The 47,945-nt window shown below is 76.2% G+C and carries 4 protein-coding genes (1 of these 4 cut by a window edge); all 4 read right to left on the minus strand.

Going from position 1 to position 47,945, the window contains the following annotated elements:
* A protein-coding gene (locus AC068A_RS15595; RefSeq protein ID WP_478585120.1) for an SDR family NAD(P)-dependent oxidoreductase crosses the window boundary here: on the minus strand, positions 1 to 13,014 show its 5' portion. Its footprint begins 9,516 nt before the window's first position; 13,014 of the gene's 22,530 nt are visible here — the first part of the coding sequence; it begins with the start codon at positions 13,012 to 13,014; its stop codon lies beyond the left edge, outside the window.
* Positions 13,015 to 13,080: 66 nt separating this feature from the next.
* Complete coding sequence (locus tag AC068A_RS15600; protein WP_478585122.1) at positions 13,081 to 22,743, minus strand: type I polyketide synthase; 9,663 nt, start codon at positions 22,741 to 22,743, stop codon at positions 13,081 to 13,083.
* Between the two features lie 118 nt (positions 22,744 to 22,861).
* Positions 22,862 to 39,130, minus strand: a complete 16,269-nt coding sequence (locus tag AC068A_RS15605) for an SDR family NAD(P)-dependent oxidoreductase (protein ID WP_478585138.1) — start codon at positions 39,128 to 39,130, stop codon at positions 22,862 to 22,864.
* 82 nt (positions 39,131 to 39,212) lie between these two features.
* On the minus strand, positions 39,213 to 47,945 hold an 8,733-nt coding region (locus tag AC068A_RS15610), incomplete at its 5' end, for an SDR family NAD(P)-dependent oxidoreductase (protein WP_478585124.1).

The following is a 47,945-nucleotide window of genomic DNA, read 5'->3' on the forward strand; positions in this document are numbered from 1 at the left end:
CCCGGTGAGCAGGCAGACCGCGCCCGCGGACCAGTCGACGTGCGGGGACGGCTCGTCGACGTGCAGGGTCTGCGGCAGCAGGCCGTGGCGCATCGCCTGGACCATCTTGATGACGCCGGCGACACCGGCGGCGGCCTGCGTGTGGCCGAAGTTGGACTTGATGGAGCCCAGCCACAGCGGGCTGTCCGCGGGCCGGTCCTGGCCGTACGTGGCCAGGAGCGCCTGCGCCTCGATCGGGTCGCCGAGGCGGGTGCCCGTGCCGTGTGCCTCGACCGCGTCGACCTCGGCGGCGGTCAGGCCCGCGTGGGCGAGGGCCTGGCGGATGACGCGCTGCTGGGAGGGGCCGTTGGGTGCGGTCAGGCCGTTGCTGGCGCCGTCCTGGTTGACGGCCGTGCCGCGGACGACCGCGAGGACCTGGTGTCCGTTGCGGCGGGCGTCGGAGAGCCGCTCGACGAGGAGCATGCCGGCGCCCTCGCCCCACGCGGTGCCGTCGGCGGCGGCTGCGAAGGGCTTGCAGCGGCCGTCGGCGGCGAGGCCGCGCTGGCGGCTGAACTCGGTGAAGACGTCGGGGGTGGTGATGATGGTGACGCCGCCCGCCAGGGCGAGCGAGCACTCGCCGGAGCGCAGGGCCTGCGCCGCGAGGTGCAGGGCGACCAGCGAGGAGGAGCAGGCGGTGTCGACGGTGACGGCCGGGCCCTCGAAGCCGAAGGTGTAGGAGACGCGGCCGGAGGCGATGCTGCTGGAGCCGCCGGTGCCGAGGTAGCCCTCGACCCCTTCGGGGACGGTGTTCAGGCGGGACACGTAGTCGTTGTGCATCTGGCCGACGAACACGCCGACCTGGTGTCCGCGCAGGCCCGTCGGGTCGATCCCGGCCCGCTCGAACGCCTCCCAGGAGGTCTCCAGCAGCAGGCGCTGCTGCGGGTCCATGGCGAGGGCCTCGCGCGGGTTGATCCCGAAGAACGCGGGGTCGAAGTGGTGGGCGTCGTAGACGAAGCCGCCTTCCCGGGCGTACGAGGTGCCGGGGTTGTCGGGGTCGGGGTCGTACAGCGCGTCGGTGTCCCAGCCGCGGTCCTCGGGGAGGTGGGCGATGCCGTCGCGGCCTTCGGCGAGCAGCTCCCACAGGTCCTCGGGGCTGCGGACGCCGCCGGGGAAGCGGCAGCTCATGGCGACGATGGCGATGGGGTCGTCGGCGTCGGCGGGGCCGGCGCCGGCTGGGTGCCGCGGGAGGGCGGCCGCGGCAGCGGCGGCCTCGGAGCCGAGGAGCTCGTCCTTGAGGAAGCCGGCGAGGGCGGTGGGGGTGGGGTAGTCGAAGACGAGCGTGGCGGGCAGGCGGACGCCGGCGGCGGCGCCGAGCCGGTTGCGGAACTCGACGGCGGTCAGCGAGTCGAAGCCGAGGTCCTTGAAGGCGCGGCCGGGTTCGACGGCGTCCGGGGTGGCGTGGCCGAGGACGGCGGCCACCTGGTCGCGTACGAGGTCCAGGAGCAGCGCGTCGCGCTCGTTCCCGGGGAGCCGGACGAGCTGCTCCACCAGCGGGGTTCCGGTGCCGGCGGCGGTGGCGTCGACGGCCCGGCGGGCGGTGGTGCGGGCCAGGCCGCGCAGCAGGGCGGGGACCATGCCGGCGTCGGCCTGGCGCAGCGGGGCGAGGTCGAGCTGCATGGGGACGAGGTGGGCGTCGCCGGTGCGGTGCGCGGTGTCGAGCAGGGCGAGGCCCTCCTCGGAGGAGAGGCCGAGGACGCCGGAGCGCGTCATGCGGTCCTTGTCGGCGGTGTCGAGCTCGCCGGTCATGCCGCTTGCCTCGGCCCACAGGCCCCAGCCGAGGGAGGTGCCGGCCAGGCCGCGGGCCTGGCGGTGGCGGGCGAGGGCGTCGAGGAAGACGTTCGCGGCGGCGTAGTTGGCCTGGCCGGCGCCGCCGAAGGTGCCGGCGGCGGAGGAGAACAGGACGAAGTCGGCCAGGTCGAGCCGGCGGGTCAGCTCGTGCAGGTGGAGCGCGGCGTCGGCCTTGGGCCTGAGGACGCGGTCGACCCGCTCGGGGGTGAGGGCCGTGGTGATGCCGTCGTCGAGGACGCCGGCGGTGTGGATGACGGCGGTCAGCGGGTGCGCGGCCGGGATGCCGGCCAGGAGGGCGGCGAGCGCGTCGCGGTCGGCGGCGTCGCAGGCGGCGACGGTGACCTCGGCGCCCAGGGCGCGCAGTTCGGCGGCGAGTCCGGCGGCGCCGGCGGCGGCTTCGCCGCGGCGGCTGGTCAGGATCAGGCGGCGGGCGCCGCGGACGGTGACGGCGTGCCGGGCGACGAGGGCGCCCAGGGTGCCGGTGCCGCCGGTGATGAGGACGGTGCCCTCGGGGTTCCATTCGGCGGGCACCGTGAGGACGATCTTGCCGGTGTGGCGGGCCTGGCTGAGGTGGCGGAAGGCCTCGGGGGCCTGGCGCAGGTCCCAGGCGGAGACCGGGATCGGGCGCAGGGCGCCGGCCCGGAACAGGCCGAGGAGCTCGGTGAGCATCTCCTGGATGCGTTCCAGGCCGGCCTCGGTCAGGTCGAACGCCTGGTAGCGGACGCCGGGATGGGCGGCGGCGACGTCCTGCGGGTCGCGGACGTCCGTCTTGCCCATTTCGACGAAACGGCCGCCGCCCGGCAGCAGCCGCAGCGAGGCGTCGACGAACTCGCGGGCCAGGGAGTCCAGGACGACGTCGACACCGCGTCCGCCGGTGGCGGTGCGGAAGGTGTCCTCGAAGTCGAGGGTGCGGGAGGAGGCGATCCGGTCGTCGGTCAGGCCGAGTCCGCGCAGGGTGTCCCACTTGGCGGGGCTGGCGGTGGCGTAGACCTCGGCGCCCCAGTGGCGGGCCAGCTGGACGGCGGCCATGCCGACACCGCCGGCGGCGGCGTGCACGAGGAGGGCCTCGCCCTGCCGGAGGCCGGCGAGGTCGTGGAGGGCGTAGTACGCCGTCATGAAGACGATCGGTACGGCGGCGGCCTCGGCGAAGGTCCAGCCCTCGGGCATCGGGGCGATCATGCGGCGGTCGACGACGGCGAGCGGGCCGAAGGCGCCGGGCAGCATGCCCATGACGCGGTCGCCGGGGGCGAGGTCGGTGACGCCCGGGCCGGTCTCCAGGACGATGCCGGCGCCTTCGGAGCCCATCAGGCCGGGGTCGCCGGGGTACATGCCGAGGGCGTTGAGGACGTCGCGGAAGTTGAGGCCGGCGGCGCGGACGGCGACGCGGACCTGGCCGGGCTCCAGCGGGGCCTCGGACTCCGGGCTGGGGAGGAGGGTGAGGTGGTCGAGGGTGCCCTTGTCCTCGATGTCCATGCGCCAGGCGGAGGCGTCCGCGGGCGGGGTCAGCGGGGTGACGGCCGGCACCCGGGCGAGGCGGGGGGCGTGGACGGTACCGCGGCGGACCGCGAACTGCGGCTCGCCGGTGGCGAGGGCGGCGGCGAGCAGGCCCGGGAGGGTGTCGCCGGCGGCGGTGCCGTCGAGGTCGGCGAGGACGAAGCGGTCGGGGTTCTCCGCCTGCGCGGTCCGGACCAGGCCCCAGACGGGGGCGTGGACGGGGTCGGCGAGGTCCTGGTCGCCCTGGGTGGCGACGGCGCCGCGGGTGACGAACACCAGGCGGGACTCGGCGAACCGGTCGTCGGCGAACCGGTCGTCGGCGAGCCAGTCCTGGACCAGGGCGAGGGCCCGGTGGGTGGCGGCGCGGACGGCGTCGGGGGTGAGCGCCCCTTCGTCGCCGGCGGCGGGACAGGGGGCCAGGACGTACGCGGGGGCGGGGGCTCCCGCGTCGACGGCGGCGGCGAGGGCCGCCAGGTCGGCGTGGGTGCGGCCGGGCAGGCCGGTGCCGGTGCCGAGGACGGCCCAGGTGTCGCCCCGCTCGTCGTCCGGGGTGCCGGACGGCAGCGGCACGGTGGCCCAGTCGATGCGGAACAGCGACTCGTGGTGCACGGCGCGGGCGGCGCCGGCCAGCCGGTCGGCGGAGACGGGCCGCACCATCAGGCGCTCGACGGCGGCGACGGGCGCGCCGGTGGTGTCCGCGACCTGGAGGGAGAGGGTGTCCTCGCCGCCGGCGGTGAGGCGGACGCGCAGGGCGGCCGCGCCGACGGCGTGCAGGGACACCCCGCGCCAGGAGAACGGCAGCCCGCCCTGCCGGTCGCCGTCGGGGGACGACCGGACGAAGGTGGCGTGCAGGGCGGCATCGAGGAGGGCCGGGTGCAGGCCGAACCGGGCGGCGTCGGCCTGCCGGTCGTCGGGCAGGGCCACCTCGGCGTACACGTCGTCGCCGAGGGTCCAGGCGGCCCGCAGGCCCTGGAAGACGGGCCCGTAGGCGAAGCCGCCCCGGCCGAGGTGCTCGTACAGGCCGTCGACGGTGGCGGCCTCGGCGCCGGCCGGCGGCCAGGCGGTGAGGTCGAAGGCCGGGCGGGGGGCGCCGGCGGCGAGGACGCCGGTGGCGTGGCGGGTCCACGGCTCGTCGTCGGCGGCGTCCGGGTCGCCGGAGTACAGGTCCAGGGTGCGGCGGCCGTCCCGGTCGGGGGCGCCCACCACGATCTGCAGGCGGACCGCGGAATGCGGGGCCAGGATCAGCGGGGCTTCGAGGGTGAGCTCCTCCAGCAGGCCGCAGCCGGCCTGGTCGCCGGCCCGGATGGCGAGCTCGACGAAGGCGGTGCCCGGGAGCAGGACGGTGCCCATGACGGCGTGGTCGGCCAGCCAGGGGTGGGTGTCGAGGGAGAGCCGCCCGGTGAACAGGAAGCCCTCGCCGTCGGCCAGCGGCACGGCGGCGCCGAGCAGCGGGTGGTGGGCGGCGCCCAGACCGGCCGACTCGACGTCCCCGACGTGGCCGGCGGGGGCTTCGAGCCAGAACCGGCGGCGCTGGAAGGCGTACGTGGGCAGGTCGGTGCGGCGGGCGCCGGTCGTGGCGAAGTACGCGGTCCACTCGACGGGGACGGTGCGGGTATGGAGGGCTGCGATCGCGGCGGCCAGTGCCTCGGCCTCGCCGCGGTCGCGGCGCAGGGCCGGGACGAACACGGCATCGGTGGTCCTGTCGGTGTCGGTCAGGCAGTCGCGGCCCAGGCCCGACAGCACGCCCTGCGGGCCGAGTTCGAGGTAGGTGGTGACGTGCTCGGCGTCCAGGGTGCGGATGCCGTCGAGGAAGCGGACCGCTTCGCGGACGTGGGCGACCCAGTGCTCGGGGGTGCGCAGTCCCTCGCCCGCGATCTCGCCGGTGAGGTTCGTGACGACGGGGATGGCGGGCGCGTGGTAGGTGAGGGAGGCGGCGACCTCGCGGAAGGCGTCGAGCATGCCGTCCATCAGCGGGGAGTGGAAGGCGTGGCTGACGGTGAGCCGCCTGGTCTGCCGGCCGCGCGACTCGAACTCGGCGGCGATCGCCAGCGCGAGGTCCTCCTCGCCGGAGACGACGACGGCGGAGGCGGAGTTGACGGCGGCGATGCCGATCCGGTCCTCGTGGCCTGCCAGCAGCGGCCGGACCTCGTCCTCGGTGGCGCCGAGCGCGATCATCGCGCCGCCCTCGGGCAGCTGCTCCATGAGCCGGCCGCGGGCGGCGACCAGGGCGGCCGCGTCGGGCAGGGTGAGGACGCCGGCGACGTGCGCGGCGGTGATCTCGCCGATGGAGTGGCCGGCGACGAAGTCGGGGCGTATCCCCCAGGATTCGACGAGCCGGTAGAGCGCGGTCTCCAGGGCGAACAGGGCGGGCTGGGTGTACCCGGTCCGGTTGAGGAGGTCGCCGTCCTCGGCGAACAGGACGTCCCTGAGCGGCTGTTCGAGGTGCGGGTCCAGGGCGGCGCAGACCTCGTCGAGGGCGGCGGCGAACACCGGGTGGGCGGCGTACAGTTCGCGGCCCGTGCCGGGGCGCTGGCTGCCCTGCCCGGTGAACAGCACCGCGAGCCGGCCGTCGCCGGCGTCGTGCCGGACGAGCCGGGCGTGGTCGCGGCCCTCGGCGAGCGCGGCGAGCCCGGTGCGGAGCTCCTCGCGGTCGGCGGCGACGACGCCGGCCCGGCGGTCCAGGGCGGTACGGGTGGTGGCCAGCGAGTACGCCGCGTCGGCGAGACCCGCGTCGGGCTGCTCGGCGAGGTGGGCGCCGAGCCGGGCGGCCTGGGCGCGCAGCGCGTCGGGGGTGCGGCCGGAGAGGACGAACGGCAGCGGGGTGCCGGCCGGGAGGGCGGCCGCGGGGGTGCGGGCGCCGTCGTCCGTACCCGCCTCGGCGTGCCCGTCGGCGGGCGGCTGCTCGATGATGACGTGTGCGTTGGTGCCGCTGACGCCGAAGGAGGAGACGCCCGCGCGGCGCGGGCGGCCCGTCTCGGGCCACTGCGTCCGCTCGGTGAGGAGGGAGACGGCGCCGGCGGTCCAGTCGATGTGCGGGGACGGCTCGCCGATGTGCAGCGATGCCGGCAGGACGCCGTGGCGCAGGGCGAGGACCATCTTGATGATGCCGGCGGCGCCGGCGGCGGCCTGGGTGTGGCCGATGTTGGACTTGATGGAGCCCAGGTGCAGGGGCTGGTCCGCGGGCCGGTCCTGGCCGTAGGTGGCGATCAGGGCCTGGGCCTCGATGGGGTCGCCGAGGGTGGTGCCGGTGCCGTGGGCCTCGACGGCGTCGACGTCGGCGGCGGTCAGGCCGGCGTGGGCGAGGGCCTCGCGGATGACGCGCTGCTGGGAGGGGCCGTTGGGGGCGGTGAGGCCGTTGGAGGCGCCGTCCTGGTTGACGGCGGTGCCGCGGACCACGGCGAGGACCTGGTGGCCGTTGCGGCGGGCGTCGGAGAGCCGCTCGACGAGGATCATGCCGGCGCCCTCGGCCCAGCCGGTGCCGTCGGCGTCGGCGGAGAAGGACTTGCAGCGGCCGTCGGTGGCGAGGCCCCGCTGGCGGCTGAAGTCGATGAAGGTGTCCGGGGTGGACATGACGGTGACACCGCCGGCGAGCGCCATGTCGCACTCGCCGCTGCGCAGGGCCTGCGCGGCCAGGTGCAGGGCGACCAGGGAGGAGGAGCAGGCCGTGTCGATGGTGACGGCGGGGCCTTCGAGGCCGAAGGTGTAGGAGATGCGGCCGGAGGCGACGCTGCCGGCGGTGCCGGTGCCGAGGTAGCCCTCCAGGCCCTCGGGGACGGCCGGGAGCCGGGTCAGGTAGTCGTGGTACATGACGCCGGCGAAGACGCCGGTGCGGCTGCCGCGCATCGAGGCGGGGTCGATGCCGGCGCGTTCGAAGGCCTCCCAGGAGGTCTCCAGCAGGAGCCGCTGGTGCGGGTCCATGGCGAGGGCCTCGCGCGGGTTGATGCCGAACAGGTCCGGGTCGAAGTCGGCGGCATCGTGCAGGAAGCCGCCCTCCCGGGTGTACGAGGTCCCGGCCCGGCCGGGGTCGGAGTCGTACAGCGCGTCGAGGTTCCAGCCGCGGTCGGTGGGGAACGGGGAGATCGCGTCGACGGAGCCGGCGACGAGCTGCCACAGCTCCTCGGGGGTGGTGACGCCGCCGGGGTAGCGGCAGGCCATGGCGACGATGGCGATGGGCTCGTCGGCGACGGCCGGGACGTGGCCGGTGGTGCCGGCGGAGGCGGCCGGGGCCTGGTCGCCGAGGAGTTCGGTGCGCAGGAACGCGGCGAGGGCGTTCGGGGTGGGGTAGTCGAAGACGAGGGTGGCGGGCAGCCGGACGCCGGTGGCCGAGCCGAGGCGGTTGCGCAGTTCGACGGCGGTGAGCGAGTCGAAGCCGAGCTCCTTGAAGGCGCGGCCGGGGTCGACGGCGTCGGGTCCGGGGAAGCCGAGGACGGCGGCGACCTGGACGCGGACGGTGGCCAGCAGCAGCCGGTCGCGGTCGGTGGCGGTCAGCGGCAGCAGCCGCTCGGCGAGACCGCCGGCCGGCGCGTCGCCCCGGTCGGCGGCGGTGCGGCGGGCGGCGGGCCGGACGAGGCCGCGCAGCAGCGGCGGGACCGTGCTCGCGTCGGCTTGGCGCAGCCCGGCCAGGTCGAGGTGCATGGGGACGGCGGTGGGCTCGCCGGTCTCGCGGGCGGTGTCCATGAGGGCGAGGCCCTCGGCGGAGGACAGTGCGGCGACGCCGGCGCGCGAGATCCGCTCCAGGTCGGTGTCGGCGAGGTCGCCGGTCATGCCGCTGCGTTCGGCCCACAGGCCCCAGGCGAGCGCGGTGGCGGGCAGGCCTTCGGCGCGGCGGCGCTGGGCGAGGGCGTCGAGGAAGGTGTTGGCGGCGGCGTAGTTGGCCTGGCCGGCCGCGCCGAGGGTGCCGGCGGCGGCGGAGAACAGCACGAACGCGGCGAGGTCGAGGTCGCGGGTCAGTTCGTGGAGGTGGACGGCGGCGTCGACCTTGGCGGGCAGGACGTGGTCGATCCGCTCGGGGGTGAGGGATTCGAGGATGCCGTCGTCGAGGACGCCGGCGGTGTGCACGACGGCGGTCAGCGGGTGCTCGGCGGGTACGGCGGCCAGCAGCGCGGTGAGCGCGTCGCGGTCGGCGGCGTCGCAGGCGGCGAGGGTGACCTCGGCGCCCATCGCGCGCAGCTCTGCGAGGAGTTCGGGGGCGCCGGCGGCGGCCTCGCCGCGGCGGCTGGTCAGCAGCAGGCGGCGGACGCCGTGCGCGGTGACCAGGTGGCGGGCGACGAGCCCGCCGAGGGTGCCGGTGGCGCCGGTGACCAGGGCGGTGCCGTCGGTGTCGAGCGGGCGGGCCTGCCGGCCCTCGGCCGCGGGCACGGCGGGGACGCGGGCGAGCCGGGGCACGAGGGCCCGGCCCTCGCGGAGGGCGAGCTGCGCCTCGCCGGTGGCCAGGGCGGCGGGCAGGGCGCGCAGGGACTCCTCGCGGTCGTCCAGGTCGAGCAGGACGAACCGGTCGGGGTGCTCGGACTGGGCGGACCGCAGCAGGCCCCACAGCGGGGCCTGGGCCAGCCCGGGGACGTCGGAGCCGGCGGTGGTGGCGACGGCGCCGTGGGTGGTGAACACCAGGCGGGAGCCGGCGAAGCGGTCGTCGGCGAGCCAGGTCTGGGCCAGCTCCAGGGCGTGGTGCAGGGCGTCGGCGACGGCGGCGGGCAGGGCGGCGTCGACCGGGGTCGCCGAGGTGTCGGCGGGGGCGGGGACGGACACGGGGAGGATGACGGCCTGCGGGACCGGGCCGCCGGCCTCGACGGCCGCGGCGAGGGCCACGAGGTCCGCATGCGTGGCTGCCGTGGGCAGGACGGTGGTGAACCGGCCGGCCGCGGCGTCCCCGCCGAGCAGCGCCCACTGGCCGGGGGCGACGGTGGTGGCGGCCGGGAGGGCCAGCGGGGTCCAGTCGACGCGGAACAGCGATTCGTGGAAGGCGGTGCGGGCGGCCCGGACCTGGTCGGGGCTGACGGGGCGGAGCAGCAGGGCCTCGACGGAGGCGACGGGCGCGCCGGTCTCGTCGGCGAGGTCGACGCAGACGGTGTCCTGGCCGGCGGGGGCCAGGCGGACGCGGAGGGCGCGGGCGCCGACGGCGTGCAGGGCGACGCCGCTCCAGGAGAACGGCAGCCGGCCGTGCTCGGTGTCCTCCAGCAGGGAGCCCATGCCGACGGCGTGCAGGGCGGCGTCGAGCAGGGCCGGGTGCAGGCCGAACAGGGCGGCCTCGGCGTGGGCCCGTTCGGGCAGGCGGACCTCGGCGAAGACCTCGCCGCCGCGCTGCCAGGCGCCGGTCAGGCCCTGGAAGACGGGCCCGTAGGCGAAGCCGGTGCCGGTGAGGTATGCGTACAGGCCGTCGACGGGGAGGGCGGTGGCGCCCTGCGGCGGCCAGACGGCCAGGTCGGTGCCGGGCCCCCGGTCGGCCTGTGCGCCGGCGGGGGCGAGGAGGCCGGTGGCGTGCCGGGTCCAGGCGCCTTCGCCCCAGGTGTCGTCGGCGGCGTCCTCGGGCCGGGAGTGCAGGGTCAGCGTGCGCCGTCCGTCGGCGTCGGGCGCGCCGACGGCGAGCTGGATCTGGACGCCGCCGTGCGGGGGCAGGACCAGGGGGGCCTGGAGGGTGAGTTCGTCGAGGAGCTCGCAGCCGCTGTGCTCGCCGGCCCGGAGGGCGAGTTCCACGAAGGCGGTGCCGGGCAGCAGCACGGTGTCCATGACCGTGTGGTCGGCCAGCCAGGGGTGGGTGGCCAGGGAGAGCCGGCCGGTGAACAGGTAGCCGTCGCCGTCGGCGAGCGCGATGGCGGCGCCGAGCAGCGGGTGGTCGGCGGAGCCGATGCCGGCGGCGGTGACGTCGCCGGTCCAGGCGGTGGGCTGCTCGGGCCAGTACAGGCGGCGCTGGAAGGCGTACGTGGGCAGGTCGATGCGGGTGCCGCCGCGTCCGGCGAAGACGGCGGACCAGTCCACGGCGACGCCGTGGGCGTGGGCCCGGGCGACGGCGGCGGCGAACGCGGCCGGCTCGGGGCGGTCGGCGCGCAGGACGGGCACGAACACGGCGTCGTCGTGGCCGGTGAGGCAGTCCTGGGCGAGGGCGGTGAGGACGCCGCCGGGGCCGACCTCGACGAAGGTGGTGACGCCGAGTGCGGCGAGGGCGCGTACGCCGTCGAGGAAGCGGACGGCCTCGCGGACGTGCCGCACCCAGTAGTCGGCGGTGCACATCTCCTCGGCGGTCACGGAGGCGCCGGTGAGGTTGGAGACGATCGGGGTGACGGGCGGCGCGTAGGAGACGTTTTCGGCGGCCTCGCGGAAGGCGTCGAGCATGCCGTCCATGAGCGGGGAGTGGAAGGCGTGGCTGACGGTGAGCCGCTTGGTGCGGCGGCCGCGGGCGCGCAGGGCCTCGGCGACCGCCGTGGCCGCGTCCTCGTCGCCGGAGACGACCACGGAGCGGGGGCCGTTGACGGCGGCGATGGACACCCGGTCGGTGAGGAGCGGGGTGACCTCGTCCTCGCCGGCCTCGACGGCGATCATCGCGCCGCCGGCGGGCAGGGCCTGCATCAGCCGGCCGCGGGCGGCGGCCAGGGCGGCGGCGTCGGGGAGGGTGAGGACGCCGGCGACGTGCGCGGCGGCGAGTTCGCCGACCGAGTGCCCGATGAGGAAGTCGGGGGTGACGCCCCACTGTTCGAGCTGCCGGTAGAGGGCGACCTCGACGGCGAACAGGGCGGCCTGGGTGTAGGCGGTCTCGTCCAGCAGCGCCGCCCCGGGGGTGTTCTCGGCGGCGAACAGGACGTCGTACAGGGGGCGTTCGAGGTGCCGGTCGAGTTCGTCGCGGACGGCGTCGAGGGCGCGGGCGAACGCCGGGTGGGTGGCGTACAACTCGCGGGCCATGCCGGGGCGCTGGCTGCCCTGGCCGGTGAACAGGAAGGCGGTGTTGCCCTCGCCGACGGTGCCCACGACGGCGGTGGCGGGCTGCTCGCCGGCGACGAGCGCGTCGAGGTCGGCGAGCAGCTGCCCGCGGCCGTCGGCGAAGAGGACGGTGCGGCGGTCCAGCGCGGCGCGGCCGGTGGCGAGGGAGAGGCCGAGGTCGGTCAGGCCCGCGGGGTCCGCGGCGAGCTCGGGGTGGGCGCGCAGGTGGGCGGCGAGGCGGCCGGCCTGGGCGCGCAGGCCCTCGTTGCCGTGGCCGGAGAGGGGCAGCGGCACGGGCCCGGTGGCGCCTTGCGCCGGAGCAGCCCCGGTGTCGGCACCCGTGTCCGTGGTGCCGGTCTCCCCCGGCGCCGCCGGGGTGTCGGCGGGCGGGGCCTGCTCGATGACGGTGTGGGCGTTGGTGCCGCTGACACCGAAGGAGGAGATGCCGGCGCGGCGCGGCTGGCCGGTCTCGGGCCACGGCACGGCCCGGGTGAGGAGTTCGACGTCACCCGTGGTCCAGTCGACGGCGGTGGACGGCCGGTCGATGTGGAGGGACTCGGGCAGGACGCCGTGCTGCATCGCCAGGACCATCTTGATGATGCCCGCGACACCGGCGGCGGCCTGGGTGTGCCCGATGTTGGACTTGATCGAGCCGAGCCACAGCGGCCGGCCCTCGGCGCGGTTCTGGCCGTAGGTGGCGAGGATGGCCTGGGCCTCGATGGGGTCGCCCAGCGTCGTACCCGTGCCGTGCGCCTCGACGGCGTCGACCTGCGCCGGGGTGAGTCCGGCGTTGGTGAGCGCCTGCCGGATGACGCGCTGCTGGGAGGGCCCGTTGGGGGCGGTCAGGCCGTTGGAGGCGCCGTCCTGGTTGATGGCGCTGCCGCGGACCACGGCGAGCACCGGGTGCCCGTTGCGGCGGGCGTCGGAGAGCCGCTCCACGAGGAGCATGCCGACGCCCTCGCCCCAGCCGGTGCCGTCGGCGCCCTCGGCGAACGGCTTGCACCGGCCGTCGGGGGCGAGTCCGCGCTGCCGGCTGAACTGCACGAAGGCCCGCGGGCTGGACATGACGGTGACACCGCCGGCGAGGGCCAGGGAGCACTCGCCGCCCCGCAGTGCCTGCACCGCGAGGTGCAGGGCGACGAGCGAGGCCGAGCAGGCGGTGTCGACGGTGACGGCCGGGCCCTCCAGCCCGAAGGTGTAGGAGAGGCGGCCGGAGACGACGCTCGCGGCGTTCCCGGTGAGGAGGTACTGCTCGACGCCCTGGGGGACCCCGTCGCGCAGCAGGTCGGGGTAGTCCTGGCCGTTGGTGCCGATGAACACGCCGGCCTTGCTGCCGCGCAGGGTGCCCGGGTCGATCCCGGCGCGTTCGAAGGCCTCCCAGGAGGTTTCCAGCAGCAGGCGCTGCTGCGGGTCCATGCCGAGGGTCTCGCGCGGGCTGATCCCGAAGAAGCCGGCGTCGAACTCGCCGACCCGGTCGAGGAATCCGCCCTCCCGGGTGTAGGAGGTGCCGCTCCGCTCGGGGTCGGCGTCGTACAGGGACTCGATGTCCCAGCCGCGGTCGGTGGGGAAGCCGGTGACGGCGTCCCGGCCGCCCGCGACCAGGTCCCACAGGTCCTCCGGCGACTCGATGCCGCCGGGGAACCTGCAGGCCATGCCGACGATCGCGATGGGTTCGGGCTCCTGGGCCTCGACCTCGCGAAGGCGCTGGCGCGTCTGGTGCAGATCGGCCGTCACCCGCTTCAAGTAGCCGAGGATCTTGTCCTGATCCGCTACCTGATCCGCCATTGGAACCTCACCCATGCTCGTCACAAACCCTCGTGCCACTACTGCCTGCTGTTGCTGTCCGCTGTGCTAGATGCCGAGCTCGTTCTCGATGAAGTGGAAGAGCTCGTCGGGCGTGGCTTCCTGGAGCTTCTCGGCCACGGCCCCGCCGCTCGAAGGGGCTTGCGGTTCACCCCATTTCGCCAGGAGGGCCTGCAGGCGCGAGGCGATGTCGGCGCGCGTCCCGTCGTCCGGGTCGAGGACGGACAGCGCGGATTCGAGCTTCTCGAGCTCGGCGATGCCGGGCGCGGCCGCGGTGCTGCCGTCCCGGACGATCTCGGCGCGCAGGAACTCGGCCAGGACGGCCGGGGTCGGGTGGTCGAAGACCAGCGTCGCCGGAAGCTTCAGCCCGGTCGCGGCGTTCAGGCGGTTGCGCAGCTCCAGTGCGATCAGGGAGTCGAAGCCGAGCTCCTTGAACGCGCGGCCCGCGCCCACCTCGTCCGTGGTGGGGTGCCCGAGCGCGGTCGCCGCGTGGGAGCGGACCAGCTCCAGTACGGCCAGGGCCTGTTCGGCCTGCGGCATCACCGACAGCCTGCGCCGCAGCGCCTCGCCCGGGGCCCCCTGCCCGTCGGCGCCGCTCGCGGCACCGTCGGCGGGGGCGGCCTGCGCGAGAAGCCGCCGTACCTCGGGCAGGTCGCCGAGGAACGGGCTGGGCCGTACGGCGGTGTAGCCGGGCGTGAAGAGCTCCCACCGGATGTCGGCGACGGCGACGGCCGGCTCGGCGTGGTCGAGGGCCTGCTGGAGGGCGCGGATCGCCGCGGCGGGGGCCATCGCGGGCACACCGCCGCGGTCGAGCCGTTCCCCGATGTGGCCGCCCGCGGCCAGTCCGCTCTCGCCCCAGCGGCCCCAGGCCACCGAGGTCGCGGGCAGGCCGTCGGCGTGCCGCTGCTCGGCGAGGGCGTCGAGGTAGGAGTTGGCGGCGGCGTAGTTGCCCTGGCCGGCGTCGCCGAGGGTGCCGGCGACTCCGGAGAACAGGACGAACGCCGACAGGTCGAGGTCGCGGGTCAGCTCGTGCAGGGTGAGCGCCGCGTCCGCCTTGGGGGCGAGTACGGTCGCGAACCGCTCCGCGGTCAGTCCGTCGATGACCCCGTCGTCGAGGACACCGGCGGTGTGGAACACCGCGGTGAGCGGCCGGTCGGCGGGGACGGCCGCGAGGAGTGCGGCGACGGCGTCCCGGTCGGCCGTGTCGCAGGCGGCGATCGTGACCCGGGCGCCGAGCGCGGCGAGTTCCTCGCGGAGTCCGTCCGCGCCGGGCGCGTCGGGCCCGCGGCGGCTGGCGAGGATCAGGTGCTCGGCGCCGTTGGAGGCGAGCCAGCGGGCCACGTGCGCGCCGAGCGCGCCCGTACCGCCGGTCACCAGCGTCGTCCCGCGCGGCTTCCAGGCGGGGACGGCCGGTGCTTCGGCGAGTGGGGCGTGGGCCAGTCGCCTGCCGTGGACCCCGGAGGCGCGGACGGCGACCTGGTCCTCGGCGCCGTCGTCGGCCAGGACGCCCACGAGCCGTTCGAGCGTCCGGTCGTCGGCCTGCGGGGGCAGGTCGAGCAGACCGCCCCAGCGGTCGGGGTACTCCAGGGCGACGGTCCGGCCGAAGCCCCACAGGAGGGCCTGCGCCGGGTCCTGGATCCGCTCGGAGCGGGCCACGGCGACGGCGCCGCGCGTGACGCACCACAGCGGCGCGGACACGTCGGCGTCGCCGAGGGCCTGGACGAGCGCGGCGGTGGCGAGCAGCCCGGCATGGGCGCGCAGCCCGCCGCCGTCTTCGGGCTCGCCGCCGAGGGCGAGGAGGGAGAGCACCCCGGCCGGGGCGGCCGCCGCACCGGTGGCGGCCTTGAGGGTGGCGGTGAGCGTGTCCCGGTCGGCCGCGTCCGGGGCCACGGTGACGGTACGGACCTCGGCGGCGCGGTCGGCGAGCGTACGCAGGACGGCGGCGACCGTGTCACCGGCCGGACCGGACAGCGCCTCGGGCACGACGACCAGCCAGGTCCCGGACAGCCGGGTGGCGATGTTGCCGGCGAGGGGCTTCCAGGTGACGCGGTAGCGCCAGCCGTCGACCGCGGCCTGCTCGCGGCTCTGGCGCCGCCACGCGGACAGCGCGGGCAGCAGGGCGGTCAGGGGCTGGTCGCCGTCGATGTGCAGCTCGGCCGTGACGGCGGCGAGGTCCTCGCGTTCGACGGCGTCCCAGAACCGGGCGTCGACCGCGCTCTGCTCCTGGGGCGCCTCCGGCTCGGCGGGGGCCGCCTCCGGCCAGTACCGCTGGGACTGGAAGGCGTAGGTCGGCAGCTCCGCGCGCTGAGCGCCCGTGCCCGCGAACACCGCGTCCCAGTCCACGCTCACGCCCCGGACCCAGGCCTCGCCGAGCGAGAGCCAGAACCGCTCCGGGCCGCCTTCGTTGCGGCGCAGGGATCCGAGGACGGCGGCCTCGCGGCCCGCGTCGTCGACGGTCTCCTGCATGCCGACGGTCAGCACCGGGTGCGGGCTGGACTCGACGAAGACGCCGAACCCGTGCTCCAGGAGGGTGCGGGTGGCGTTCTCCAGCTCCACCGTCTGCCGCAGGTTGCGGAACCAGTAACCGGCATCCAGCTCCGTGCCCTTGACCCACTCGCCCGTCACGGTGGACAGGAACGGCACCTCCGCCTCGCGCGGCGTGACCGGCGCCAGCAGTTCGGCGAGTTCCTCGCGGAGCAGGTCGACCTGCGCGGAGTGGGAGGCGTAGTCCACCGCGATCCGCCTGGCCCGCACGCCATCGGCCTCGCACGCGGCCAGGAACTCGTCCAAGGCCTGGACCTCACCCGAAACCACCACCGAGGACGGCCCGTTGGCGGCGGCGACGGAGATCCGCTCCTCGCCCCACGCCGCGATCCGCTCCCGAACCTCCGCGGCCGGCAGGGGCACGGACACCATGCCACCCAGCCCCGCCAGCACCCGCCCGATCGCCTGGCTCCGCAGCGCCACCACCCGGGCCGCGTCCTCCAGGGACAGGATCCCGGCCACGCACGCGGCGGCGATCTCACCCTGCGAGTGGCCGATCACCGCACCCGGGCGGACACCCGCGGCCCGCCAGACCTCCGCCAGCGACACCATCACCGCGAACAGGGCCGGCTGCACCACGTCCACCCGGTCGAACGAGGGCGCGCCGGCGGTGCCCCGCAGCACGTCCACCAACGACCAGTCGGTGAAGGGCTCCAACGCCTTCGCACACTCATCCACCCGGGCAGCAAACACAGGTGAAGCGTCCAACAGCGCCTCGGCCATGCCCACCCATTGCGACCCCTGTCCGGGGAACACGAACGCGGTCTTGCCCCCGATGACCGACCCCTGCACGAGCAGGGGTGCCGTGCCTCCGGCGGCCAGGGTGGCCAGGCCCGCGAGGTGTTCCTCCCGGTCCCGGCCGATCAGGACGGCGCGCCGGCCGTGGGCCGTGCGGGTGGTGGCCAGCGCGTGGCCGATATCGGCAGGCCGCAGGTCAGGGCGGGTGGCGAGGTGGTTCAGCAGGCGCTCGGCCTGGCCGTGCAGCGCCTTTTCGGTCTTGGCGGTCAGCGGCCAGGGCAGCGGAATCCGCGCGTCGGCGCCGGTGCCGTCGAGGGTCGTCGCGGTCAGTAGGGGGTGGGGGTACTGGGGTGCAGGGGTCGCCTGCCCGCCGGACCCCTGTGCGGCGGGCGCCTGCTCGATGACGGCATGGGCGTTGGTCCCGCTGAATCCGAACGAGGACACGCCCGCGCGCCAGGGGCGGCCACCGGTTTCGGGCCAGGCCCGCTGCTCGGTGAGCAGGGCGATCTCTCCGGCGCTCCAGTCCACGTGCGGGGTGGGCTCTGTGATGTGGAGGCTCTGCGGCAGCACGCCGTGCTGCATGGCCAGGACCATCTTCATCACGCCGGCGACACCGGCGGCGGCCTGGGCGTGGCCGATGTTCGACTTGATCGAGCCGAGCAGCAGCGGGCGGTCCGCGGGCCGGTCCTGGCCGTACGTGGCGAGCAGGGCCTGTGCCTCGATCGGGTCGCCGAGGGTGGTGCCCGTGCCGTGGGCCTCGACGACGTCCACGTCGGCGGCCGCCAGGCGGGCGTTGGCGAGGGCCTGGCGGATGACGCGCTGCTGGGAGGGGCCGTTGGGGGCGGTCAGGCCGTTGCTCGCGCCGTCCTGGTTGACGGCCGTACCGCGGATCACGGCGAGCACCGGGTGTCCGTTGCGCTGGGCGTCCGACAGGCGCTCCACCAGGAGCATGCCGACGCCCTCGGCCGGGCTGAAGCCGTCGGCGTCGGCGGAGAACGCCTTGCAGCGGCCGTCGGTGGACAGGCCCCGTTGACGGCTGAACTCGATGAAGGTGCCGGGCGTGGACATGACTGTGATACCGCCGGCGAGGGCCATGGAGCACTCCCCCGTCCGCAGCGCCTGCACGGCGAGGTGGAGGGCGACGAGCGAGGCCGAGCACGCCGTGTCGACGGTGACGGCGGGGCCTTCGAGGCCGAAGGTGTAGGACAGGCGGCCGGAGACGACGCTGCCTGCGCTGCCGGTGGCCAGGTGTCCCTCCAGGCCGTCGGCGGCGCCGCGTACGAGGTGGGAGTAGTCGGAGCCGTTGGTGCCGACGAAGACGCCGGACTGGCTGCCGCGGAGGGTCTCCGGGTCGATGCCGGCCCGTTCGAACGCCTCCCAGGAGGTTTCCAGCAGGAGCCGCTGCTGCGGGTCCATGGCGAGGGCCTCGCGCGGGGAGATCCCGAAGAACGCCGGGTCGAAGGCGGCTGCGTCGGTGAGGAAGCCGCCCTCGCGGGTGTAGGAGGTGCCCTGGGCGTCGGGGTCGGGGTTGTAGAGCGCCTCGACGTCCCAGCCGCGGTCGGCGGGGAACCCGGAGAGGGCGTCACCGCCGGAGGTGAGCAGCTGCCACAGCTCCTCGGGGTTGCGGACACCGCCGGGGAAACGGCAGCTCATCGCGACGACGGCGATCGGTTCGGTGTCCGCCCCGGTGGCGGCGGCCGTCGGCGCGGGCGCGGCGGCCGCCGTGCTCTGGCCGGCGAGTTCGGCGCGCAGGTACCGGGCGAGGACGGTGGGTGTCGGGTAGTCGAAGACGAGGGTGGGCGGCAGTTTGAGGCCGGCGGCCGCGTTCAGGCGGTTGCGCAGCTCGACGGAGGTGAGCGAGTCGAAGCCCAGCTCCTTGAACGCCCGGCCGGCCTCCACGGCGTCGGGCCCGGCGTAGCCGAGGACGCCGGCGACGGCGGTGCGGACCAGGTCCAGCAGCAGCCGCTCCTGCTCGGCCTCCGGCTGCCCGGCGAGCTGCCGGACGAGCAGGGCGGCGCTGCCGCTGTCCTCGGCCGCCGCGGTGCGGGCGCTCTCCATGACCTGGCGGGCCTCGGGCAGGTCGTGCAGCAGCGGCCGGGCACGGCCGGAGGTGAAGGCGAGGACGAAGCGCTTCCACTCCATGTCGGCGACGGTCAGGGTGGTCTCGTCGCGGTCCAGGGCGTGCTGGAGCGCGGTGACGGCCCGTCCGGGGGCCATCTCGAGGACGCCGTGGCGGCGCATCCGGTCGCCGACGGCGCCTTCGGCCATGCCGCCGTCGCCCCACGGGCCCCAGGCGAGGGAGGTGGCGGGCAGGCCGGCGGCCCGCCGGTACTCGGCGAAGGCGTCGAGGAAGGCGTTGCCCGGCGCGTAGTTGCCCTGGCCGGGGGCGCCGAAAGTGGCGGCGAAGGAGGAGAAGAGGACGAACGCGGACAGGTCGAGGCCCCGGGTCAGCTCGTGCAGGTGCCGCGTCGCGTCGACCTTGACCCGCAGGACCCGCTCGACCTGCTCGGGCGTCAGCGCTTCGATGACCCCGTCGTCGAGGACGGCCGCCGTGTGCACGACGGCGGTCAGCGGCCGGTCCGCGGGGACGGACGCGAGGAGCGCGGCGAGGGCGTCGCGGTCGCCGACGTCGCAGGCGGCGAGGGTGACCTGGGCGCCGAGCGCGGTGAGCTCCTCGTGCAGTGCGGCGGCTCCGGGGGCGTCGGGGCCGCGGCGGCTGGTGAGGATCAGGTGCTCGGCGCCGTTGGAGGCGAGCCAGCGGGCGACGTGCGCGCCGAGCGCGCCCGTACCGCCGGTGACGAGGGTCGTGCCGCTCGGCCGCCAAGCGCGTACCGCGGGCGTGTCGGCCAGGCGGGCGCGGACGAGGCGCCGTACGAATATCCCGGAGGGGCGGACCGCGACCTGGTCCTCGGCGGCGTCCCCGCCGAGTACGCCCGCCAGCCGGTCCAGGCTCCGGTCGTCCACGGCGTCCGTGCCGGGCAGGTCGATCAGGCCGCCCCAGCGTTCGCCGTGCTCCAGTGCGGCCACCCGGCCCAGGCCCCAGATCGGCGCCTGCGCGGGGTCGGGGTGCTGCTCGGAGCGGGCCGCGGCGACGGCGCCGCGGGTGACGCACCACAGCGGGGCGGTCACGTCGGTGTCGCCGAGGGCCTGGAGAAGGGTGAGTGTGGCGATCACACCGGCGGCCGCGTCGGTCCCGGCGGGGGTCAGGAGGGAGAGCACGCCTGCTACGGCGGGGCCGTCGGCGAGGGTCTCGCGGATCCGCCCGGCCAGCTCGGCGCGGGCGTCAGGGGTGCCGGGGACGGCTGTGCGCCGTACGTCGGCTCCGTGTTCGGCGAGGGTACGCAGGACGGCTTCGGCGCTGTCGTCGGAGGCGCCGGCCGGGGTCTCGGGGACGACGACCAGCCAGGTGCCGGAGAGGCGGGCCGCGGCGGGTTCGGGGGCGGGCTTCCAGGTGATCCGGTAGCGCCAGCCGTTGACGGTGGACCGCTCCTGGTTCTGCCGCCGCCAGGAGGACAGCGCGGGGAGCAGCGCCGTCAGCGCCTCGTCCGCGTCGATGTCCAGCTCCGCGGTGAGAGCAGCCACGTCGTTGGCCTCGACGGCCTCCCAGAAGCGGGCGTCGGCGGTGTCGGCCGGGTACGCGGTGGCGGCCTCGGCTTCCTGGGCGGCGCCGCTCTCCAGCCAGAAGTGCTCCTGCTGGAAGGCGTAGGTGGGCAGGTCCACGCGGCGGGCACCGGTGCCGGCGAACACGGCCTCCCAGTCCACGCTCACGCCCCGGACCCAGGCCTCGGCCAGGGACAGCCAGAACCGCTCCGGGCCGCCTTCGTTACGGCGCAGGGATCCGAGGACGGCGGCCTCGCGGCCCGCGTCGTCGACGGTCTCCTGCATGCCGACGGTCAGCACGGGGTGCGGGCTGGACTCGACGAAGACGCCGAACCCGTGCTCCAGGAGGGTGCGGGTGGCGTTCTCCAGCTCCACCGTCTGCCGCAGGTTGCGGAACCAGTAACCGGCATCCAGCTCCGTGCCCTTGACCCACTCGCCCGTCACGGTGGACAGGAACGGCACCTCCGCCTCGCGCGGCGTGACCGGCGCCAGCAGTTCGGCGAGTTCCTCGCGGAGCAGGTCGACCTGCGCGGAGTGGGAGGCGTAGTCCACCGCGATCCGCCTGGCCCGCACGCCATCGGCCTCGCACGCGGCCAGGAACTCGTCCAAGGCCTGGACCTCACCCGAAACCACCACCGAGGACGGCCCGTTGGCGGCGGCGACGGAGATCCGCTCCTCGCCCCACGCCGCGATCCGCTCCCGAACCTCCGCGGCCGGCAGGGGCACGGACACCATGCCACCCAGCCCCGCCAGCACCCGCCCGATCGCCTGGCTCCGCAGCGCCACCACCCGGGCCGCGTCCTCCAGGGACAGGATCCCGGCCACGCACGCGGCGGCGATCTCACCCTGCGAGTGGCCGATCACCGCACCCGGGCGGACACCCGCGGCCCGCCAGACCTCCGCCAGCGACACCATCACCGCGAACAGGGCCGGCTGCACCACGTCCACCCGGTCGAACGAGGGCGCGCCGGCGGTGCCCCGCAGCACGTCCACCAACGACCAGTCGGTGAAGGGCTCCAACGCCTTCGCACACTCATCCACCCGGGCAGCGAACACGGGAGAGTTCTCCAGCAGCTCCGCGGCCATGCCGACCCACTGCGAGCCCTGCCCCGGGAATACGAACGCCGTCTTCCCGCCGGCCGCCGAGCCGGTCACCACGCCCGCGGCCAGCGCACCCGACGCCACCGCGCCGACGCCGGCGGCGTGGTCGCCCAGCACCACGGCCCGGTGCTCCAGCGCCGCCCGGGTCGACGCCAGCGACCAGCCCACATCCACCGGGTCCACACCCGGCGCCCCGGCCAGCCGTCCCGCCAGCCGCTCCGCCTGCGCCCGCAGCGCGGCCGCGCTCTTGCCCGACAGCACCCACGGCACCACCGGCATCGCCGAGCGCGCCTCCGCCGCAGGAGCATCCGCCTCCGGGGCCTCCGCCTCCGGGGTTTCCGCCTCCGGCGCCTGCTCCACGATCACGTGCGCGTTCGTGCCGCTGAACCCGAACGACGACACGCCCGCACGACGCGGGGCTCCGGTCTGCGGCCAGGGGACGTTCTCGCCGATCAGGGAGACGGCGCCGGCCTCCCAGTCGACGTGCGGGGTCGGCTCGTCGAGGTGGAGGGTCTTCGGCACGATGCCGTGGTGCATCGCCTCGACCATCTTGATGATGCTCGCAACGCCTGCGGCGGCCTGGGTGTGCCCGATGTTGGACTTGACGGAGCCGAGCAGCAGGGGCCGTTCGGCGGGCCGGTCCTGGCCGTAGGTGGCCAGCAGGGCCTGGGCCTCGATCGGGTCGCCGAGGGTCGTACCGGTGCCGTGGGCCTCGACCACGTCCACGTCGGCGGCCGCCAGGCGGGCGTTGGTGAGGGCATGGTGGATGACGCGCTGCTGCGACGGCCCGTTCGGGGCGGTCAGGCCGTTGGATGCGCCGTCCTGGTTGACGGCCGAGCCGCGGATCACGGCGAGCACGGGGTGCCCGTTGCGCTGCGCGTCCGACAGCCGCTCCACGAGGAGCATGCCGACGCCCTCGCCCCAGCCGGTGCCGTCGGCGGCGGCCGCGAAGGGCTTGCAGCGGCCGTCGGGGGCGAGTCCGCGCTGGCGGCTGAACTCGGTGAAGGTGGCCGGGCTCGCCATGACGGTGACACCGCCGGCGAGGGCCATGGTGCACTCCCCCGCCCGCAGGGCCTGCACGGCCAGGTGCAGGGTGACCAGGGAGGACGAGCAGGCGGTGTCGACGGTGACCGCCGGGCCCTCCAGGCCGAAGGTGTACGCCACCCGGCCGGAGGCGATGCTGCCGGAGCTGCCGGTGCCGAGGAAGCCCTCGACGCCTTCGGGGACGGAGTCCAGGCGGGCGGTGTAGTCGTGGTACATGACGCCGGCGTAGACGGCGGTCCGGCTGCCGCGCAGGGAGGTCGGGTCGATCCCGGCCCGTTCGAAGGCCTCCCAGGACGCCTCGAGCAGCAGCCGCTGCTGCGGGTCCATCGCCAGGGCCTCGCGCGGGGAGATCCCGAAGGGCGCGGGGTCGAAGCGCGCGGCGTCGTAGAGGAAGCCGCCCTCGCTGACGTAGCTGGAGCCGGCGCTGTCGGGGTCGGCGTCGTAGAGCGTCTCCACGTCCCAGCCGCGGTCGACGGGGAAGCCGGAGATCGCGTCGCGGCCGTCGGCGACGAGCCGCCACAGGTCCTCGGGGGTGCGGACGCCGCCCGGGTAGCGGCAGCTCATCGCGACGATCGCGATGGGTTCCTGGTTCTGCTCCTCGACCTCGCGCAACCGCCTGCGGGCCTGGCGCAGATCGGCGGTCGCCCGCTTGAGGTAGTCGCGAAGCTTGTCCTCGTTCACCATGTGCGTGGGCTCCATGCCAGAGAGGCGGTCGTACGGGTCGGTCTGACCGGGGTGGTGGTGTGGTGGGGGGCCGGGCGGGGCGGGGACGGCCCCGCCCGGCGGTCTCGGGGTGCTCGGGTCAGGAGGTGCCGAGTTCGTCGTCGAGCAGGTCGAAGAGTTCGTCGTCGGTGACCGTGTCGAGGTCGTCGTCGGCGTCCTCGTCGGTGCCGGTGGCGCGGCCGGGTTCCTGGCGGGCGGTCCACTTGGCCATGAGGGCCTGGAGGCGCATCGTGATCCGCGAGCGGGTGACGCTGTCCGCGTCGGCCGCGTCGTCGGAGGCCAACGCGGCTTCCAGCCGGTCGAGTTCACCGAAGACGGTGGGGCCGTCGGCGCCGAGGGGCAGCGCGGAGCGCAGGTATGCGCCGAGCTGCTCGGGGGTCGGGTGGTCGAAGACGATCGTGGCCGGAAGGCGGAGGCCGGTGGCAGCGCCGAGCCGGTTGCGGAGTTCGACCGCCGTCAGCGAGTCGAAGCCGAGCTCCTTGAACGCGCTGCCCGGTTCGATGGCCGCCGCACCGCTGTGGCCCAGTACCTGGGCGACGTGGGTGCAGACCGTGTCGAGCAGTACCCGGTCCCGTTCGGCGGGCGGCAGTTGGGCCAGCCGCTCCGCCAGCGACCCCGCGCCGTCCGGGGCCGCGCCGGCGCTCGTGCGGCGGCGTACGGGCGTCCGGAGCAGGCCGCGCAGCAGGGGTGCGACGCCGTCGCCGGCGCGGGCCTGGAGTGCGGCCAGGTCGAGCCGGGCGGGCACGAGCAGGCTCGCGGCCGGCGGCTCGGCGGGGCCGGTGCCGGGGCCGTCCCGGCGGGCCGTGGACGCGCCCAGGGCCGCGTCGAAGAGGGCCAGACCGTCGGCTTCGGACAGTGCGTTCATGCTGCCGCGGCTCAGGCGCTGCCGGTCCTGCTCGTCGAGGGTCGCGGCCATGCCGGCCTCGTCGTCCCACAGGCCCCAGGCGAGCGAGATGCCCGTCAGGCCCTGTGCCCGGCGGTGCTGGGCGAGGGCGTCGAGGAAGGTGTTGCCCGCCGCGTAGTTGGCCTGTCCGGCGTTGCCGAACACGCCGGCCGCCGAGGAGAACAGGACGAACGCGGCCAGGCCGAGGTCCCGGGTCAGCTCGTGCAGGTGCCATGCGGCGTCGGCCTTGGGCCGGAGCACCTTCGCGATCCGCTCCGGGGTGAGCGAGGTGACGGTGCCGTCGTCGAGCACACCGGCGGTGTGCACGACGGCCGTCAGCGGGTGCTCGGCCGGTACGCCGGCCAGCAGGGCGGCGAGGGCGTCCCGGTCGGCCGCGTCGCAGGCCGCCCAGGTGACCTGGGCGCCCAGTTCCCGCAGCCCGGCCGCGAGTTCGCCGGCGCCGGCCGCGGCCGCGCCGCGCCGGCTGGTGAGCAGCAGGTGCCGTACGCCGTGCCCGGTGACGAGGTGCCGGGCGAGCAGCCCGCCGAGGGTGCCGGTGGCTCCGGTGATCAGGACCGTGCCCCCGGGGTCGAGGCCGCGGCCGGCGGGGGTGCCGTCGGCCGGCGGGTCCACGGGCGGGGTGAGGGCCGCGCGGGCCAGGCGGGGTGCCCGTGCGGTTCCGCCGCGCAGGGCGAGCTGGGTCTCGTCGGTGGCGAGAGCGGCGGGCAGGGCCCGCAGGGAGGCGTCCTCGCCGTCGAGGTCGATCAGCACGAAGCGGTCCGGGTGCTCGGCCTGCGCGGAGCGCAGCAGGCCCCACACCGCGGCGTGCGCGAGGTCCGCCACGTCCTCGCCGGGGTCCGTGGCGACGGCGCCGCGGGTCACGACCGCGAGCCGGGACGCGGCGAACCGGTCGTCCGCCAGCCACCCCTGCACCAGCTCCAGGGCGTGCCCGGTCGCGGCGTGCGCGGCCGCGGCCACCCCCGGACCGCGGCCGGCGGTCGCGAGATCGGGGGCCAGGGGGACGAGGACCGTCTCCGGTACCGGCTCCCCGAGGGCCTCGGCCGTGTCGAACACCTCGGCCAGGGTGCCCAGGTCCGGGTGGGTGCGGTCGGCGGCGTCGTCGAGGACGCCGGCCCGTTCCAGTCCCGCGCCCGTCTTGAGCGGGTCGGCGCCCAGCAGTGCCCAGCGGCTGCCGGACTCCGGCTGACGTGCCCCGGGCAGCGCGAGCGCGGTCCAGTCGACCCGGAAGAGCGCCTCGCGGACGGGGCCGGTGCCGGGGCCGGAGGCGGCCGCGATGCCGTCGGTGGCGAGGGGGCGCAGGACGAGCGAGTCGGCGGTCAGGACCGGCCGGCCCGTCCCGTCCCACAGAGCCAGCGCCACCGCGTCCCGGCCGGCCGGTGCCATCCGTACCCGCAGGGCGGCGGCGCCGGCGGCGTGCAGCCGTACGCCGTCCCAGGAGAAGGGCAGCCGCGCGCCCTCCGGGCCGTCGGGGAAGAACTCCCCGAGCCCGACGGCGTGCAGGGCGGCGTCGAGGAGCGCCGGGTGCAGTCCGTACGGGGCGGCTTCCGGGAGGCGGTCCTCGTCGAGGGCGACCTCGGCGAACACCTCGTCCCCGAGCCGGTAGGCGCGGCGCAGGTTGCGGAAGGCGGGGCCGTAGCCGAGTCCGATGGCGTCGAAGCCGGGGTACAGGTCGTCCACGGCGCAGGCGACGGCTCCGGCCGGCGGCCACTCCTCCAGGGCCTGGCCGTCGGCGTCCGCGGCGTCGGGCGCCAGGATGCCGTCGGCGTGCCGGGTCCACGGCTCGTCGGGGCCGGCCTGCTCGGAGCGCGAGTAGACCTGGAAGGCCCGCCGCCCGTCGGTGTCCGGTTCGGCGACGGCCAGCCGCAGCTGGAGGCCGCCGGTCTCGGGCAGCACCAGCGGTGCTTCGAGGGTGAGCTCGTCCAGGCGGCCGCAGCCCGCGTGGTCACCGGCCCGGACGGCCAGTTCCACCAGCGCGGCGCCCGGCACCAGGGCGGTGCCGGCGACGCGGTGGTCGGCCAGCCAGGGCTGGGTGCGCAGCGAGAGCCGCCCGGTGAGGAGGAACCCGTCCGAGTCGGGCAGGTCGACCGCGGCCCCGAGGAGCGGGTGCGCGGTCGCGCCGAGCCCGGCGGAGGCCATGTCGCCGGCGAGGGCGTGGGCGGGCGCCTCCAGCCAGTACCGCTGCCGCTGGAAGGCGTAGGTGGGCAGGTCGGCCCGGCGGGCGCCGGTGCCGGCGTAGTACGCCGACCAGTCGACGGCGATCCCGCGCAGGTGCGCCTGGGCGACGGCGGAGGCGAGGACGGCGTCCTCGGGCCGGTCCGCGCGCAGCGCCGGGACGAAACCGGCGTCGTCCCGGGTGACGCAGTCCTGCGCGAGCGCGGAGAGGACACCCTCGGGTCCGAGTTCGAGGTACGTGGTGACGCCCGCCTCCTCCAGGGCGCGGATCCCGTCGAGGAAGCGGACGGCCTCCCGTACGTGCCGCACCCAGAAGCCGGCCGAGGCGATCTCGTCGCCCGCCGGGGCGCCGGTCAGGTTGGACACGACCGGGATGCGGGGGGCGGCGTACGTGAGCCCCTCGGCGACCTTGCGGAAGGCGTCGAGCATGCCGTCCATGTGCGGCGAGTGGAAGGCGTGGCTGACGGCGAGCCGCTTGGTCTTGCGGCCGGAGAACGACGCGGCGACGGCGGCCGCCGCGTCCTCGTCACCGGCGATGACCACCGACTGCGGGCCGTTGACCGCGGCGATGCCCACCCGGTCGGTGAGCAGCGGCGCGACCTCGTCCTCCGAAGCCTGCACGGCGATCATCGCGCCGCCGGCGGGCAGCGCCTGCATCAGGCGCCCGCGGGCCGCGACCAGGGTGCACGCGTCGTCCAGGGACAGCACCCCGGCGACGTGCGCGGCGGCGACCTCGCCGATCGAGTGCCCGGACAGGAAGTCCGGCTTTACACCCCATGATTCGAGGAGCCGGAACAGTGCCACCTCGACGGCGAACAGCGCGGGCTGGGTGTACTCCGTCCGGTCCAGCAGAGCCGGGTCCGACCCGAACAGCACCTCCTTCAGCGGCAGTTCGAGGAGCGGGTCGAGCCGCTCGCCCACCGCGTCCAGCGCGGCCGCGAACACGGGGTGGGTCGCGTACAGCTCGCGGCCCATGCCCAGGCGCTGGCTGCCCTGACCGGTGAAGAGGAAGGCCAGCTTCCCGGCGGTCGGCGTGCCTTCGAGGACGCCGGCCGGCCGGCTGCCCTCGGCGAGTGCGGCGAGACCGGCCAGGAATCCGTCGCGCTCCCCGGCGACCACCGCGGCCCGCCGGTCGAGGGCGGTCCTGCTCGTGGCCAGCGAGTAGCCGATGTCCGTGAGGGACAGCTCGGGATGGTCGGCCGCGTGCGCGGCCAGGCGTGCGGCCTGCTCGCGCAGGGCCTGCGGGTCCTTCGCCGACAGGAGCCACGGCAGGCTGCCGGGCACCCGCGCGGGCTCGGGCCGCTGCGTTTCGGGCTCCGCCGGCTCGGGGGCCTGCTCGATGACGGCGTGGGCATTGGTGCCGCTGAAGCCGAAGGAGGAGACCGCGGCGCGGCGCGGGCGTCCGGTCTCCGGCCAGGCCGTGGCCGTGTCCAGGAGGGTCACGGCTCCGGCCGTCCAGTCGACGTGCGGGGTGGGCTCGTCCGCGTGCAGGGTCCGGGGCAGCACCCCGTGGCGCATGGCCATGACCATCTTGATGACGCCGGCGACACCGGCGGCGGCCTGGGTGTGGCCCATGTTGGACTTGACGGAGCCGAGGAGCAGCGGCCGTCCGGCGGGCCGGTCCTGGCCGTAGGTGGCCAGCAGGGCCTGGGCCTCGATCGGGTCGCCGAGGGTCGTACCGGTGCCGTGGGCCTCGACGGCGTCCACGTCGGCGGCGGTCAGGCCGGCGTTGGCGAGGGCCTGCCGGATGACGCGCTGCTGCGAGGGGCCGTTGGGGGCGGTCAGGCCGTTGGAGGCGCCGTCCTGGTTGATCGCGGTGCCGCGGACGACGGCGAGGACCGGGTGGCCGTTGCGGCGGGCGTCGGAGAGCCGCTCCACGAGCAGGACGCCGGCTCCCTCGGACCAGCCCGTGCCGTCGGCGTCGGCGGAGAACGCCTTGCAGCGGCCGTCGGCGGCGAGGCCCCGCTGCCGGCTGAACTCCACGAAGGCCGCGGGGGTCGCCATCACGGTCACGCCGCCCGCGAGGGCGAGCGAGCACTCCCCGTTGCGCAGCGCCTGCACGGCCAGGTGCAGGGCCACCAGGGAGGACGAGCAGGCGGTGTCGACGGTGACCGCCGGGCCCTCCAGGCCGAAGGTGTACGACAGCCGGCCGGAGATGACGCTGGCCGCGTTGCCGGTGCCGAGGAAGCCCTCGACGCCCTCGGGCAGGGCCGCGAGCCGGGAGGCGTAGTCGTGGTACATGACGCCGGCGAAGACGCCGGTCCGGGTGCCGCGCAGGGTGCGCGGGTCGATGCCGGCGCGTTCGAACGCCTCCCACGAGGTCTCCAGCAGGAGCCGCTGCTGCGGGTCCATCGCCACGGCCTCGCGCGGGGAGATCCCGAAGAACGCCGGGTCGAAGGCGGAGGCGTCGGAGAGGAAGCCGCCCTCGCGGGCGTAGCTGGTGCCCTCCTGGCCGGGGTCGTCGGCGAACAGGCCGTCGACGTCCCAGCCGCGGTCGTCGGGGAACCCGGAGATGACGTCCCGGCCGTCGAGGACGAGCCGCCACAGGTCCTCGGGCGACTGCACGTCACCGGGGTAGCGGCAGCCCAGGCCGACGATCGCGATGGGCTCGTCGTCGCGGACGGCGGCCACCGCCTGGGACGACGGCGCGACGGGGGCCGCGCCGAGCAGTTCGGCCCGCAGGTGGCCGGCCAGGACCGCCGGGGTCGGGTAGTCGAAGACGAGGGTGGCCGGCAGGCGCAGCCCGGTCGCGGCGCCGATCAGGTTGCGGAGTTCGACGGCGGTGAGGGAGTCGAAGCCGAGCTCGCGGAAGGAGTGGTCGGCGTCGACCGCCCCGGGCCCGGTGTAGCCGAGGACCGACGCGGCCTGGGTGCGCACCAGGTCCAGGACGAACGCCTGCTGTTCGGCGGCCGTCATGGCGGCGAGCCGGGCGGCGGGTCCGGAGGCGTCGCCGGCGGTGCCGCCGGCGACGGCCCGGCGTACGGGCGTCCGCACCAGGCCGGACAGCAGCGGCGGGAGGGTCCCGCCGCCCGCCCGGGCGCGGAGGGCGGCCGGGTCCAGCTTCACCGGGACCAGCAGCGGCGGCTGTCCGGCGGCCAGTGCGGCGTCGAACAGCGCCACGCCCTCGGCGGCGGACAGGGCGTTCGCCCCGCCGCGGCCCAGCCGCGAGACGTCGCCGGCGTCCAGGGCGGCCCCCATCCCGCCACCGGCCTCGGACCACAGGCCCCAGGCCAGCGAGGTGCCCGGCAGCCCCTGGGCCCGGCGGTGGGCGGCCAGGGCGTCCAGGAAGACGTTGCCGGCCGCGTAGTTGGCCTGGCCGGCGTTGCCGAAGACACCGGCGGCGGAGGAGAACAGGACGAACGCGGAGAGGTCGAGGTCCCGGGTCAGCTCGTGGAGGTGCCAGGCCGCGTCGGCCTTCGGGCGGAGGACCGCCGACAGGCGGTCGGCCGTCAGGGAGCCGATCACGCCGTCGTCGAGGACGCCGGCGGTGTGCACGACCGCGGTCAGCGGGTGCTCGGCCGGGATGCCGGCCAGTACGGCGGCCAGCGCCTCCCGGTCCGCGACGTCGCAGGCCGCCCAGGTGACCCGGGCGCCCAGGCCGGCCAGTTCGGCCGTCAGCTCGGCCGCGCCCTCGGCCGTCGCGCCGCGGCGGCTGACGAGCAGCAGGTGCCGTACGCCGTGTGCGGTGACGAGGTGGCGGGCGAACAGCGCGCCGAGCGAACCGCTCGCACCGGTGACCAGCACCGTGCCCTCGGCGTCCCACGCGGCAGCCGGCTCACCGGTCGGCGCCCCGGCGCGGGCCAGCCTCGGCACCAGCGCCGCGCCTCCCCGTACCGCCACCTCGGACGCGCCCGAGGCCAAGGCGACCGCGAGGGCGCCCTGCACCTCACCGGCGTCGGCGTCGACATCGATGAGGAGGAAGCGGCCCGGGTGCTCGGACTGCGCCGAACGCACCAGGCCCCGGACCGCGGCGTGCACCGGATCCGGCAGGCCCTCGCCGGGTACGGCTTCCACCGCACCCCGTGTGACGAACGCCAGACGGCCGTCCGCGGACCGGTCCTGCGACAGCCACTCCTGCAGCAGCCCCAGTACCCGGGCCGTCTCGGTGTGCACCGCTTCCGGCACCGCGGGGAGGCCGCCCGTACGCAACTCGGTGACGACGACGTCGGCCGCATCGGCCGGAGCCGCGGCCGTCCGGTCGGCGGGGAGCGCCGTCCACTCGACCCGGTACAGGGACCCCGGGCGGCCCTCGCGGGCCGCGGCGCCGATCTGCTCGGGCGACACCGCGCGCAGGGCCAGCGCGTCCACCGAGGCGACGGGCCGGCCGGTGGCGTCGGCCAGGTCCAGGGAGACCGCGCCGTGGCCGGCCGGCGAGAGGCGGACGCGCGCCGCCGAGGCACCGGTCGCGTGCAGCCGGACGCCGGTCCAGGCGAACGGCAGTCGGGCGGCACCTGCACCCGCATCGGTGTCGGTGTCGGCGGCCGGGGCGGCGATGAGGTCGCCGTCGAGCGCCAGGGTGTGCAGGGCGGCGTCGAGCAGCGCCGGGTGCAGCCCGAACGCGTCGGCGTCCGTCTGCGCGCGTCCGTCCAGGGCGAGTTCGGCGTACAGGGCGCCGTCGCTCCGCCAGGCCGCCCGCAGCCCCTGGAACAGGGGGCCGTAGCGGAGTCCGGAGGCGTCGAGCAGTTCGTACGCCTCGTCCACCGGGACGGAGTCGGCGCCGGCGGGCGGCCAGACGCCCAGGTCGGCGGTGGCCGCACGGACCTCGCCGGCGAGCAGACCGGCCGCATGCCGCAGCCACGGCTCGTCCTCGGCGTCGGCCGGGCGGGAGTACACGGCGACCGGGCGGCGGCCGGAGCCGTCCGGGGCCCCGGCCGTGACCTGGACCTGCACCGCATCACCCGCGTCGGGGAGGACCAGCGGCGCCTGGAGGGTCAGCTCGTCGAGGGCCGGGGCGCCGACGCGTTCGCCGGCGTGCAGCGCCAGCTCCACGAACGCCGTGCCCGGGACGAGGACGGAGCCCATGACCGCGTGGTCCGCCATCCAGGGGTGGGTGCGCAGCGAGATCCGGCCCGTGAGGACGCAGCCGTCGGCGTCCGCGAGGGACACCGCCGCCCCCAGGAGCGGGTGCCCGGCGGTCGCGAGGCCGAGCCCGGTGGCATCACCGGGCAGCGGGGTGCCCGTCTCCGGCCAGTAGCGCTCCCGCTGGAACGCGTAGGTGGGCAGGTCGACGCGCTGCGCGCCCGTCCCCGCGAAGTACACCGGCCAGTCGGCCTCGACGCCTCGGCAGTGGGCCTGGGCGAGCGCGGTGGTGACGGTCTCCGCCTCGGGGCGGTCCGCGCGCAGCGTCGGAGCGAAGGCGGCGGCGGTGCCATCGGTGAGGCAGTCCTGGGCGAGGGCGGACAGGGTGCCGTCGGGGCCCAGCTCGAGGTAGGTCGTGACGCCGGCGGCTTCCAGGGTGCGGATGCCGTCGAGGAAGCGGACGCAGTCGCGGACGTGCCGGACCCAGAAGCCGGCCGAAGCCATCTCCTCGCCCGCGAGGGCGCCGGTCAGGTTGGACACGACCGGGATGCGCGGGGCGGCGTACGTGAGCCCCTCGGCGACCTTGCGGAAGGCGTCGAGCATGCCGTCCATGTGCGGCGAGTGGAACGCGTGGCTGACCGTCAGCCGCTTGGTCTTGCGGCCGGCGAAGGACTCCGCGACCGCGACGGCGGCGTCCTCGTCACCGGCGATGACCACCGACTGCGGGCCGTTGACCGCGGCCACGCTCACCCCGCCGGTCAACAGCGGCAGGACCTCGTCCTCCGAAGCCTGAACCGCGATCATCACGCCCCCGGCGGGCAGCGCCTGCATCAGCCGGCCACGCGCCGCGACCAGCCTGCAAGCGTCCTCCAGCGAGAAGACGCCCGCCACATGCGCGGCCGCGACCTCGCCGACGGAGTGACCGCAGAGGAAGTCGGGCTTCACACCCCACGACTCCAACAGCCGGAACAGCGCCACCTCGACCGCGAACAACGCCGGCTGGGCATACTCCGTCCGGTCCAGCAGGCCCGCGTCCGACCCGAACAGCACGTCCTTCAACGGCAGTTCGAGGTCGGCGTCCAGCTCGGCGCAGACTGCGTCCAGCGCCGCCGCGAACACCGGGTGGGCGGCGTACAGTTCCCGGCCCGCGCCCAAGCGCTGGCTGCCCTGCCCGGTGAACAGGAAGGCGGTCCTGCCGCCCTTGGCGACCGTACCCCGGGTCAGCCCGGGGGCGGGCCGTCCGGCGGCGAGTGCGTCGAGGGCGGTGACCGCCGTGTCGCGGTCCTTCGCGACGACCACGGCGCGGTGGTCGAAGGCTGCGCGGGTCGTGGCCAGCGAGTGGGCCAGGTCCGCGAGCGCGAGGCCGGGCCGGTCGTCCAGGTGGGTGCGCAGGGCCCGGGCCTGGGCGGCGAGGGCGTCCGCCGTACGGCCGGAGAGCCGCAGGGGCAGCACGGCCGGCACCGGCAGGGCGTCGGGATCGGCGTTCTGGTCGGCGTCCGGCTCGGCCGGCGCCTGCTCGATGACGGTGTGGGCGTTGGTGCCGCTGATGCCGAACGAGGAGACACCGGCCCGGCGCGGCCGGCCCGTCTCCGGCCACGGAACGGACTCCGTGAGCAGGCTGACGGCGCCCTCCGACCAGTCGACGTGCGGCGACGGCCGCTCCGCGTGCAGGGTCCGCGGCAGCACGCCGTGCTGCATGGCCAGCACCATCTTGATCACGCCGGCCACGCCGGCCGCGGCCTGGGTGTGGCCGAGGTTCGACTTGATGGCGCCGAGGAGCAGCGGACGGTCCGCCGGACGGTCCTGGCCGTAGGTGGCCAGGAGGGCCTGGGCCTCGATGGGGTCGCCGAGGGTCGTGCCGGTGCCGTGGGCCTCGACGGCGTCCACGTCGGCGGCCGACAGGCCGGCGCTCGCGAGGGCGGCACGGATCACGCGCTGCTGCGAGGGCCCGTTGGGCGCCGTCAGGCCGTTGCTCGCACCGTCCTGGTTCACGGCGGAACCGCGCACGACCGCCAGCACCGGGTGGCCGTTGCGCCGGGCGTCCGACAGCCGCTCCACGAGCAGCACGCCGACGCCCTCGCCCCAGCCCGTGCCGTCGGCGTCGGCCGAGAAGGCGCGGCAGCGGCCGTCGGCGGACAGGCCGCGCTGGCGGCTGAAGCCGACGAAGGTGCCCGGGGTGGCCATGACGGTGACACCGCCGGCGAGGGCCAGGTCGCACTCGCCGCTGCGCAGGGCCTGGACGGCCATGTGGAGGGCGACCAGCGAGGACGAGCAGGCGGTGTCGATGGTGACGGCGGGGCCTTCGAGGCCGAAGGTGTACGAGACGCGGCCCGAGGCGATGCTGCCCGTGCTGCCGGAGCCCAGCGAGCCGTCGGCGCCGTCGGCGGACCGTTCCAGCACGGCGGCGTAGTCGTGGTACATGACGCCGGCGAAGACGCCGGTGCGGCTGCCGCGGACGGTGGCCGGGTCGATGCCGGCCCGTTCGAAGGCCTCCCAGGTGGTCTCCAGCAGCAGCCGCTGCTGGGGGTCGGTGCCGACGGCTTCGCGGGGGCTGATCCCGAAGAACGTCGGGTCGAACCCGGCGACGTCGTGCAGGAAGCCGCCGTGGCGGGTGTAGGAGGTGCCGGGGCGGTCGGGGTCGGGGTGGTACAGCGCCTCGACGTCCCAGCCGCGGTCGGCCGGGAAGCCGGTGATGGCGTCGCCGCCGCTCTCCAGCAGCCGCCACAGCTCCTCGGGTGTGGTGACGCCGCCGGGGTAGCGGCAGCTCATCGCCACGATCGCGATCGGGTCGTCGGCACCGGCCGCGCCGCCGTGTCCGGGGGCGGGTGCGGGCGAGGCGTGGGCTGCCCGTTCGTCGTCCGCGCCGAGTTCGGCGGCGAGGTGGCGGGCGAGGACCAGGGAGGTCGGGTGGTCGAAGATGAGCGTGGCGGGCAGGCGGCGGCCGACGGCCGCGCCGAGCCGGTTGCGGAGTTCGACGGCGGTGAGGGAGTCGAAGCCCAGCTCGTTGAAGGCCTGTCCGGGTTCGACGGCGTCCGGGCTGCCGTGGCCGAGGACGTCGGCGACGTGGCCGCGGACGAGGTCGAGGAGCAGCCGCTCCCGCCCGGCGGCGTCGAGGCTGCGCAGGCTGCGTTCCAGACCGGACGGCTCCGTCCTGGTGCGGCCGGGGGCACCGGCACCGGCGGCCGTGCGCCGTACGGGGGTGCGGACCAGGCCACGCAGCAGCGGGGGCACGCCCGGCCCGGCGGCGGGCAGGGCCAGCCGCATCGGCACGAGGAGGGCCCGCCCGGCGTCGCCGTCGGCGGCGCCCTCGGCACCGTCCTCGGTGTCGGCCGCGGCGAGGGCTTCGGCGAGGTCGAGGAGGGCGAGGCCGTCGGCGGCGGTGAGCCCCTGCACGCCGCCGCGCTTCATCCGTTCCCGATCGGCCCGGTCGAGGGCGCCGGCCATGCCGTCGGCGTCCTCCCACAGGCCCCAGGCCAGGGAGAGGGCCGGGAGGCCCTGGACGCGGCGGTGCTGGGCGAGGGCGTCCAGGAAGGAGTTGGCCGCGGCGTAGTTGCCCTGGCCGGGGGCGCCGAACACACCGGCGGCCGAGGAGAACAGCACGAAGGCCGACAGGCCGGCGTCGCGGGTCAGCTCGTGGAGGTGGAGGGCGGCGTCGGCCTTGGGCCGCAGGACGGTGTCGAGGCGTTCGGGTGTGAGCGAGTCGATGACGCCGTCGTCGAGGACGCCGGCCGTGTGGACGACACCGGTCAGCGGGTGCTCCGCCGGAATGCCGGCCAGGGCGGCGGCGAGCGCCTCCCGGTCGGCGGCGTCGCAGGCGGCCCAGGTGACCTCGGCGCCCAGGTCTGCCAGTTCGCGCGTCAGGTCGGCTGCCCCGGGCGCGGTGTCCCCGCGGCGGCTCAGCAGCAGCAGTCGGCGTACGCCGCGCTCGGCCACAAGGTGCCGGGCGACGAGCCGGCCGAGGGTGCCGGCCGCCCCGGTGACCAGGACGGTGCCTTCTGCGCCGTACGCGGGCGCCCGCGCCGGGGTGCCGGCGCCGGTGCCGGTGCCGGCGGGTGTCCTGGCCAGGCGGGGTGCGTGAGCCGTGCCCGCGCGCAGGGCGAGCTGGGGTTCCTGGGAGGCAAGGACGGCGTCCAGGACGGTCCCGGACACCTCGGCGGGCGGCTCCGCGCTGTCGACGAGGACGAAGCGGCCCGGGTGTTCGGACTGTGCGGAGCGTACGAGCCCCCAGACGGCGGCGTGCACGGGGTCGGGCACGCCGTCGCCGGAGTGCACGGCGACCGCGCCCCGGGTCAGGACGACGAGGCGGCTGTCGGCGAGCCGGTCGTCGGCGAGCCAGTGCTGCAGCAGGCGGAGAGTGCCGTGCGTGGCCGTGCGCACGGCCTCGGGGGTCAGCTGCGGCGCGGCGGGGAGGCGTACGAGGACGGTGCCCGGGGCGGTGGTCCCTGTGTCGAGGGCCGCGGCCAGCGCCTCGGCGGCGTCCGGCCCGTCGAGGACGAGCGCGGGCTCCTCGGCGGCACCGGGGGTCACGTCCGCCGGGTCGGGGAGGGTGAGCGGGGGCCATGCCACGTGGAACAGGTGGTCCTGGGGGCCGCCCGGCCCGGTGTCCAGGTGCTCGGCCGAGACGGCGCGCAGGGTGAGTGCGGCGATGTCGGCGACGGGCTGTCCGGTGCCGTCGGCGAGGGCCAGCGACACCGTGTCCGGTCCGGCCTTCGCCAGCCGTACGCGGAGGGTGGAGGCGCCCACGGCGTGCAGGGACACCCCGGTCCAGGAGAACGGCAGCCGGCCGCTGCCGGTGTCCTCGACGAGCCCGGCGACGCCGATGGTGTGCAGGGCGGCGTCGAGCAGGGCGGGATGCAGGCCGAACAGGGTGGTTTCGGGCCGCAGTTCCTCCGCCGGCTCGATCTCGGCGTAGGTCGCGTCGGCGCCCGTCCAGGCCGCACGGACGCCCTGGAAGGCGGGCCCGTAGTGCAGCCCGGCCTCGGCGAGCCCGGCGTACAGCTCGTCCACGGGCAGCGGGGTGGCGTCGGCCGGCGGCCAGGTGTCCGGGGCGAAGGACGGCTGCGGGGCGCCCGCCGCGAGGACGCCGTCGGCGTGCCGGGTCCACGGCAGCTCGGCCGCGTCGGGGCCCGTCCCGGCGCCGTCGGCGGCGGGTTCGGGGCGGGAGTGGACGCCGAGGGAGCGGCGGCCGGTGGCGTCGGGGGCGCCGACCCACAGCTGCACCTGGACGCCGCCGTGCGGGGGCAGGACGAGCGGTGCGTGGAGGGTGAGTTCCTCCAGGAGGTCGCAGCCGACCTGGTCGCCGGCCCGGATCGCCAGCTCCACGAAGGCGCTGCCGGGCAGCACGGCCGAACCCGTGACGGCGTGGTCCGCGAGCCAGGGGTGGGTGTCGAGGGAGAGCCGGCCCGTGTAGAGGAAGCCGTCGAGGTCGGCGAGGGCGACGGCGGCGCCGAGCAGCGGGTGTCCGGCCGTTCCCAGGCCGGCCGCGGAGACGTCGGCCGGCGGGCGTCCGGCGTCGAGCCAGTACGGCTCGCGCTGGAAGGCGTACGTGGGGAGGTCGACGCGCCGGACGCCGGTGCCGGCGTAGTACGCGTCCCAGTCGACGGCCGTGCCGCGGACGTGGAGCCGCGCGAGGGCGCCGGTCAGGGTCTCGGTCTCCGGCCGGCCGGTGCGCAGGACGGGGACAAAGGCGGCCGTGTCGGTGCGGTCGGGCAGGCAGTCCTGGGCGAGGGCCGAGAGGACGGCGTCCGGGCCGATCTCGAGGAAGTGGACGGTGTTGCGGGCGGCGAGGGCGCGGATGCCGTCGAGGAAGCGGACCGCCTCGCGGACGTGCCGCACCCAGAAGCCGGCCGAAGCCATCTCCTCGCCCGCGAGGGCGCCGGTCAGGTTGGACACGACCGGGATGCGCGGGGCCGCGTACGTGAGCCCCTCCGCGACCTTTCGGAAGGCCTCGAGCATGCCGTCCATGTGCGGCGAGTGGAACGCGTGGCTGACCGTCAGCCGCTTGGTCTTGCGGCCGGCGAAGGACTCCGCGACCGCGACGGCGGCGTCCTCGTCGCCGGCGATGACCACCGACTGCGGGCCGTTGACCGCGGCCACGCTCACCCCGCCGGTCAGCAGCGGCAGGACCTCGTCCTCCGACGCCTGAACGGCGATCATCACGCCCCCGGCGGGCAGCGCCTGCATCAGCCGGCCACGCGCCGCGACCAGCCTGCAAGCGTCCTCCAGCGAGAAGACGCCCGCCACATGCGCGGCCGCGACCTCGCCGACGGAGTGACCGCAGAGGAAGTCGGGCTTCACACCCCACGACTCCAACAGCCGGAACAGCGCCACCTCGACGGCGAACAACGCCGGCTGGGCGTACTCCGTCCGGTCCAGCAGGCCCGCGTCCGACCCGAACAGCACGTCCTTCAACGGCAGTTCGAGGAGCGGGTCGAACCGCTCGCACACCGCGTCCAGGGCGGCGGCGAACGCCGGGTGGGCGGCGTACAGTTCCCGGCCCGCGCCCAGGCGCTGGCTACCCTGCCCGGTGAACAGGAAGGCCAGCTTGCCGGCGACCGGCCGGCCGCGGGTGACGCCGGGGGCGGATCCCTCCGGGCCGAGGGCGGCGAGGGACTCCAGCGCGCTGAGGAGTCCGGGCTCGTCGGCAGCCGTGAGGACCGCCCGGTGCTCGAAGTCGGTGCGTCCGCTCGCGAGCGAGTGGGCGACGTCCCCGGCGCGCAGCCCGGGGTGTGCCGTCAGGTGCGCGTGCAGCTTCTCGGCCTGGGCGCGCAGGGCGTCGGGGGACTTGGCCGACAGGTTCCACAGCGGCGGTACGGGGGCGGGAGCGGTGGACGGCCCGGCGGGCTGCTCCGCGGCTTCCGCGGCTTCCGGGGCCGGGGCCTGTTCGATGACGGTGTGGGCGTTGGTGCCGCTGATGCCGAACGAGGAGACGCCGGCGCGCCGCGGGGCGCCGGTCTCGGGCCACGGCACGGCCTCGGTGAGCAGCCGGACGGCGCCCTGCGACCAGTCGACGTTCGGCGTGGGTTCGTCGACGTGCAGGGTCTTGGGCAGCGTGCCGTGGCGCATCGCCATGACCATCTTGATGATCCCGGCGACGCCGGCGGCGGCCTGGGTGTGCCCGATGTTGGACTTGACGGAGCCGAGCAGCAGCGGCCGGTCGTCGGGCCGGTCCTGGCCGTACGTGGCGAGCAGCGCCTGGGCCTCGATCGGGTCGCCCAGCGTCGTGCCGGTGCCGTGGGCCTCCACGGCGTCGATCTGGGCGGGCGAGAGACGGGCCCCGGCGAGCGCGTCGCGGATGACCCGCTGCTGGGAGGGGCCGTTGGGGGCGGTGAGGCCGCTGCTGGCGCCGTCCTGGTTGACGGCGGTGCCGCGGATGACGGCGAGGACGGGGTGCCCGTTCGCTCGGGCGGCGGAGAGGCGTTCCAGGACGAGCATGCCGGCGCCCTCGCCCCAGCCGGTGCCGTCGGCGGCGGCGGCGAAGGACTTGCAGCGGCCGTCGCCGGCCAGCCCGCGGTGGCGGCTGAACTCGGTGAAGGTGCCCGGCGTCGACATGACGGTGACGCCGCCGGCGAGGGCGAGGGTGCACTCGCCGCTGCGCAGGGCCCGGGCGGCGAGGTGGACGGCGACGAGCGAGGACGAGCAGGCCGTGTCGACGGTGACGGCGGGGCCTTCGAGGCCGAGGGTGTAGGCGATGCGGCCGGAGGCGATGCTGCCGGAGCTACCGTTGCCGAGGAAGCCCTCGATCTCCTCGGGGACGCTGAACAGCCGGGCGGCGTAGTCGTGGTACATCAGGCCCGCGAAGACGCCGGTGCGGCTGCCGCGCAGCGACGCCGGGTCGATGCCGGCCCGCTCGAAGGCCTCCCAGGAGGTTTCCAGCAGGAGCCGCTGCTGCGGGTCCATGGCGAGGGCCTCGCGCGGGGAGATCCCGAAGAAGCCCGGGTCGAAGTGGTGGGCGTCGTGCAGGAAGCCGCCGACCTGCTCGTACGCCTCGATGCCGCTGTCCGGGTCGGGGTCGAAGAGGACCTCGGCGGGCCATCCCCGGTCGGCGGGGTACGGGGTGGCGGCGTCCCCGCCGCGGGCCACGAGCTCCCACAGGGCCTCGGGGGTGTCGACGCCCCCGGGGTAGCGGCAGCTCATCGCCACGATCGCGATCGGCTCCTGGTCGCGCTCCTCCACCTCGCGCAGCCTGCGCCGCGCCTCGCGGAGATCGGCCGTCGCCCGCTTGAGGTAATCGAGGTACTTCTCCTCGTTCACCATGTCTTACGCCATCCCCGTGCTCGAAGTGGTCAGAGTCGTCAAGGTCGTCGGAGGGGGCACGGCTGTCCCGTGCCGGTGGTCAGGACAGGCCGAGTTCGTCGTCGAGGAGGTCGAAGAGCTCGTCGGCCGTGGCGGCCTGGATGTCCCGCTCTTCGGCGGCGCTGTCCGGTGCACTGTGCGTGTCATTCCACTTCGCCAGGAGGTCGCGCAGCCGGGCGGTGATGCCGGCGCGGTCGGCGTCGTCGGGGGCGACCGCCGAGAGGAGGGATTCGAGCTTGTCGAGTTCGGTGTGCACGGACGGGCGGCCGCGGTCGTCGCCCTGGCCGAGCCGCTCCCCGATGTACGCGGCGAGGGCCGCCGGTGACGGGTAGTCGAAGATCAGCGTGACGGGCAGCCGCAGCCCGGAGGCGGCGGTGAGCCGGTTGCGGAGGTCGACCGCGGTCAGCGAGTCGAAGCCCAGGTCGAGGAAGCCGCGGGCGGCGTCGACCTCGTCGGCCGTGCCGTGGCCGAGGACCGCGGCGACCTGGCCGCGGACCAGCTCGTCCAGCGCCTGCTGCCGTTCGGCGGCCGGCAGGCCCGCCAGCCGCTCCCGGAGGGAGCCGGCCGGTTCGGCGGCGGGCTGGACGGCGGCCCGGGTCGCGGGGGCGGCGGCCCGGCGTGCCGGGGTGCGGACCAGTCCGCGCAGCAGCGGCGGCAGGGTGCCGTCAGCGGCCTGGGCGCGCAGGACGGCCTGCTCGACCCGCATGGGGACGAGGACGGCGTCCTCCAGGGTGCGGGAGGTGTCGAAGAGGGCCAGTCCCTCTGCGGGGGCGAGCCCGGTGACACCGGCGCGCGCCATCCTCGTCAGGTCGGCCTCGTCGAGGGCGCCGGCCATGCCGTCCGCAGTGGCCCACAGGCCCCAGGCGAGGGAGCTCGCGGCCAGGCCGCGCGCCGCCCGGTGCTGGGCGAGGGCGTCGAGGAAGGCGTTGGCGGCGGCGTAGTTGCCCTGGCCGGGGGCGCCGAAGGAGCCCGCGACCGAGGAGAACAGCACGAACGCGGAGAGCTGGTGGCCCTCGGTCAGCTCGTGCAGGTTCCAGGCCGCGTCGACCTTGGGCCGCAGGACGGTGTCGAGGCGTTCCGGGGTGAGGGAGTCGATGATGCCGTCGTCCAGGACCCCGGCCGTGTGGACGACCGCGGTCAGCGGCCGGTCGGCGGGTACGGCGGCCAGGACGGCGGCCAGGGCGTCCCGGTCGGCTGCGTCGCACGCCGCCCAGGTGACCTCGGCGCCCAGGCCGGCCAGCTCCGCGGTCAGGTCGGCCGCGCCGGGTGCCGCGTCGCCGCGGCGGCTGAGCAGCAGCAGGTTCCGTACGCCGTGGGCTTCGGCGAGGTGGCGGGCGAAGAGCCTGCCAAGGGTGCCGGTGGCGCCGGTGACGAGGACCGTGCCGGCGGTGTCGAGCGCAGGGTGGAGCGGGTGGAGCGGGTGGGCCGGGTGGGCCGGGTCCGTGGCGGCGGCGCCGGTGCGTGCGATGCGGCGGAGGCGGAAGGCGTACGCCTCGCCCGACCGCAGGGCGAGTTGCGGCTCGTCGCCGGCGAGGGCGGCGGCCAGGGCACCGAGAGAGGCGTCGGTGCCGTCGGTGTCGGCGAGGACGAACCGGCCGGGGTTCTCCGACTGCGCCGACCGCACCAGGCCCCACACCGGGGTGTGGGCCAGGTCGGTGACGTGGTCGCCCGGTCGGGCGGCCACCGTGCCCCGGGTGAGCAGGACCAGCCGCGAGGAGTCGAGCCGCTCCTCGGCCAGCCACTCCTGGACCAGGGCGAGCGCGTGGTGCGCGGCGGTCCGGGCGGCGGTGGCCCGTCCGTCGGCGGTGGCGGTGCCGGACAGCGGGACGAGCACGACGTCCGGTGCGGGGGCGCCCGCGGCGAGCTGCTCGCGCAGCGCGGCGAGGTGCGGGTGGGCGTCGAGCGGTTCGCCGCCGATGCCGAGGTCCGCCAGGTCCTCGCCCAGCACGGCCCAGCGTTCGCCGGCCGGGACGGTGCCGGCGGTGAGCGGCAGCCTGGTCCACTCGACACCGAACAGGGATTCGTGGTGGGTGGTCCGGTCGCCGCCGAGCCGGTCCGCGGACACGGGGCGCAGGATCAGCGAGTCGACCGAGGCCACCGGGGCACCCGTGGTGTCGGCGACGTCCAGGGCCAGGCCGCCGGACGCGCCGGGGGTGATCCGGACCCGCAGGCGGGCCGCGCCGGCCGCGTGCACCCGGACGCCGGTCCAGGCGAACGGGAGCCGGGCCCCTTCGGCGGGCTCCGTACCGCTGTCGGTGCTGCCGGGCACGCCGAGGCCGATGGCCTGGAGGGCGGCGTCGAGGAGCGCGGGGTGCAGGGCGTAGCCGGCGGCGTCGTTCTCGTACGCCTCGTCGAGCGCGACCTCGGCGAACAGTTCGCCGTCGCGCCGCCAGGCGGCGCGCAGCCCCTGGAACACCGGCCCGTAGCCGAGGCCGGCCGCGGCCGCGGCCGGGTAGAAGCCGTCGGTGGGGACGGGTTCGGCGCCGGCCGGCGGCCACTCGGCCAGGTCGAAGGCACGCTGCGGGGCGGCCGGGGCGAGCACGCCGGTGGCGTGCCGGGTCCACGGCTCCTCCGCGGGGGCGTCGGCCGGCCGGGAGTGCAGGGCCAGGGTGCGGCGGCCCGCGGCGTCGGCCGCGTCGACGGCCAGCTGGAGCTGGACGGCGCCGTGGTCGGCGAGGGTGAGCGGGGCCTCGATGGCCAGCTCGTCGAGGGTGTCGCAGCCGACCTCGGCACCGGCGCGCAGGGCCAGTTCGACGAAGGCGGTGCCGGGCAGCAGGACGGTGTCCATGACGGTGTGGTCGGCCAGCCAGGGGTGGGTGGCCAGGGCCAGGCGTCCGGTGAGGACGAGGCCGTCGGAGGCGGGCAGCGGGACGGCGGCGCCGAGCAGCGGGTGGTCGGGCGTGTCGAGGCCGGCGGCCAGCACGTCCTCGACGGAGACACCCACGTCGAGCCAGTAGCGACGGCGCCGGAAGGGGTACGTCGGCAGGTCGACGGGCCGGGCGCCGGTGCCGGCGAAGTACGCCGGCCAGTCGACGGGGACGCCGTGGACGTGGGCCCGTGCGAGGGCCGCGGTGAGGGCCTCGGCCGCGGGGCGGTCCTTGCGCAGCACGGGGATGCAGAGGGCGGGCTCGGCGGTGTCGCCCAGGCAGTCCTGGGCGAGCGCGGACAGGGTCCCGTCGGGGCCGAGTTCGACGTACGCCGTGACACCGGCCGCCTCGAGGGCCCGGATGCCGTCGAGGAAGCGGACGGCCTCGCGGACGTGCCGGACCCAGAAGTCGGCCGAGGCCATCTCGTCGCCGGCGAGGGCGCCGGTGAGGAGGGAGACGACGGGGATGCGCGGCGCGTTGTAGACCAGGCCCTCGGCCACCTTGCGGAAGTCGGCCAGCATGCCGTCCATGTGCGGCGAGTGGAAGGCGTGGCTGACGGTCAGCCGCCTGGTCTTGCGGCCCTGCTTCTCGAAGGCCTCCGCGATGGCGGTTGCGGCGTCCTCGTCACCGGCGACGACCACCGCCTGGGGGCCGTTGACCGCGGCGATGCTCACGCCCTCGACGATCAGCGGCAGGACCTCCTCCTCGGCCGCCTGTACGGCGATCATCACGCCGCCGGCCGGGAGGGCCTGCATCAGCCGGCCGCGGGCGGCGACCAGTTCGGCGGCGTCCTGGAGGGAGAGGACCCCCGCGACGTGCGCGGCGGTGATCTCGCCGATGGAGTGGCCGGCCAGGACGTCGGGCCGCAGGCCCCAGCCGTCCAGCAGCCGGAACAGCGCCACCTCGACGGCGAACAGGGCCGGCTGGGTGTACTCCGTCCGGTCCAGCAGGGCGGTGTCGGACCCGAACAGCACGTCCTTCAGGGGCAGTTCGAGGTGCCGGTCGAGCTCGGCGCACACCTCGTCCAAGGCGTCCGCGAACGCGGGGTGGGCGTCGTACAGCTCACGCCCCATGCCGGGGCGCTGGCTGCCCTGTCCGGTGAACAGGAACGCCGTCCGGTTCTCGCGGGCGGTCCCCCGGACGAGTCCGGCCGTGTCCTCGCCGCGGGCCAGCGCGTCGAGGCCGCGGAGCAGGCCGTCGCGGTCCGTGGTGACGAGGGCGGCGCGCTGCTCGAGGGCGGAACGGCCGGCTGCCAGGGACAGGGCGAGGTCGGCGGTGCGCAGGCCGGTGTCGGTGTGGACGCGGGTGTGGAGGCGGCGGGCCTGGGCGCGCAGGGCGTCCTCGCCGCGGGCGGACAGGACCACGGGCAGGAAGGGTGACGGGGCGGCCTGCCCGCCCTGCTCCGGGTCCGCGGCCGGCTGCGGGGCCTCCTCGAGGATGGCGTGCGCATTGGTGCCGCTGATGCCGAAGGAGGAGACACCGGCGCGGCGCGGGCGGCCCGTCTCGGGCCAGTCCGCCTGCTCGGTGAGGAGGGACACCGCGCCCGCCGACCAGTCGACGTGCGGGGTCGGCTCGTCCACGTGCAGGGTCTTGGGGACCACGCCGTGGCGCATGGCCATGACCATCTTGATGACTCCGGCGACACCGGCGGCGGCCTGCGTGTGCCCGAGGTTCGACTTCACGGAGCCGAGGAGCAGCGGCCGGTCGTCGCTGTGCTCGCGGCCGTAGGTGGCGAGCAGGGCCTGGGCCTCGATCGGGTCGCCGAGGGTCGTACCCGTGCCGTGGGCCTCGACCACGTCGACCTCGGCCGCCGTCAGGCGGGCGTTGGCGAGGGCCTGGCGGATGACGCGCTGCTGGGAGGGGCCGTTGGGGGCGGTGAGGCCGTTGCTGGCGCCGTCCTGGTTGACGGCGGAGCCGCGGAGCACGGCCAGCACCTGGTGGCCGTTGCGGCGGGCGTCGGAGAGCCGCTCCAGCAGGAGCATGCCGGCGCCCTCGCCCCAGCCGGTGCCGTCGGCGGCGGCCGCGAAGGACTTGCAGCGGCCGTCCGCGGCCAGCCCGCGCTGGCGGCTGAACTCGATGAAGGTGCCCGGCGTGAACATCACGGTGACACCGCCGGCCAGGGCCAGCGAGCACTCGCCGCCCCGCAGGGCCTGCGCCGCGAGGTGCAGGGCGACCAGCGAGGAGGAGCAGGCGGTGTCGACGGTGACGGCCGGGCCCTCCAGGCCGAAGGTGTAGGCGACGCGGCCCGAGACGATGCTGCTGGAGCTGCCGGTGCCGAGGTAGCCCTCGACGCCGTCGGGCACGGCGTGCAGGCGGGCGCCGTAGTCGTGGTACATGACGCCGGCGAAGACGCCCGTACGGGTGCCGCGCACCGAGGACGGGGCGATGCCGGCGCGTTCGAAGACCTCCCAGGTGGTCTCCAGCAGGAGCCGCTGCTGGGGGTCCATGGCGAGGGCCTCGCGCGGGGAGATCCCGAAGAAGGCGGCGTCGAACTCGGCGGCGTCGTGCAGGAATCCGCCCTCGCGGGCGTACGAGGTGCCCGGGTGCTCGGGGTCGGGGTGGTAGAGGGCCTCGGTGTCCCAGCCGCGGTTTTCGGGGAGGCGGGTGATGCCGTCCTCGCCGGCGGCCAGCAGCGCCCACAGGTCTTCGGGGGTGCGGACGTCACCGGGGTAGCGGCAGCTCATCGCGACGATCGCGATGGGCTCGTCCTCGGCGGCGGCCCTCGCGGTCGCCGGGGCCGCGGACCCGTCGGCCGCGCCCGGGTGCGGGTCCGGGTCCGTGTCGCCGATCAGCTCGGTGCGCAGGTGGCGGGCCAGGACGGTCGGGTCCGGGTAGTCGAAGACCAGCGTGGCGGGCAGCCGCAGGGCGGTGGCCGCGTTCAGCCGGTTGCGGAGCTCCACGGCGGTGAGCGAGTCGAAGCCCAGCTCCTTGAAGGCCCGCCCCGACTCGACGGCGGCCGGGCCGGCGTGGCCCAGCACCGCCGCGACCTGCGTACGGACCAGGTCCAGCAGGGCACGGTCCTGCTCGGCGGCGGTGAGCCCGGCCAGCCGGGCCCGCAGCTCGGACTCGGAGCCGGCGACGGCCGCGGCGGCCGCGGACCGGCGCGCGACACCCCGTACGAGGCCGCGCAGCAGCGGGGCGATGGTGCCCGCGGCGGCCTGGGGGCGCAGGGCCTCGGTGTCCACGCGCATCAGGGCCACGGCCGGGTCGTCGAGGGCGACGGCGGTGTCGAACAGCTCCAGGCCGTCGGCGGCCGTCAGCGGGGGCAGCCCGGCCCGGCGCATCCGGTTGACGTCGGCGGCGTCCAGGGAGCCGGCCATGCCGTCGGCGACGGACCACAGGCCCCAGGCGAGCGCGGCGGCCGGAAGGCCCCTCGCCCGGCGGTGCCGGGCGAGGGAGTCGAGGAAGGAGTTCGCGGCGGCGTAGTTGCCCTGGCCGGGGCCGCCGAACAGGCCTGAGGTGGAGGAGAAGAGCACGAACGCGGACAACTGCGGGGCCAGGTCCCGGGTCAGCTCGTGCAGGTTCCAGGCGGCGTCCACCTTGGGGCGCAGCACCGCCGACAGCCGGTCGGGGGTCAGGGAGGAGATGATGCCGTCGTCGAGGACACCGGCGGTGTGGACGACCGCGGTGAGCGGGTGCTCGGCGGGAATCCGGGCGAGCAGGGCGGCGAGGGCGTCCCGGTCGGCCACGTCGCAGGCCGCCCAGGTGGCGGTGGCGCCCGACTCGGCGAGCTCGGCGGCCAGTTCCGCCGCACCGGGGGCGGCGGCGCCGCGCCGGCCGACGAGGAGCAGGCGGCGCACTCCGTGGGCGGTGGCCAGGTGCCGGGCGATCAGCCCGCCGAGCGCACCGGCGGCTCCGGTGATCAGCACCGTGCCGTCCGGGCCGAAGGCCGGGGCGCGGTCGCTGCCGTCCTGCTCCGCCGTTCCGGCGCGGACGAGGCGCGGGACGAGCACGGCGCCGGCGCGCAGCGCGAACCGCTCCTCGTCGGAGCCGAGCGCGGCCCGCAGGCCGTCGCCGTCACGGGTCTGCGCATCCTCGTCGACGTCGACTTCGACGTCGACGAGGGCGATCCGGCCGGGGTTCTCGGTCTGTGCCGAGCGCAGCAGGCCCCAGACGGTGGCGGCGGCGAGGTCGGTCACGTCCTCGTCCGGTGCGGCGGCCACCGCGCCGCGGGTGACGCAGACCAGCCGGGCGGCGGCGAACCGCTCGTCGGCCAGCCACGCCTGGGCGAGGGCCAGGGCATCGTGTGCCGCCGTGTGCACGGCCTCGGCGGTGAGAGGGGCGGGCGTCGGCGTGAGGACGTGGACGACCTCGTCCGGTACGGGTGCCCCCGCGTCGACCGCGGCGGCCAGTTCCGCCAGGTCCGCGTACCGTGCGGCGCCCACGGGGCACACCGGGTCCGCTCCGCCGAGGACGGCGTACCGGGCCGCGGGGGCCGGGTCCGGGGCGGCGAGGCCGGTGAGTTCGGTCCACTGCTGGCGGAACACGGACTCGTGGCGGGCGGTGCGGGCGGCGCGCAGCCGGTCGGCGGTGACCGGGCGCAGGCCGAGCGACTCGACGAGCGCGACCGGGGCGCCGGCGGCGTCGGCGATCTCCAGCCGGACGCCTTCGGCGCCGGCCGGGGTGAGGCGGACGCGCAGCGCGCCCGCCCCGCCCGCGTACAGCGAGACCCCCGACCAGGCGAAGGGCAGCCGGCCCCGGCCGTCGTCGGCGCCGATGCCGTCGAGGCCGATCGCGTGGAGGGCCGCGTCGAGCAACGCCGGGTGCAGGCCGAACCGGCCGGCCTGGTCCTCGGTGCCCTCGGGCAGCCGGACCTCGGCGTACACGGCGCCGTCGAGCTGCCAGGCGGTGCGCAGGCCGCGGAAGGCGGGGCCGTAGGCGAAGCCGATGGCGTCGAGCGCCTCGTAGCGGCCGTCGAGCGGCAGCTCGGTGGCGCCGGCCGGGGGCCAGGCGGTCAGGTCGAAGTCGGCGGCGGGGCGGGCGGCCTCGGCGAGGACGCCGGCGGCGTGCCGGGTCCAGGGCTCCTCGGCGGCCAGGCCCTCGGCCCGCGAGTGCAGGGCGAACGGCCGTCGGCCGGCGGCGTCGGCGGCGCCGACCCGGACGCGCAGCTGGACGCCGCCGCGCTCGGGCAGCACCAGGGGCGCTTCGAGGGTGAGCTCCTCCAGGTGGTCGCAGCCGAGCTGGTCGCCGGCGCGGGTGGCGAGCTCCACGAAGGCGGTGCCGGGCAGCAGGACGCTGCCGAGGACGGCGTGGTCGGCCAGCCAGGGGTGGGTGGCGAGGGCGAGGCGTCCGGCGAAGACCATGCCGTCGGACTCGGGCAGGGCGACGCCGGCGGTGAGCAGGGGGTGGGCGGTGTCGTCGAGGCCGATCGCCCCGACGTCGCCGAGGTGGAGGGCGGAGGAGATCGCGGGCCAGTAGCGCTGCCGCTGGAAGGCGTAGGTGGGCAGGTCGTCGACCCGGCGAGCGCCGGTGCCGGCGAAGAAGGCCTGCCAGTCGACGCGGATGCCGTGGACGTGGGCCCGGGCGAGGGCGGTGACGAGCGCCTCGGCCTCGGGACGGCCCTTGCGGAGGACGGGCACGAAGACGGCGTCCTTCGTGACGCACTCCTGCGCGAGGGCCGACAGCACCCCGTCCGGCCCGAGTTCGACGTACGCCGTCACACCAGCCGCTTCGAGGGCGCGTACGCCGTCCAGGAAGCGGACGGCCTCGCGGACGTGCCGCACCCAGAAGTCCGCCGTGCCCATCTCACCGGTGACCACGGCACCGGTCAGGTTCGACACGACCGGGATGCGCGGGGCCTGGTACGCGAGTCCCCCGGCCACCTGCCGGAAGGCGTCGAGCATGCCGTCCATGTGCGGCGAGTGGAACGCGTGGCTGACGCTCAGCCGCCTGGTCTTGCGGCCCTG

It is taken from the genome of Streptomyces sp. NPDC043854 (assembly GCF_056436005.1).

What these genes read in the sequence shown, in the direction of transcription:
- AC068A_RS15600 (WP_478585122.1), bottom strand. Translation starts at nt 22,743, where the DNA reads ATGGTGAACGAGGACAAGCTTCGCGACTACCTCAAGCGGGCGACCGCC.